This window comes from Thermoflavimicrobium dichotomicum (assembly GCF_900114055.1).
GTDB classification, from domain to species: domain Bacteria; phylum Bacillota; class Bacilli; order Thermoactinomycetales; family Thermoactinomycetaceae; genus Thermoflavimicrobium; species Thermoflavimicrobium dichotomicum.
Genome location: NZ_FORR01000006.1, coordinates 57672 through 115342, shown reverse-complemented (window position 1 = coordinate 115342; position 57671 = coordinate 57672). Strand labels below are relative to the sequence as shown.

Genomic DNA, 57671 nt, shown 5'->3' with positions numbered 1-57671 from the left:
ACAATCATCCAGCTGTTTCTTTACCTGGTTCAAGGATCGTTGCACCTGTTCCCACTTCTTCTTACTCTCCACTAGCCGAGACAGCTTCTCTTTTTTCAGTTGAAGAGCCCCAAAACTGGTTTCGGCCAAAGGCAATTGTTTCGTTTGCTCCATATGGACCTGGCAGTTTTTTATTTCGAGCTGGTTATCAGACCATCTTCTGTACAATTGGTTGAGCTGATTCCTCTGCAATGCCTTCCATTCTATCTCCAAATATTTTTGTTCAATCTTTGTTACACTCTCCAATCTCTTGACGATCTGATGCTGGCTTTCTTTTTCTTCCTGAATCTGCTGATAGGATTTCAGTAACTGACGAAGTCGAGAAAGCCGGGCTTGTTTCCGTTTGGCTTCTTGATACAATGTTTGTGCTTCTGTCAAAGATTCTTCCAACTGCGGCAGATTTTCGTAAGGGGTAAGTTCTTGTTCAAGCTGTGCTACCTGCTCCTCCAATTGTTTCATCTGCCTGCTGAGATGCTTTCGGTCTTGAGCCGTTCCCTTCAAAGCCCGATCAATGATTTGTGCTCCACTAATACTTCCAATAATTTTTGCTTTTGCAATATTGGATTCCGATAATAAAAACGGTCCATCCAACTGGCTTCCAAAATGAACAATCATTTCCCATTTTTGATCCAATTTCAACGGCTTCATTTGATGCGCATCAAGTACTTCCTGTGGAACGGAGTTTCCAAATCCTTCAAAGACCTGCTCTTTTCCTTCTGGATTGACGAGAATATAGCGATTCACCGAATTGCTGCGCACACGAACAATCTGGGTTCCGTCTGCCAGCGTTAATGTCACCTGGCAACGATCCGCACCAGTCCGTTTAAAATCAAATCCTCTTGGAATATTGAACAATACCCAGCGCAATGCACGCAAAATGGCACTTTTTCCACTATCAGAGGGACCGACAAACACATTTAAACCCGGTACAAAGTCGATTTCTGTCCGGACATGTGACTGAAAATTTTCTATCACGAGTTTTTTGAATCCCTTCACAAGTCAGCCTCTCCTTCATCCTGCTCTGCGATCGAGATCCGTCTCATCGCCTCAAATTTTACCTCCTCAGCAACTCCTTCCAACAGGGCAATGGTATCAATGATTTCTCTGACATCCATCGCTTTAAACTCATTGGCCGCTTCTACTTCCTGGACAAAAGCAGCCAATTTCTGCTGTCGATCATTCGCCTGTTCAATATAGGAACGATCAATAACCGTTTCCCCTTTAGCGGCACAGCTTAATGGGATCAGACGAATTTGAATCCCGTCTGTTAAATCAATGAGAGCAACCTGCGGCATTCGCTGAATTTCCAGATGGGAACTATTGATACGTGCCAATGCTCCCGGATTTACGATATATTTTCCTTTTCTCTCCTGAATGGGAAATCCGGCATGATAATGACCTGTCAGCAAAATATCCACTTGGTTTTCCTGCTCAAACAAATGCTGAACAAGGGTATGCGCAACATGATCCGGAAACGGACGATCCACTAACATCCCGTGTACCATGTGAATACAGTACGTGGCTCCGATTTGGTTCTTTACACAATAATCCAGTGCACAATCCCGCTTGTCCAAATCATAATGAAAAGATTGTCCAGTCAGCTGGACAAGTACACCATCTTTTTCTAAAGTAATCATTTCCCCATTACGGATCAATCGAATCGTACCAAATGCATCTAATAACCCTAACATGGTTCGATCGATGGTTTCCGGGTTATGTCCATAAATATCATGATTACCTGCAATTGCATAAATGGGCACAGAAAAATCACGAAATTGCTGTACAAATCCCCGTACTACTGCGGGGGAAAGATTGGGGCGATCAAAGACATCGCCCCCATGCAGGATCGCATCTACCTGCTCCCGATCCGCTATTTCCTTCACTTCTGCCAACTTTTGACGCATCGTTTCGGGAAAGTCATCGATGCGACTACGTGGTGAAGTTCCACGAATATGTGTATCGGTTATATACAATAAACGCATCTACGAATCGATCTCCTCTCCCTGATGCTTTGATCGAAGTTCGCGCAATACCTCATAAACAACATCCATCGAAAAACCACGGTACAACAAAAATTGCCCCAATTTACGCTCGATTTTCGGCCAAGATTCGTGTTGAATACGAAGATAGCGCCGCTCGGCCACTTCCATGGCCAGCTGGCGCTCTTCGCTCTGATCCACCTTCGACATGGCTTCATCGATCCACTTTGAAGCAATTCCCTTTTGTTTTAATTCTTTCTTTACGCGCAAAGCTCCATATCCTTTACGATTTCGCCGTTCATCCACCCATGCTCGTGCATACTGTTGATCATCCAGATAGCCCAGCCGCATCATTTCGTCGATCACTTTCTCTATATATCCCTCATGAAACTCTTTTCTCATCAGATATTGTCGCAACTCCTGGGTGGTACGTGGCTTATGGCTTAAGTATCGCAAAGCAGACAGCCGAACCTGATTATATTCTTCTGCTTCAAGCAATTCTTTGATCTGAGCGCCATCTACCTGCATTCCTTTATATAAACCATGTTTGACCAAAACATCTTCATGGATGGAAAAAAGGGGCTGATCATTGATATAAATCTGATAACGCCTGGATAAGACAGATTTCTTTTCGATCTTGGTAATAACTCCAGCTTCCATGATCCGTCACCATTATTCGACTCCCAGAACTGGCGACGACTCTACATCCGTCTTCTTGCCTTTCTTTTCTTTCTTTCCTTCTTTCACTTCAGGTGCAGATTCTGCCTGGACCAGTGGCAAGTTATAATGTTCACGGATTTTGTTTTCGATTTTTATGCAGATCTCCGGATGATCCTTGAGAAACTGTTTCGCATTTTCACGTCCCTGACCCAAACGTTCTCCTTCAAAAGAGTACCAAGCTCCACTTTTATTGACAATATCCAATTCAGAGGCAATATCTAGCACACTGGCCTCCCTGGAAATGCCTTCGCCGTACATAATATCTACATCCGCTGACTTAAATGGAGGAGCCACCTTGTTTTTCACCACTTTGATTTTGGTGCGGTTACCCACCAAATCATTTCCTTGCTTGATTTGCTCAGCCCGGCGTACTTCCAGGCGAACACTGGAATAGAATTTGAGCGCTCTTCCACCTGGGGTTGTCTCCGGGTTTCCAAACATAACCCCCACTTTTTCACGGATTTGGTTGATAAAAATGGCAATGGTTTTGGATTTGTTAATCGCCCCTGACAACTTGCGAAGCGCTTGTGACATCAAGCGTGCCTGCAAACCAACATGGGAGTCTCCCATTTCCCCCTCGATTTCCGCCTTTGGAACAAGTGCCGCAACCGAGTCGATGACAATGATATCCACCGCTCCACTCCGTACCAATGCCTCTGCGATCTCAAGCGCCTGCTCACCGGTATCTGGCTGGCTTAATAACAGCTCTGATGTATCTACACCCAATTGATGGGCATAAACAGGGTCCAAAGCATGTTCCGCATCGATAAAAGCAGCCTGTCCCCCCAATCTTTGTACTTCAGCAATCGCATGTAATGCAACGGTCGTTTTACCTGAAGACTCTGGACCGTAAATTTCGATAATCCGTCCCCGGGGATATCCGCCTACCCCCAAAGCAATATCTAATGCCAGCGCTCCGCTGGACACTGTTTCTACCTGTGTAGAAGCAGCCTCACCCAGTTTCATGATGGAGCCCTTGCCAAACTGTTTCTCGATTTGTCTCAGTGCCATTTCCAAAGCCTGACGGCGATCAGACATGTATGTCACTCTCCTCTTCCCAACAAAAAATGATAAACAACTATGAACATCATACCTTGTTTTTCATCAGATGCCAAGAGGTTTTACGAACATTCATTCGTTATATTTTGGAATAATATAAGGAAAATTTTCTCATTTCCCTGAAAAAAACCTCATTTCCATCCTCGCATACTTGACTGGTTCTAGACAATCCTATTTTTTAAATGAACAAAAATCGTTCATCAGGAAAAGGAAAACCGGATTCCTATTTTTTGGCTATCGTACAAAGAAAAGGGATGGATCTGAAAAGAAAGATATTTACATACTCATTCACTTCCAATAGGAAAAGCAATATTTGTCGCAGCATGGAAATGGTGTAGAATATCTAAAAAAACCTGTTACTTTGTTAATTCTCCTGATTATTAGGGTAGATTTATCATAGGATGAAAACGGGAGGTTTGCAGCATGGACAAAGAAAAAATGAAAGAACAGATTATGGAAGCACTGGAAGAAGTAAATGACCCCGAATTGGGCATCGATATTGTCAACCTGGGATTGGTTTATGGTGTGGAAATCGATGATGAGGGCAATGTAGAAATTACGATGACCCTTACCGCCATGGGCTGTCCATTGGCCGGCACGATTAGCCAACAGGTGAATGATGCCGTCAAAGATATCGAGGGAGTCAAAAACGTCAATGTTCAAATCGTTTGGAATCCGCCCTGGGATAAAAGCCGTATGTCCAGATATGCCAAGATTGCCCTTGGGATCCCGGATTAAACCATATATCCAATTTAATTAAACAAGGAACACTTCCATGTTCCACATACAAAGACGATACATCTCGATAAATGGGTTGTATCGTCTTTTTCTTTTTTTGAGACAAATAGACAAAGTGACTGTTTTTGACTGAAATTGATTTTTAATGATTGATATTGAACAATTTTGATTGATTTTTGAAAGGGATTACATTATGATTGAAATGAAATTCCATGAAAGAGGTGATTTCTTGCTCACTGCTGAACGACACCGAATTATCCTGGAATTGTTGGCTGAAAAAGAAATCGCTACCATTCAACAATTGGTAGAGGCAACATCTTCCTCTGAGTCTACGATTCGCCGTGATCTGAAACAGTTGGAAGAAAAAAAAAACTGAAACGTGTCCATGGTGGGGCAACCTTATTAAGGCAAAAAAGAGAAGAATTAAGTGTAATTGAGAAATCAACGAAAAACATTCAGGAAAAACAGGCTATTGCCAAATATGCAGCCAGTCTCATTCAAGAACAGGACTGTATTTACCTGGATGCAGGAACCACTACATTACAAATGATTCCCTACATCAAAGCAAAAGATATTATTGTTGTGACCAACGGAGTCATGCATCTGGAAGCTTTATTAAATTATGATATTCCTACCTATTTAACCGGTGGCTTTGTCAAAAAGAAAACAAAGGCATTAATTGGTCGAAATGCAATTAAAAGCCTTGAACATTACAGCTTTGACAAATGCTTTATCGGAGTAAATGCCATTCATCCAGATCATGGCTATACAACACCTGATCCAGAAGAAGCATTTGTCAAGCAAGTAGCCATCCAACTCTCACAACAGGCTTATATCCTGGCTGATCATACCAAATTTGACAAAAGCACATTTGCCAAGATTGCTCCATTATCTGATGCCATCATCATTACCAACCATGCAGATGCGCACAAAATCAAGCCCTATCAATCCAAAACTTCGATCAAGGTTGTGAGAACATGATTTATACGTGTACCTTAAACCCATCCGTTGATTTCATTATCGAAATGGATTCATTTGAAATCGGCAAATTAAATCGCACAAAAAACGTGATGAAATACCCCGGTGGAAAAGGTATCAATGTTTCCCGTGTATTAAAGCGATTAGGGGTGGATAACGTCGCCCTGGGGTTTATCGGAGGACTGACAGGTGACTTCATCACCCATGAGTTGGAAAAGGAACAAATCGCTTACGATTTTGTCAACATTACTGGGGAAACACGAATCAATCTGAAGTTGAAGTCCGATCAGGAGACAGAAATCAATAGTCAAGGCCCATCCATTAGCACCGAACAACAAGCCCGATTACTTGAAAAAATGCAAAACTTAAGAGAAAATGATTATCTCATTTTAGCTGGAAACATTCCTTCTTCACTTCCAGCCAACTTTTATCACTCCATCTTGAAAAGGTTAATGGAGAAAAAAGTAAAAATCATTGTGGATACCAGCGGTACAGCATTAAAAGAACTCATTTCATGCCAACCTTTTTTAATCAAACCCAATCATCACGAATTAGGTGATTTGTTTCATACAACCCTTACCTCTTTAGACGATATCATTACCTACGGCAAGCAACTTGTTTCAATGGGCATTGAAAATGTCATTGTATCAATGGCAGAAAAAGGAGCTCTCTTTTTTAACAAACAGATGACCCTCTTCGCAAACGCTCCAAAGGGTGATGTCAAAAGTTCTGTCGGCGCTGGCGATTCCATGATTGCCGGTTTTCTGGCTATTTATGCAAAAGAAAAAAACGTGGAAAAAGCTTTTCAATATAGCGTCGCTGCTGGAAGTGCAACCGCTTTTTCACCCAATTTATGTACCAGGTCCCAAGTAGAACAACTCGTTCAAAAAATACAAATTACGCATCTGTAAAGGGGGAGGAAAATGAAAATCACGGATTTGCTCAAGCGTGATACCATCATCCTTGACTTGCAATCCAGCACCAAAGAAGAAGTCATTGACGAGCTCATCAACGTCCTGGATCGATCTGGCTGTCTGCAAGACAAAGCGAAGTTCAAAGAAGCCATCCTGGCTCGAGAATCTCAAAGCACTACGGGAATTGGTGAAGGAATTGCCATTCCCCATGCCAAAACAAGTGCCGTAAAAACTCCAGCGCTTGCATTTGGCCGTTCGAAAAAAGGGATTGACTATCAGTCACTGGACAATCAACCCTGTCATTTATTTTTTATGATTGCCGCTCCTGAAGGAGCAAACGAAACACATTTGGAAACACTTGCCCGTTTATCCACTCTGCTCATGAATCCGGATTTTCGTACCCAAATCGAAAACGCTTCCGCCAAAGATGACATCCTGGCAGCCATCAACCAATATGAAACAGAAACAACCGATGAGATTGAAGAGTCACCATCCGTAGAAACCGGAAAGATTTTAGCCGTTACTGCCTGTCCAACAGGCATTGCCCATACCTTTATGGCAGCGGATGCACTAAAAGCCAAGGCCAAAGAAATGAATGTGGACATTAAAGTCGAAACCAATGGTTCAGGTGGGGTCAAAAATCGATTAACGGAACAGGAAATCGCCGATGCTGTCGCCATTATCGTAGCTGCTGACAAACAAGTGGAGATGGAACGTTTTCGTGGAAAACATGTCATTCAGGTTCCGGTAGCTGAAGCGATCCATAAACCTCAGGAATTGATTGAACGTGCCTTAAACCAGGATGCCCCCATCTACCAGGGAAGTGATCCTGACGCTGCGCAATCTGATCAAAATCAACGCCGTCAACGCACGGGATTTTATAAACACTTAATGAATGGTGTTTCTTATATGCTTCCCTTCGTGGTTGGTGGAGGGATTTTAATTGCTATCTCCTTTATTTTTGGGATCAAGGCCTCGGATCCCAATGATCCATCTTTTCACCCCATAGCCAAAACCTTAATGGACATCGGTGGAAAAAATGCCTTTGCCCTCATGATTCCGGTTCTTGCCGGTTTTATTGCAATGAGTATTGCAGATCGTCCTGGTTTTGCCCCTGGACTGGTAGGGGGATATTTGGCAGCCAATGGAGGGGCCGGATTCTTAGGCGGATTAATCGCAGGATTTTTGGCCGGCTATCTGGTTGTAGCCCTAAAGAAAGTGTTTCAAGTACTACCACAATCACTGGAAGGGATCAAACCTGTATTACTCTATCCGCTATTCGGTATCCTGTTTACTGGATGCATCATGATTTTTATTGTGAACGAACCGGTCAAAGCCATAAATGACAGCTTGAAAATATGGCTTGAAAATCTTGGTACTGGCAACCGAATTCTCTTAGGTCTCATCTTGGGCGGAATGATGGCATTTGATATGGGTGGCCCGATTAACAAAGCGGCTTTTACTTTTGGTATTGCCATGATCGATGCTGGAAATTTTGCTCCTCACGCAGCCATTATGGCCGGAGGAATGGTTCCTCCATTGGGTCTTGCACTTGCTACAACCTTCTTCAAAAACAAATTTACCAAAGCAGAACGAGATGCTGGAAAAACATGCTATATTATGGGGGCATCTTTTATCACCGAAGGAGCCATTCCATTTGCAGCAGCTGATCCTGCTCGCGTGATCCCATCAATTATCACTGGTTCTGCGATCGCTGGAGCACTTGCAATGGTATTCAATATTGGCCTGCCAGCGCCTCATGGTGGTGCCTTTGTGATTCCCATTGTCGATGGAAACCCTTGGCTTTACATCTTGTCCATTCTGATTGGTTCCGTTGTCACAGCGATTATGGTTGGATTGTTGAAAAAAGAGATCAAAGAATAGTTTGCTTAGGACAGGCTCTCTTTGGAAAAAGAGATGTCTGTCCTTTTTTTAATCGTTTTAAAGAAAAAAACCGCCCAACTGACAGGCGGTTAAGACTTGGTTCGTGGTCGGGCTGGCTCCATGTTGATTCTTGCCCCGTTGATCTTGGATTGCCTTAACGCTTCATAAACAAATGGAGCCAAATCTTTCGGAACCTCTACAAAAGAGAAACGATCATAAATATTGATTTTACCAATCTGCCGATGGGATATGCCTGCATGCTCTGCAATCGCTTTTGCCAGTTCCTGTGGACCCAGATTTGCATTACGACCTACATTGATAAAGAAACGGACCATTCCAGGCGCAGCACCTGTTTCGCCAAAATTGTATGCGGATTCCTCTGTTTTGGTGATCCGGTCAAAGAAAGCCAAATGCAAAGCAGCGGCCATGATTTTTTCCGCTGAGAATTTTGCTGTCAACTGACGAATCATATCTTCTAACAAAGAAAAATCAATATCCGATTGAATCGTCTCCTCCATTTGTGCAATCCAGCTTTCCTGCTGTTTCGACGCCACTTCTTCCAGTGTTGGAAGCTCTTTGGGTGTCAAACGCGCTCCTGTTTCCTGCTCGATGAGGCGAAGCTGCTTCATTTCTCTTGGCGTAACCAGAGTGAGAGCAATCCCTCTCCGCCCCGCCCGTCCTGTTCGCCCAATGCGATGGACATAACTTTCCACGTCTTGCGGAATATCGTAATTGACCACATGAGATACGCTCCCCACATCGATTCCACGCGCCGCTACATCTGTCGCTATCAGGAGTTCGATCTCTCCTTGACGAAATGCATTCATAACCCGATCACGCTGCTGCTGAGTCAAATCACCATGTAATCCACCTGCCAAATAGCCTCGAGCTTGTAATGCTTCGGTCAATTCATCGACTCCCTTTTTGGTTCGACAGAAAATAATAGACAGATCAATTTCTTCGCTATCCAATATGCGACATAAAGCCTCCACTTTAAAATTTTCCAGCACGCGATAATAAACCTGAGTAATGGCCGGAGCCGTTACTTCACCATGATTGACTGTAATATATCTTGGTTTTCGCATATACTTTTGGGCCAATTGACGAATGGGCGTTGGCATGGTTGCAGAGAAAAGTAAAAGCTGACGCCCTTTTGGTACAAATCGCATCACTTCTTCAATATCATCAATAAATCCCATATCCAGCATTTCATCAGCTTCATCCAGGACGACCATCTGTACATGATTGGTTTTCAATGTACCGCGACGCAGATGATCCAATAATCGTCCGGGGGTTCCGATCACAATATGAACCCCTTGTTGCAAAGCCTTGATTTGTCGGCCAATCGCTTGTCCTCCATAAATGGGTAATGTCTTAACACGCTTTGGGCGACCGATACGCCGAATTTCTTCCGAAACCTGAATGGCCAGTTCACGTGTAGGCGCTAAAACAATACTTTGGACTGCACTTAGCCCGGTATCGATTTTCTCCAATACAGGAATCCCGAATGCTGCCGTTTTCCCTGTCCCGGTCTGCGCCTGGCCAATCACATCTTCTCCGCGCAAAATAGCGGGAATGCATTTTGCCTGAATGGGCGAGGGCTCTTCAAACCCCAAATCCTGAATTCCTTTTAAAATATCTGGACTTAATAGAAATTGCTCAAAACGATTCATTTCTTTGGTTCACCTTTCTTTAAACGTTGCTGTAAGATGAATAAAGCATATTTTGCCGCCATCAGTTGAATTCGCCGGCGAGACCCATGAAGGTCCAATTGATAGACTCGTGTGGTCTTGCCTTCTTCCGCCAAGCCAATCCATACCATTCCCACCGGTTTGTTTTCCACCGATTCAGGACCAGCTACACCTGTGATGCTTAATGCAAAGTCCGAAGCAAATTGTTCACGTGTGTTCTCTGCTAACCATTTCGCTGTTTGAAAGCTGACCGCCCCATGCGTTTCCAATATCTCTTCAGGTACTTTCACCAAGGAAGATTTGATTTCATTGGTATAACAAATCAGACCACCCTTTAGGACTTTACTAGATCCAGGAACTATTGTAAGTAAATGGGTTGTCAAGCCGCCAGTACAGCTTTCAGCAAAGGCAACCGTTTTCTTCTGCTGATTTAAGGATTGGAAAACAACCTCTTCCAATGATTCATTCTTTGTACTGTAACAATAATTTCCCACTCGTCTGAAAATCTCTTTCTCCAAAGGTGTTATCAACCTTTGAGCTTCTTCTTGATCTGTCGCGAAAGCCGTAAGCCTTAAAATAACACCTGCATCTAAAGCATATGTAGCAATCTGCGGATTGGATTGGTTTTGTATCAAATCATAAAGTACCTCTTCCAGACGCGATTCACCGATGCCAAAAAAGGCAAGATCGCGCAAAACAATCACGGATTGATTGGATAATAATTGCATCAAAAAAGGGCGGACACTGGTTTCAAACATGGGTTGTAATTCTTTGGGTGGCCCTGGCAGCAAAATATATGTCACATTATTTTTGGTTACGGCTAAGCCTGGAGCTGTACCATGTTGATTCTGGAATACGACTCCATTTTTAAACACATACGTCTGTTTAAAGTTATTTGGAGGTATGGAACCTGACCGTTTAGCAAAAAACTTGGCCAAATGCGCTAAAACTTCTGAATCCTGAACCAGTTCTTCCTGTAAAAACCTGGCCAATATCTCTTTGGATAAATCATCATCTGTCGGTCCCAGCCCACCACATATAAATACCAATTGCGATCGCAGACTGGCTTGTTGAATTACATCATATAGATGCTTATCATTATCTCCAACAGAAGTATGATAATAAACAGGAATTCCCAAACTGTAACACTCTCTCGATAAATATTGAGAATGCTGGTCCAGCGTTTTTCCTGAAATCAATTCGGTTCCTACTGTAATAATCTCTGCATTCATGAATGGAATCCCTTCTCCTCCCAAAACTATTATTTAGTAAAGGTGACAATTTTTCTGTTTTTGTAGAAATAGTCTAAACCAGATATAATAGTGATGGCTACCATTAATATTGTAGCAATGTCTGCAAATGGGAAAGAAAAAACGGAAAACGGAACGTTATTTAACATTAGCGAAACAATCGCCACAATTTGTATAATCGTTTTTATCTTTCCAAGTGGACTCGCTGCAATCACATAACCTTCAGCTACAGCAATCAGACGAAGCCCTGTAACCGCAAATTCACGGCTAATAATGACAATCGCGATCCACGCTTCCAGTCTTTGCATTTCAACCAAAGAAATTAACGCAGCTGTAATCAGTAATTTATCAGCCAACGGATCCAAAAATTTCCCCAAATTGGTCACCATCTTGTTTTTCCGTGCTATATAACCGTCTAACCCATCCGTCACCGCAGCCAAAATAAAGATAAGGGTTGCCACGAGTTCACTTACTCTTAAAGTGGTATGACTGATATGAATATACCCAGCATCAATGCGTACCAATAAGAAGATCATCACAACAGGCACAAGAAAAATGCGCACAAGCGTAATCTTATTGGCCAAGTTCACAAAAACCTACCTCCCCGATCGATCGCTCTCAATGAACACGGAGGTTCCCCTCACTTCAAAGAGTAACGAGATACTTCGCCCAAATGACAAGCAAGCAGCACGATAAAAATATATGCTGAAAGTGGCTGGTCGCAATTGACTGATTGCTCTAATTACACCACACATCCTCCCGCAAAGAAAGCAAAATCCCATCACACTCATGTCATGCTCTTTAAAGTAATTCTTAGGTAAGTATAAACTAAGCGGATTATACGTGTCAAAAAGAGCAGAAAGGCGTTAACGGGTCACCCTTCTGCTCTTTATAATTAGAAATTAATTCAATTTAAATTGGAATGTATGTGCTTCTTTCATTTCAGAAGTATCAATCACAATATCGTTCACAGACAAAACCACTTGACCTGGCCGGGATATTTTCAGATAAATCCCTTTTTCATGGGACAGTTCTTTGGTTGCCTGATCTGGAATCGTCTCCTCCAAAAGTACTTTCCCTTTTTTATCCTCTGCACGTGCAACCACTTTTGTTGGATCTTTTGCTTTTATTTTGATGTGCAATTGATCGACATTCTTTACCTGATAAACATCCACGCCTGATTCACTTGTTTCTGCTGCTTGCACCAGTTCAACCTCTGCCAAATTTTTCTTCAACGGTTGTTGTCCAGACGTGCTCGGGCTAATGGATCCGGAAGCATCCGCCTGTAAAGGAGTGGACTTTTCATCACTCCATAACCAGATGCAAACAGGAATCAACAAGATCACAACAGCAATCGGGACATAAACATACCAACGGGTAAGCCATTTTTTCCAACCTCCCGCTAAGTCCTGCCTCATTTGCTGTTTTATTTTCATGGTCTCTCTTCTTGATAAAAAGACAGTCAGCCCGGATGGCGAAGAGGTTGTAGAAAGTGATCTCTGGTTTGTTCCATGCTTGGCTGCCTGGTAAGCTTTTAAAATCGGATCTGGATTTACTTCCAGAAAGGAAGCCAGGGAATGAATATATTGTTCACCAGGTACATGAGGAGGTAAAGCCAAAAAATCTCCTTTTTCAATCATGAGAATATAACGTGCAGGGATTTTGGTTTGTTCTTCCACTTGTGTTACAGTCAGTTTTTTTCGTTCCCGAGCAAGTCGCAAGGATTCTGTTACAGGGTTGGACATCACTATCAAGTACCTCCTGATGTCTTTACGTCCAATTTCTCTCAAGTATATCTTATACTCAGAAAAAAAGTCAAAAAAAAAGCCAGCCTGTTCATTTTTTATACAAAGCTGGCTTTTTCGCTATTTCTTCGTAATCTGGATGAGCCCTGCCACTTTAATCGGTTCATTATTTAAATAAACTTTTACATTCTTCGGATTCGCAACCTGAATATAGAGTTCAGGATTTTCATCAAATGAATATTGCATCTCTAACGGGGCGTCTCCCTGTTTGAGTGTTACATCTTTAACATAATCTGTTTTGCTATATTCGTACTGATTACGAATATTAATCCACGAACTACCCGTCGTTGCTTCAATACGAATTTGTAACTCCGTCCCGTTTTCCAATACATATTTATTGGTTGCTGCATCCAATAATTTGACCTGACCAACAGCTCCGCCTGAAGCCTTGGGTGGAGGAGGATTCGATGAATCAGGATGGTTTTGACTTACAGCAGATTTATTTTCCTGGGCCTGTCCTGTTTGGTTTTTATCATCCTTGAACAGCAAGTAATAGCTTAACAGGACCAATGGAATACAAACAGCTGTCGCTATAAAGACCATGGTTAAGCGTTTGCCTGGTCCTTGGCGCCTTTTTGTTTTTCCTCTTCTACCCCGTGTTGGAAAAGGCCTCTCATCACTTTCTGCTCTATTTTCCACTTCTGGCGGAATGGTTTGAGATGGCTCGGGTTTGGTTTTAACAAAGCTTTTAGACACTTGTCTTTTGCCTTGGCCCGTATCTCTACGCAAATCCCTTCCGGGATCTGTATTAGCTCCTACAGCTTGTCCAGGAGCCGTTTGTCTTTTACTAGCAGAAAACGATGCAGACATTTCCATTTGCCCTTGGTTTTGGGGACGTAGAGACATTCTTGTTTTTTCCCTTGTAAATACACTGGTTTGATTTATATTTTCATTTTTCTTCTGAATCGGCGAAGGAGGTATACTATTCTCTTTTCGTCTTTCAAACCCTGGAGCCGTCAGTTCTTTGGCTATTGCCTGTTCCTGGATGGATTGTTCAATCAGGCTCGGATTAAACTGCTGGGTTGCGAAACGATTTGCCCTCTTTGGCTTATACTGATTTTGTCCGGATGCCACTGTCAACGCCGTTTGCCTGCTGATTCGTCTGGTTTTGTTCATTCCTGCATGACTTTGTGTTCGGGTACTTCCAGTATCTGAAAAGGATCCTTGATTAACAGGAATATGCCTTGCTGTACTTTGCATTAAACGATTACTGCCGTGTATTCCTTTATTCAAGAATCTCTCTTCTTGCTCCTGTTTACGATATTGACGTAATATGTGCTGAGGTTCGATCCTTAAACAATTGGCATATGAGCGAAGATATGTACGAACATAAAATGGACTCGGTAACTTATGAAATTCTCCGTTTTCTATAGCAATCAAAAATGATTTCTGAATTTTGGTTTTTTCCTGAACCTCATCAAGAGATAGCCCGATTTGTTCTCGAGTTTGACGTAAAAACGAACCTATTTCAACAGACACCCCAGCCACCTCCTTAAAGGTTGTTGAATGTCCGCTATCCCTAAAACGGAAACATTCGATAACTCATTCCAAAAAATTTTTATTTCAAATTATTTCGCTATCAGCATATCACGGGGAAGACTCATGTGTCAAAAAAGCTCTCACAAGTTTGAGAGCTTTACTAACTATTTACTTTTAGATAAACCAAACCCAATGCGGCAATGACCCACAACACAGTACTCGCTATCAAAATTCCTGTAAAAACAGGCTGGGAAGCTTTTTTCTTTTGTTTTACTTTACTTCTCCGTCCTGTTCTGCTTAATTTCTCCGTGCGAGACAATTTCTGTTTTTGTTCAGACATATGAACCGATGGATCAATCAATTCGCTATCTGATGGAGAAACATTCCTTCTCCCTCGATATGGTCGGGTTTCTACCAATAGATCATGATCACGGCTAACAGATAAGGATCTATTTGAACGCGTTACCTCTCTTTGCTCTTCTTGCTGTGGAATCGGATTCATTTGATAACGCTTGGTTTCTTGCAAGCGATAGGAACCAGTTTCCTGATAGGGCTTTTGGTTTCCCAAATACGAATTTGTGTGATTTAACGTGCGATAAGCTCTGGTTTGGACCCGTTGAGTTGAATGAGTATGGTCACCTGTAAAAGACAAGCCTGCATTTTTTAGTAGCAGTTGTGGATTTAACCCCACATGTTTCGCATAGATCCGTATGTAAGAACGCAAATAGGTCGGATTCGGAAACAGGTCAAATCGCCCTCGCTCTATGGCCTCTACATATTTTATATCAATATGAATCTTCTCTGCAATCTCTTCTATACTCATTCCAAGTGCTTGGCGTGCCTGTTTTAATTGTTTACCAATTTCTACAGACAAATATGATCACCTCCTTTGTCTACAAACATATTATAAAGATTATTTTTTGATTTGCACACGATAACTTTTTGCAAGATCTTGAGCAGAAGTATCCAAAAGTTGATCATTGATGGTAACTTCAAAATTGGACGGAACCTCCAGCCAGAACCAAACCATGCTTTTTCCACTTGTGTCCATTTTAAAAACTTCTCCAGGTTTTAAAATGCCTTCTTTATAATTATCTTTTGATGCACCATATCGAAACTTTGTTGGCTCATTTTTTCCCAAAAACTTCACTTCCAGCCTGTCCACATTTGTAATATAAAACATTTGTCCCAATAAATCATTGGCTTCACCCGGTTCAAGCAGAGGGGTCATCTTGTTCTTGACTTGAGGGTTATTGGGCGTAGAATCCAAAGATGCTTGATATTTTGGTTTTTCATCAGATAAACTGCTATAATAGTAGTAACCTCCTCCACCAATTAACAATAAAGCACCAATCACTGCGATCAGTGTGAATGACCTCCCCTTCTTCTTGCCCTTATCCCTTGATAATGAAGTCGATTCTTTGGCCTTCATTGCCACTTTCCGCGGTAAAAACTTTCGATTAAGATGAGGACTGCTCATATAAATCGTGTTCATATCCAGTGCCTGTTTATCAGGATTGGAAGGGGAGGAAATCGGATTGAATTTGGTCGTTTTTTCTCTTTCATTACGCGCAAATTGTTGGTTATGATCCGTTCGTGATGAACGAATTTGCGGATTCGTAGCTCCTTGTGGAGTGACAGCATTTTTCGACATACTTTCATATTGATCAATAAGGGGTTGTGCGGGCAGCCCCAATTCTTTTGCATATGCTCGAATATAGGCACGAACATAGACCGGATTGGACAAAGACTCAAAATGATCACTTTCCAGAGCCCGTAAATAGCTGATATGAATTTTTGTTCTTCTCTCCATTTCCTCCAGGCTATAGCCTAACTGCTTACGAGCTTGTTTGAGTTGCTGACCAACAGATAACATGATTGCCCCTCCTGAATCATTTTTGTCTATCTTCAAAAAAATTCCGTTCCTCGTTCCACAACTTCATAGGTAATTTGCTCATCGGGATCATTTCTCAGTTCAATGATGTAATCAAAATCATTCAGCGTAAATTCCGTATTCTGTACAAAAATATCGGGATGCTCAATGACTTTGCTCGCATTCATTCTAAAAATTTCGCGAATCAGCATATCATGTTGTTCCGTTGAACGCATGGTTGATACGATCCCATCAATGATATACACATGATGTTCAGACAGTTCGTCATGTGCCAACTGACTTCGGATCGTTTGCTTCAGTAACGTTGAAGATACAAAGATCCATTTTTTATTTGCACAGACACTGGAAGCCACAATCGATTCCGATTTGCCAACTCTAGGCATTCCTCGTACGCCGATGAGTTGGTGCCCTTCCCTTTTTAATAGCTCCGCCATAAAATCAACCAGTAAACCCAATTCATCCCGCGTAAAACGAAATGTTCTCTTATCTTCCAAACAACGATCCAAATATCTGCCATGCCGTACAGCCATTCGATCCACTAATTTTGGAGGACGTAAGGCAGTAATTGTGATGTTATCCACTTGATGCAATATTTGCCTTAACACTTCAATTTTTTTATGGTCATTCGTCCTTAATAACATGCCACGGCGCTGATTTTCTACCCCATTAATGGTCACTATATTTATTGAAAGCATTCCCAATAAGGAAGCTATATCTCCCAATAATCCTGGACGATTCTTGTGAATCTCATATTCCAGATACCATTCATCATGATTCAATGAGCACACTCCTCCCCATTTTGCCCTAATTTATGTTCTTAAGTATACCATATGTTTAAAAATGTGCGAAGTCTTTCCATAAAAGTACCATTTATTTTTAAAAGACAAAACGCCCATATTCCATTTGGGCGTTTGTCTATATCCTATCTGTTTCCGTCACTAACTAATTTCACCATTAATCCCGCAATGGTTTTTTGTTCCTGCTCATCGGCGACATCCCAAAGATCCTTTAATAAACGTTCCTGTTCATTTTTTGGATCGACACCCTTAGCCAGATAATCTCCCAATTCATAAGCCAAATTACTGATGGTTTGCTGATCCATCCCCATATTCTGTGCTTGATTTACACGTGAAGACAAAAAGTTCTTCCATTCCTGGAAGTTTTCTAAAACGGACATAATCAGGAGCCTCCTTTGTTGACTTAAATCATTCTACGTGTAATATGACCAATACACCTTTTTTTTATGCGGAAGACTCCATCACCAAACCGCCTGTACGCAAGGAAATTCCTATGTATACCAGCCACCATTAATATGAATAATTTGCCCGGTAATGTAAGAGGCTTCAGGAAGACAAAGATATCGAACCAATGACCCTACTTCTTCAGGCATTCCCAATCTTCCCATCGGAATTTCTTCAGCCAGCTCTTCTTGCTCACCAGGGGTTAATTGCTTCTCCAACATGGGTGTTTGAATCGCCCCAGGAGCTACCGCATTGACAGTAATCCCTGATGGGGCCAGTTCTTTGGCTAAAGCCTTGGTCATACCATTAATGGCACCTTTGGCTGCAGAATACAACACTTCACCGGCACCGCCGGTTTCACCCCATATCGATGACAGTAGAATGATGCGTCCATTTTTTTGCTGTAACAAATAGGGCAATCCTAACTGAATCAAATGAAAAGCTCCTCGCACATGGGTATCCATGACTTTTTCATATTGTTTCTCTGTCACATCTTGAAATAATCCAACTTGTGATATACCCGCACTATGAATGAGCAAAGTGGGAGCACCCATTGCATAGCGAATTTGTTGATAAGCTTCATGCATCGAAGAGAAATCCGTCACATCGATCTTTACAGCAAAAGCATGGATTCCTCTTTTTTGACAATCCTGTACGATCTTTTCGGCTTGCTGTTTCCCTTTAAAATAACCAACTGCAATATTTGCCCCTGCTTCGGCAAGTGTAATGGCAATGCTTCCTCCGATTCCACCACTTGCTCCTGTAATCCATGCTGTGTGCCCAGCCAGTGGCTTCATTCTTTTCCCTCCAAAAAAAAGCGTATCTTCCCAAGCACTGAAGATACGCTTCTTACTTCCTTATGTCAATGGTTTAACCAAAGAAATGGCAAAACGATCCCAATTCATATGTTCTCTCATTCGTTGATTCACTTCGTCGACCGTGAGCTGTTCCAACGCCGGAATCATTTGGAATAAGTCAATTCCATTAAAGCGGTATCCAGTAAATTGGTTGGCAATCCATTCAGGGTAATTGAGAGAACGAAGAGCGGAACCTATCCGTTTTTTGCGAATACGCTCAAAATCCTCGGCCGAAATCCCTTTTTCGATGAGCTTTGGTAATTCCGTTTGAATGCGGGACAGCAGGCGGTCTGGATCGGGCGTGTCTCCGCCAATCATCGAATGACCATATCCCTGTTCCAAAGAATAGTCAAACCCAAAATGTTCATCAATCAGTCCTTCATTGTATAAGGATTGATAGAGTTCGGATCCTGAACCAATCAGTGCTTCCAGACAAATTTTCGTCGCCAATTCCTGTTTGAGCATGCTGTCTCCTGTTTTACCGAGGTATTGCCGGCTTTCTTTAAAACCAAACATACATTTGGAAATCCCCACACTCAGTTTCATTTCTTTTTGCTTTTCTACAACCTCTTCGGGTTCTTCCTCAAAAAATCGAAGAATTTCCGCCTGCGGTTCGAAAGATTTGGCTGCCTGATTTTCCTTTACCAAGGCCATAATCTTTTCCGGGTCTACTGATCCAACCACAAACAACAGCATATTGCTTGGATGATAAAAAGTATGGTAGCAAGTATACAGCATTTCTTTGGTAATTTTCGAGATGGATTCAACGGTTCCAGCTATGTCTATTTTAACTGGATGTTTTTGATACATTGCTTCGATTAAGCCGAAATAAACGCGCCAATCCGGATTATCGTCATACATCCGAATCTCCTGTCCTATAATTCCCTTTTCTTTCTCAACATTTTCATCAGTAAAATAAGGGCTCTGTACGAAATCAAGCAAAGTGGTCAAGTTTTCTTCCACATGACTGGTACAGGAGAAGAGATAAGCCGTTCTGGTGAAGCTTGTAAAAGCGTTTGCTGATGCTCCCTGTCTGGAAAACTGCTGAAATACGTCTTCTCCTGATTCCTGTTCAAACATCTTGTGCTCCAAAAAATGGGCAATCCCATCAGGTACGGTTACTTTCTCTTTTCCTTTAACCTGAAAGGTGTTGTCAATCGAGCCATATTTGGTGGTGAAAGTGGCATACGTTTTGGCAAATCCTTCTTTCGGCAGAATATAAACTTCTAATCCATTGGGTAGTTTCTCATAATACAATCTTTCTTGAACTTGTTGATGTTCAATTTTTTGCATCTGGGTTTCCCCCTTGATCTCGCAGGAAATAAATCGTATCCAATTGCACCTTTTCAGCTACTTTTAGAATATCTTCTTTTTGCACCTGTTCAATTTGTTGCAGCAAATCCGGGAGTGTGCGTTCAACTCCGCTTAAAATGGAGTGGAAATGGAAGTTAATCAAATCATAGGGACGATCCTGTTGCTCCCTGAATTGGTTAGAAATGGTCGCTTTTGTCTGGCGAATTTCATTTTCGCTGATTTGTCCTGCTCGCATCGCTTCCAGCTGTTGCTTGATAATATCCACCGCTTTTTCATAATTTTCAATTTCAATCCCCGATTGAATGGTAAGTAATCCCTTATGGCTCTCTACGCTTGAAGAAGCATAATAAGCCAGGCTCGCTTTCTCGCGCACGTTGATGAATAATTTCGAATGAGGGAAGCCTCCCAAAATTCCGTTATACATCAGTAAAGCCGGATATTCAGGATCTTTCACTGAGATTTGCGTGCGACACCCCATGTTTAATTTTCCCTGTTTGACATCCAATCGATCGACCACTACCTTGACTTCACGGACCTGATGAACAACGTCAGAAACGTGAACCGACTCTCTCTCGGCAGAAACCAGCTCAGTTGGTAACAGTTGGCTGAGCATTTGTACAATTTCATCAGCGGATACATTTCCTACAATGTATACATCCATCGGACATGTCTTGAGTACCTCTTGATAATATGTATATAGATTTTGTGGATTGATCCCTGGCAAGTCTTCCAAGCGCCCATGATTAAATAACGCATACGGTTCATTCTTGCACATTTCCTCTATACTGCGCTGGGCAGCATAGCGAATCTTGTCATCCTGCAGACTCTCAATCTTTTGTTTGAGGATGGCTTTCTCCTGCTGGACATAGGCATCAACAAAGACTCCATTTTCTGTTGCCGGTTTCGTAAGGACTTCACATAAAAACGACAAGCCAGCATAAAGTAGGGAGTCTTTTTCTTGCAAATACTGTTCATTGGCAATTTCCAAACCAAATTGCATGATATGTCTTTCGCCACGTTTATATACATCCCCAAAAAGTATCGCTCCATATAAATCAGCCAGTTTCCTTTTCAGTTCCAATGTTGAAGGATATGAAGCAGTTCCACGTTGCAGCACATTGGGCAGCAATGCTGTTTTTGTTACTGTATCTGGGGATAATTGTTGTTGCAGCATTACGGATAAGGTCGTTGTTTTAAATTTTTTGCTTGCATACACATGAATGCGTATATTACCCATTGAAATCGTTTCAAATTGGGAGTATGTCACGTTGGCACCTCTCCTTCAAGGCATAGATATATTTTCCATTATAGATCAATCCGCACCCGTTGGAAATGATTTGTAACGCCTTTTTTAGTATATCCAAAAAGTTTTTTAAAAATCTAGCTCACTCGAAGCACGGATATTTATTTTTTACAGAATTATCTATTAATTATGCTTGAATAAAAAACCTTAGCTGTTATAGCTAAGGTTTTTTATTTTAACGGCTACCTTTTTCATAAGGTTTGCCAAGAGCAGCGGGAGAGACTGCACGTCCCACAAATCCAGCCAGTGCCAGAATCGTTAATATATAAGGGGCCATACTCAACACTTCACTGGGTACATACTTGACCAAACCAATCAATTGTCCCATGAGAGACAGGGCAACCGCAAAACCAAAGAAGGTGGCAGCTCCCAATGTGCCAAATGGTTTCCATTTACCAAAGATTAAAGCAGCCAAAGCAATAAACCCTTGTCCAGCTACTGTTCCCTGGTTAAATTCACTACCGATCGAAATAGACAAACAAGCACCACCAATGGCTGCCAATGCTCCACTGATGAGAACCGCTATATAACGCAATTGAATAACGCTTACTCCAGCTGTTTCTGCTGCATGTGGATGTTCTCCAACTGCACGAAGCCGCATGCCAAACGTTGTTTTATATAAAATGATATAACTGATGATCACAATAGCTATGGCAATATAGGTAAAAGCAGTCGCTTTGAATAATGATGGCCCTAATACCGGAATTTCACTCAAACCAGGAATTGATAATGCTTCAATCTTTTTTTGAACGGTTGGTGTTTGCCCTGAGTTATATAAATATTTGACCAGGTAGACTGACAAACCTAAAGCTAAAAAGTTGATCGCTACACCACTAACCACCTGATCTGCCTTAAACGTAATGGAAGCAATCGCATGAGGCAATGCCAGAACAATTCCTGCCAATATGGCAGCGAGAACCCCGATCCAGGGACTTCCCGTATTGATGGTTGTAACGGCTGCGGTAAATGCCCCAATGGTCATTAATCCTTCCAGTCCAATATTGACTACACCAGACCGTTCTGAAAATAACCCGCCCATTGCAGCCAAAATCAATGGTGTAGCATAAAGAACCGTCGTTTGCAATATATTGGTTAAAATATCAATCACGATTCTTTTGCCCTCCTCTTTGTCTTCACAACATCTAACAATTTACCAGATATATTGGCTGCCACAAAGAAAATAATGGCAGCAACAACGACACGAATTAATTCAGGAGGAACTTGTGCCATATGTTCCATATTTTGTGATCCGTAGGTTAAAACACCAAACAATAATGCGGAGAAAATGACACCAATCGGCGTATTTGCACCTAAAAGAGCTACAGCAATTCCGTCAAATCCGATTCCCGTAAATGCGGATTGAATCGCTATATATCCATGCGTCCCAAGTACTTCACCAGCTCCAGCCAAACCAGCGAAGAAACCACTGATTAACATGGAAACGATAATGTTTCTCTTTACATTCATGCCAGCATATTCTGCAGCATATGGATTGTAACCAACTGCCCGCAATTCGTATCCCAACTTCGTTCTCCACAGCAAATAGTACATGACAAAGGCCATTAACAATGCGATAACGATCCCCAAGTGAATACGGGAATGATCAAACATTTCGGATAAAAAGTCAACCCGCAATGAAGCATTGGGTGAAATTTTCGGTGTAGAATCAGCTCCACTTTCAGTTAACCAGTTACGAATTAACACATTGGATAAGTACAGAGCAATAAAGTTCATCATAATACAAATGATCACTTCATGCACACCGCGTACTGCTTTTAAAAATCCAGGCAGAAAGGCCCACAATGCTCCAGCGATTCCTCCTACCAGTACAGCCACAATCGCATGTAAACCAGGTGGCAGGTTTAACTTGATTCCAACAATGAGTGCAGACAATTGTGCTATGATCATTTGACCTTCTACACCAATGTTAAACAGTCCTGTTCGAAAAGCAATGGCTACCGATAATCCCGCCAAAATCAACGGAGTCGTTGTTCGAATCGTTTCCCCCAAATCAAATGCTTGAAACAAAGAGCCCTGGAAGAGTGCTTGATAAGCTGTAATGGCATTATAACCAGCCAATTGCATGGCAATGGCTCCTACAACAATTCCCAAAAAAATCGAAATCAATGCAGTAACGATAGTTGATTGCTTATTTAACTGAGACAACTTATTGCCCCTCCTTCTTTGCTCGACCAGCCATCAATAGCCCTAACTCTTCTTCGGTGGTTGTTTTTGGATCAACCCATCCAATGATTTTTCCTTCGTAAATGACAGCAATCCGATCACTTAATTTCAAGATTTCGTCTAATTCAAAGGAAACCAATAAAACCGCTTTTCCTTTGTCTCTGTGCTCAACAATCCGTCGATGAATAAATTCAATGGCTCCAACGTCCAAGCCCCGTGTTGGTTGAGCCGCAATCAGCAAGTCCGGATTCCGGTCGATTTCCCGGGCAATGATCGCTTTTTGCTGGTTTCCTCCTGATAAGGACCGAGCCAATGTTTCATGACTTGGTGTTCGAACATCGAATTCTTCAATCAGACGATTGGCATATTTGTTCACTTCATCATACTGAATCGTCCAACCTTTAGAGAATGGCGATTGATAGTAGTTCTGCAAAACCATATTTTCATTAATGCCAAAATCAAGCACAAGCCCACGTTTATGCCGATCTTCAGGAATATGTCCTACCCCTGCTTCCGTAATTCTCCGTGCTCTGGTACCTTTATCCGCCTTTAGATGAGCAACATTCTTTCCATTAAGTGAAATCTTTCCTTGTTTGATCGGCATCAGACCTGTAATGGCTTCGATCAGCTCAGATTGTCCATTACCATCTACACCAGCAATCCCTACGATCTCACCTGCTCGAACCTCCAGATCCAATCCATTGACGACTGGAACACCACGCTGATCTTCGACGACCAGATTTTTCACTTCCAGTACGGTTCTGGTGGGTTTCGCTTCCTCTTTGATAACTTCAAAAGATACTTCACGCCCCACCATTAGTGCTGCCAATTGGTTTTCGTTCGTATCCGCCACATTGACAGTATCAATCACTTTTCCACGCCGAATAATGGTGACACGATCACACACACTCATAATTTCTTTTAACTTATGTGTAATAAAAATAATCGTTTTTCCTTCTTTCACTAAATTGCGCATGATCGCCATCAGTTCATCAATTTCCTGTGGTGTCAAAACAGCGGTTGGCTCATCAAAAATGATGATCTCAGCCCCACGGTACAAGGTTTTCAGGATTTCCACTCTCTGCTGCATACCAACAGAGATATCTGCGATTTTGGCACGAGGGTTGACTTTTAATCCATATTGATCGGACAGTTTTTGGATTTCCTGTTCCGCTTTCTTATAATCGATAAATCCGCTAGAAGTACGTTCATCACCCAAGATAATATTCTCGGTAACCGTAAAGGGTTGTACCAACATAAAATGCTGATGAACCATGCCGATTCCCAGCTTGTTAGCCATTGTTGGCCCTGTGATGGTGACCTTTTTTTCATGGATGCGAATCTCGCCTTCATCAGGCTGGTATAAACCAAACAGGATATTCATTAACGTGGATTTTCCAGCTCCATTCTCCCCCAGTAAAGCATGGATTTCACCTTTCTTTACGGTGAGATGGATATTATCATTGGCTACAATACCGGGAAAACGCTTGGTAATCCCAATCATTTCAACCGCATTCACTCTATTCACCTCCAAACAAGTGAGCGAAAAAAAGGCTAGCAACGAGGCTAGCCTTTATTCTTTTTTCTTTATTATTTAAAGGAAGCTAACTCTGCTTCTGTTTTTGGTACCTTAATTTCGCCGTTAATGATTTTTTGTTTATACTCTTCGATTTTTTTCATGACATCGGGTTTCAGATGTTGGCTTTTTGCCAGATCAAGCGCATTTTCTTTAAAACCAAGTTGGACTTCCTTACCTGTTTCCAACTTTTTCTCTTTCAGGTCTTTGGTAATGTTGAAAATCGCTGTGTCTACACGTTTTACCATCGAAGTCAAAGTATGGTCAGGCGCCAGACCGGATTGATCCATATCCACACCAATCGCCCAGTATTTACCTTTATCACGTGTTTTTACTTCATCAAACAAACCTTTACCTACGCCACCAGCTGCATGGTAAATGACATCGATGCCACTGTTGTACATATTTTTTGCCAAAGAACGTCCTTTAGTTACATCATTAAAGCTTTCCGCATAAGCAACGGTTACTTGTGCTTTTGGATTTGCAGCCTTTACACCTGCTCTGAAACCGGATTCAAACTTTTTAATCAAAGGCGAGCTAATTCCACCAATAAAGCCAATTTTATTGGTTTTTGTTGTCAAGGCAGCTGCAACCCCAGCCAGGAAAGAACCTTCATGCTCCTTAAATGTAACAGCTACAACGTTTTTAGGAATTTTACCACCCAAATTACTGTCTACAATGCCAAAATGAACATTCGGGAATTGTTCAGCAACTTCAGGAATTACTTTTTCAAATTTAAATCCAGTAGCCCAAATGATGTCCCGCTTTTCACGGGCAAATTTGGTCAAGTTTGGAATGTAGTCATCATCCCGTTTGGATTCGAGAGGTTGAATGTCAACGCCCAACTCTTTTTGTGCTCTTTTGGCACCTTCCCAGGAAATTTGGTTAAATGACTGATCGTTCAAACCTCCCGTATCAGTAACCAGTCCCAATTTGAAGCCAGCAGCTTTGTCACCGCCACCCTCTGCTCCTTTCTGGCCTGAACATCCAACAGCCAAAACCAGAACAGAACTGAGCAAGAGTGAAAGCCATGCTCTCTTTTTCATCTGTCCATCCTCCTTAGTCATTGTGTTTGTTTTTAGCATGCCTTTGAAAGTACACACTATGTACACATGCATGCCGCTGGAGCCTGAATAATATTATACACACAATGAGTAAAAATTTGTTTGATAAAAATTTTCTCCTTTAATTTATACCATGCTGTTTTAAATTCCGCTACTACTTATTTTCATGTAATTGTTCCTTTTTCATGAACACTTCTCGCGGTTTGCTTCCCTCATACGGCCCCACAATTCCATTACTTTCCATCATATCAATCAAACGGGCCGCCCGAGCATAGCCGATTCTCAAACGGCGCTGTAATAGAGATACAGAAGCCATCTTTGCTTCCACAACCACCTGAACGGCTTGTGGATACAATTCATCTGTCACTTCCTGAACAGGCTGGGCTTCACTACTGGGGATCATTTTCTCATCATAAACCGGATCTTGCTGATCTTTGACAAATTGGACCACACTTTCAACTTCTTCATCGGATACATAAGCACCTTGCACACGAATCGGCTTGGATGCCCCTGTTGGCAAATAAAGCATGTCTCCTCGACCAAGCAGCTTTTCCGCTCCTCCCATATCCAAAATCGTACGGGAATCTGCTTGAGAAGAAACAGCAAAAGCAATCCGTGACGGAATGTTTGCTTTGATAATACCGGTAATCACATCAACGGAAGGCCGCTGGGTAGCAATAATGAGGTGAATCCCGGCTGCCCGTGCCATCTGTGCCAGGCGACAAATGGCATCTTCAACATCAGCAGGTGCCACCATCATTAAATCAGCCAACTCATCAATAATAACCACAATATAAGGCAGTCTGTCTTTGGGATCTTCCATGAGCTGATTATAACGTTCGATCTCACGTGCTCCACTCTTTGCAAAAAGTTCGTAGCGCCGTTCCATTTCTGTTACGACCTTTTTCAAAGCAATCGCCGCTTTTCGCGAATCAGTGACCACAGGAGCCAGCAAGTGAGGAATTCCATTATATATATTGAGCTCCACCATTTTGGGATCAATCATCATTAATTTCACTTCATTCGGCTTCGCCTTATACAATAAACTCAAAATAATGCCATTGATACATACACTCTTACCGGAGCCCGTTGCACCAGCAACAAGCAAATGTGGCATTTTGGCCAAATTCCCAATGACCGGTTTTCCGGTTATATCTTTCCCGATTGAAATACTTAATTGTGGCCATTTGTCAAACTGTGCGCTTTCCAATACATCTCTTAACCCGACGACAGCAATTTCGGGATTGGGAACTTCAATCCCGATCGCCGATTTTCCAGGTATGGGTGCTTCAATCCGGATATCTTTAGCCGCCAATGCCAAAGCAAGATCGTCAGACAAATTGACAATTCTGCTCACTTTCACTCCCACTTGCGGCTGAATTTCATATCGTGTAACGGTAGGTCCACGATGAATATGTATCACTTTGGCTTCTACTCCAAAGCTGGCCAATGTATTTTCCAGCAGTTGGGCATTCGCGCTTAGATCCTGCCGATCGCCACTGTTACCTTTTTTCATTTTCTGCAAAAGTGAATAGGACGGCAATCGGTAATTTTTCATATCCATTTCGGTTTGAGCCTCTACTTCAACTTTTTCTTCTTTCTTCTCTTCCATTACGGATGGATTTTTAGCCGAAACCGGCTGAGGATCCAAAGGCAAAGAAAGTTGTTCAGGTTGAGAGACCTCTTTATTTTCAGGGAGAAACTCATCTTGAAAGTCAGAAATGGTTGGAGGATCATCTTCCAATACATTGTCTTTCAGATCAGGAAAAGGTACCGGTTTCTTCTTGTGTAACGCTTTTTTGGGCGATTTCGATGAGATTCCCAGGTATTTTTTTTGTAACAAAGTTGCCATCCAATTCTTCGCACTTTTCTTTTGCATATTTAACCATTTCTTCATTCTTTGAAATAGCCAGACATATGAAAATCCAGTAATCAGCAAAATTCCTGTTAAAACCAACACAAGAATGACAATCATGGTACCTACATCATCAAACAAAAAGTGGGCCAAATCATAAATGATTGCACCAATCATGCCTCCCCCGACATCCTGTGCGGCTTCTGTCGTTCGCTCTTTCAACAAGATCTCCCATGTTGTATCCACGACGGCAAAAACCGAATCCGTACGTGTCAGTCCGTTTGCTTCCAGCTTCTTAATGGTGAAATAGTGATTGAGGACCAGCATGGCGATCAAAATATTTAATACACCTGTTAGTCGTGGTGACCAACCTGTCGGCCACTTTCGTCTGATCATAACAAAAATGGCCACGGCCATTGCACATAAAGGAATAATAAAATCCCATGAACCAACAATAAATCGGGATAAATAGGTCAAATTACGCCCAATCGCTCCATAACTTGCCAGGGCAATGAAAGATAGGGCCAATAAAATCAAGCCATAAATCTCAAATAAAATTTCTTTTTTGATTTTTTCCTGGCGAGCTGGCTGTTTTTTCTTTCTAGGCATTCTACCACCTTCTCTTTTTACCAATCCATACCTTTCATTATAGCACGGATATGCTCGCCATTAGACAAAACCCTTCTAAATTTTTGGAATCCATTGGATTGAGTTTCCAGGCTGAAATCTGGGATCCAAATAATGTTGCGGATTACCGCTTAAGAGTCTGACAATTTTGGCTGATCCAGTCTGATCAATGTGCACTAACATCTGTACCCCATCAACGACAATTTCCTGGTGGACAGATGAAAGTGCATAAGGATCCTGAAAAATGAGTTCGGCAGGCAACGGTGAGTAATGGATCATTGCAACAGCTCCCCTTTTTTCGTATTAATCAAGCGATTTAACTCCGTTAATGCATCCGAAATTCCACCCACCCGATCAATTAAACCGATCTTCACGGCATCCCTTCCTACTACGTTGGTTCCAATATCCCTTGCCAACTCACCTGTGCGAAACATCAGCTCACGCAGTTTTTCTTCGGTTACTTTGGAATGCTTGGAAATAAAACGAATGACCCGATCCTGCATCTTCTCCAGATATTCAAAGGTCTGAGGCACACCGATCACCAGTCCGTTTAAACGAATGGGATGGATGGTCATGGTTGCCGTTTCAGCTATGAATGAAATATCAGCAGCTACGGCAATCGGTACACCAATGCTATGCCCTCCTCCCAAAACAATGGAAACGGTTGGTTTACTCATCGTTGCAATCATTTCTGCAATCGCCAGACCCGCTTCGACATCTCCACCGACTGTATTGAGAATAATCACTACCCCTTCGATGTTCGGATTTTGTTCAGCTGCTACAATCTGTGGGATCACGTGCTCATACTTGGTGGTTTTGTTTTGCGGTGGCATCACCAGATGACCTTCAACCTGTCCAATGACAGGCAAGCAAAAAATATTCGATTCCAATGTTGGGACATTGGTTTGTCCAAGTTGTTGAAGTGATTGCATCACATTTTTTTTCTTCGCTTCTTCGACTGCCGGGGTTTGTTCATTTTGTTGTTGGTTCATGAATCTCGTCTCCTTTGAATCAAGCTTGTTGATAGTATGCTCATAATCATTTTCAGTTATTGACCCAATTCCTGAACAACGGAAGAAATGTATCCATATCTTCAGGATTGGCTCATATATTATTCCTTCATTCCACATCATAAATTTTATTTTTTTGGTAAAAAATAACGGATAAGATGAGGAATGGAGGAATCAACCATGCGAACATTTACGATGATCGGTAATTGGACCCAGACACCCTTGTTGGAACGTTTCGCTTCTGGGATGAGAAACAAAATGGAGGAAAATGGATACCGATTTGAAGCTGAACCCAAATCGGATATTCAGTTGGTTTTTAACTTTGTGGATCCCCAGCAGCCACAATATTTTCGAAGAAACGGAAAAGGAACGTTTGTACTCACCATAGCAGAAAGCAATCTCACTACTGATAACATCCTGTATACGGCTTATCCCATTCTAGTTCGTTCACTAGGGAATATGATGATTTATATAGACCGCTCATCAGTGCCTCATCACACTTATTTCATTACATTGGAGCAAGGCTGTTATCCTACTTCGAGCAATGAGGCAGATCCCAATTATTTTGATGAAGTATTTTCCCGGATCGAACCTTTGGCTACAGCTCAATTGGTGATCGATAATAAGTTTATTGCTGATTTGCCTCAGGACTTGTGGAGTGGAGACCATATCACCCAAAGCTTGCATAATGCAGGCAAAATGCTGGATCAGATGAATTTGCTTCCCACTCCTTTTCCCATTGACCAACTTCTTTCTCCCAAAGAACTTCGTCATATCAAGCGGCTTTATGGTATTGGCGGACTGAGCTATGGCAACCTAAGTGCCCGAAAAGAAGGAAACCATTTTTGGATGAGTGCAAGCGGTGTAAACAAGTCTTCTTTAAAAGAAATTGGACGAGATATTTTGTATATCAGGGGATTTAACGAAAAAGACCTGGCAATGGAAATCAGTATACCACCCCATGTCAGTCCACGCAGAGCCTCTGTCGATGCCATTGAGCACTGGATGATCTACAACGAACATCCAGAGGTAGGAGCTATTGTACACATCCATGCCTGGATGGATGGTGTCCCATCGACAGAAATTAACTATCCTTGTGGAACCGTTCAATTGGCAGAAGCTGTTGCCGAGCAGATTCGCAAGGCAGAAGATCCTTCCCGTGCCGTTGTCGGTCTCAAAAATCACGGGCTGACCATTACAGGTCGTAATCTTGAAGATATATTTGAACGAATTGAAGGACGCATCCTGCCACAAGTACCCATGTCATAAAGAGGGAAAACGATGCAAAAGCAAATTGTTCTCTTAACAGGAGCCTCCAGTGGGATTGGTGAACGAATCGCTCATCACCTGGTACAAACCAACCAATATTTTCCGATCCTGATCGCCCGCAATCAATCGAAACTGAAATCGCTACAAAAAGAAATCGTTCAATGCGATTATTTCGCCTGTGATGTCACCAATTCCCAACAAATCCAATCCATGATCACTCAAATTCTCTCGAAATATGGACAAATCGATGTGCTGATCAATAATGCCGGATATGGAACCTTTGGAGGAGTCTTGGACACTTCGCCCGACGACTTCAGGGGTATGATGGAAACCAACTATCTCGGTGCCATCCGTCTGGTCCAAGCAGTCTTGCCATCCATGTTACAGCGCGGGAACGGTAAAATCATTAACATCGCCTCGATTGCCGGACTCACTGGAGTACCCAATTTAACTGGATACTCCGCTTCCAAATTTGCATTGATCGGATTTTCTGAGTCCCTTCAGCTTGAATTTTCTCCACAAATTCAAGTGGGAGTTTTGTGTCCAGGACCTGTACAAACTCCTTTTTTCAAGGGGAAAGAAGCTACCACTCTTTTCCCTCCCCTCATCGCTCGACAACTGATAGATGCTGACACCGTTGCTCGGGAAACCGTGAAACTGATCAAACGACCGCGGATCAAAATCATCCCATCCGGCATGTATTGGATGATGCTTGCCAAAAGGTTGGCTCCTGGCCTTTATTCCAAAATGACCAAGAAAATCTATGATGCCTTCTTCCATAATGAAAAGCAGTCACAAAGCCATTCCATAACGGAATCCACATAAAAAAGAGAGTGGGTTAGGATCTCTCCAAACCACTCTCTTTTTTCAATGCCTGCAACCATTGCTTTAACTTTTTCCGAACCACTTGCTCTTCTTCTGATACAGTTATTCGCCGATATGTACCCATCACAAACAGAAAAACAATAAACAGCACATCAAAACCAACAATCGCCCATCTGATCCATTCTTTTAGCTCCATTCGCTTCACTCCCAGTCGGCCCGATTCAAAATTATCTTGTGCTGTTTTTCCTATCTTCATGCACGCTCAAATCCAATAAAAAAAGTTGCTGACCTATTGATCAGCAACTTTCCATGTGATCCAACCATTTGCCTCTATGATGCGAAGAAACTGAACCAGTCGTGGCAGTACAGGTTCCGCTTCCTCGCCAAACTGGCTGGATATCTTTTCTTCTATATCTTTCACACGATGTTTTCCATCACAATGAGCAATCACAAAACTGCCCAACCGGTCTAAACGAACCCGAATATGAGTGGGTTGCTTCAAATAACGAATCGAAAAACGTTCGATCCAACTTGTGCGTGGAATGACGACCTGCAAAAGTTCAGTCTCTTCCCCGATGGGTTCCAACTGATACATCGACTTTAGCAGGGGCCTTTTCTCCATTAAGTTTTCTTGTGTTTTTTTCCGGCGAAAAGTCAATGGCATGACTTTTTATCCTTCCTGCTTTTTATTGGCAAACTTAACGGAAACCCACCACAAGAGGGCAGCCAATCCCATAAAGAGTGCAAATGGGAGCAACATGCTCTCTACTTTGGTTGGAGCATCCGGATTCACAATACCCGGTACAATCAAAAGCGCGACAATGACACTGACCAACGCTTCACCAGCGATCAAACCGGAAGCAAACAACGTGCCTGTTTCTTCACGCATCTGTCTGGTCTTGTCATCTTTCGCCATTTTCTCAACCAACCAGCGGATTGCACCACCGATCATAATTGGCACACTGGTTGCCAGTGGCAAGTAGAAACCGACAGCCACAGTTAACGAGTTCAAACCTAAAAATTCGATCGTAATAGCCAATGCTGCACCGATGAAAATAAGATCCCATGGTAAATTACCAGCCATAAGTCCTTCCACGATCATTTTCATCAAAACGGCTTTCGGTGCAGGCAAAGCATCACTGCCCAGTTTATAAGCCTGATCAAACAATACCAAGACAAAACCAATGGTTAAGCCGCTCGCCACAACTCCGATCATCATGGCTACTTGCTGTTTCCATGGCGTTGCACCTACTAAATATCCTGTTTTCAAGTCTTGGGAAATGTCCCCGGCAATAGCCAAAGCCATACATACAATCGCTGCTGTAATCAATGCTGTGGCCATTCCCTGTGTTCCAGTCATTCCCAATGCTTTATAGATAACGGTCACGATAATCAATGTAGCAATCGTCATACCAGATACAGGAAGCGAAGAACTTCCTACAATTCCCACAATACGAGAAGCTACCGCAACAAACAGGAAACCAAAAACAGCAATCGAAATAGCTCCGACAATTCCAATATGGGTCATCGGACTAAAAGCAATGACCAAAATCACAGCCAGAATTCCAAACACTAACCATTTGCCAGAAATATCCTGATCTGTACGTTCCAAAGTTTGTACGCCTGCGCCTTTTCTTTTTAAACCTGTCAAGGTATCGCGCAAAGAAGTAAATAACATGGGAAGAGTTTTAATCAAGGTGATTAATCCACCTGTTGCTACTGCTCCTGCACCGATATAACGGATATAGTTGGCGTAAATTTCTCCCGCTCCCAAGTGACCAATCACATCTTTAGCGGGGAAGATGGTTGCAGTGTTACCTGCTCCAAAGAAACTGATCAATGGTACAAATACGAGTGAAGCCAACAATCCACCCGCAATCATTTGCCCGGCAATACGGGGACCAATAATGTAACCAACGCCAAGCATCGCTGGCATAACATCCATTCCGATCATGGCATTCTTCAGGCCGGCGACTTTGGCCTCCACAGAGGTTTTGAACAGCTTGAATCCATCTCCAAGCCCTTTGAACAAACCACCTACAATAAATCCTGAAAAAATCATCCGAGCATTGTTACCACCCGTTTCCCCTGATTTTAACACCTCAGCACAAGCCGTTCCTTCAGGGTATGGCAGCGTTTCATGCTCATTTACAATCAATAAGCGGCGGAGTGGAATCATCATGAGTGTCCCCATAATTCCACCAGTGATCGCAATAAAGATAGTGAGTGCCTGGCTCGGTTTCAAATCCCACAAAAACAGGGCAGGGATTGTAAAGATCGCTCCTGCTGCTACTGCCTCACCGGCAGTCGTCATCGTTTGTACAATATTATTTTCCAAAATCGATTTACGACGGAAAAGCCCGCGTAAGATCGCCATGGAGATAACCGCAGCCGGTATGGAAGCACTTACAGTCATCCCTACTTTTAATCCGAGATAAGCATTGGCAGCTCCGAAAACGATCGCCAAAATGATTCCAAAGATAATTGCAATAGCTGTCAATTCCGGTAAGGACTGTGACGCAGAAATATAAGGGACAAATTTTCCCGGAGTTGACGCTTGCATCTCTTGAGTTTTTCGTGCAGCTTTCAACTTCTCATCCTTCCTTTCTTTTTTACAGCAAATTGCATTGAAATTTATGAAATTTTAGGGTTCAAAAGAGTTGGCCGCTGATCCCTCATTTTTTACATATACTGTTCCATCTCTTTACAAAAGTCATACCATCTTCGGCGGCCAGGTCATGGAACGATATGTAGCTGTCATTCACGAGGAAATCAGATCCAATTACTCCCTCCAATTGGTAATAACAATGCATAACATGTTTTATATATTATATAAATTACCAATAAAAATCAATAAAAATATATTGTATATATTAATTTCCAAGTAAAAATATGCAAAAAATTGTTCAAGTATCTCCGATCCATCCAGATGAAATGATATATTTATCCAGTTCCGAGCCAAATCCTCTTTCATATAATACGATAAATCTGTTTGGACAGGAGGGCCAAGTATGAGTAAATGGAGATATATTCCATCCCATCAGTTAAATCGACAACATACAGGAAAACCAACCAAACTTCTCTTGAAAAATGGGAAAGTGATTTATGGAACCATCAAAGAAATACGTAAAAACGGAATCATCTTTTTGCCCATCAACAACCAGTCTAGGAAAAAGAAAAATATGCAATCTACACTTATTTTTTTCCCCATCTTTATTCCTATCGGTTTCTTTATCCCCTTTATTATTTTTTAGGTCTTTGCGCCTTTTTTCAGATAAAATATCAAATCCAGCCATGATGAGCTGGATTTTTTAGTGTTCGGCTTCCATCAAACTTTGGAAGTTAGCTACAGCAAGCTGATGCTTTATTTTGATCTTTTTTCTTAATGAGAACAGCACCTTTATCGTCTATTTTATATTCAATTCCATTAACCCCTGCAGAGAAAGAGTTAGTGAAGAAAAATCCGGGCGTTGCTGCAAAAGTTTACATTTGTCGTGAAATTGCCTGGGATATTACTGCAAGCAGATATGGTCAGGACATAATGACTGGCGGGACGCTTTCCGTCATGCGCTGTGGAGTGCGGTGATGTCAAGAGATGTCGGGCAAAGTTGGTCTAAATTATATGGAGATGCTCATGAAACCGCACCTCACCAACCCAAAGCTGAAAAAGATATGGATCTTTACAATAATGCAAAAGGAAGAGCTTTGACTTCTTTAGGAAGTGATGTAAGTAATACTTATCTTGCAAATAAATGCAAAAGCCTGATAGATACTCATAAATTAAAACGACTGGTACCTCGTCCGGGCTGGACACCGTAAGATTTTAAAATGGGCTGATTCAAAAGGTTAAGAGTCAGCCCATTTTTTAAAAACATATAAGCCACAACCTAGATATATCAAGAGGTTTGCGGTGCCTGATCGATTAGCACTTTACTTTGAATATTCTCTCTCCTATATATCCTCTATGGATCCATGCAAGTAAACCATAACTCCACTTTCCATTACTGTGATATTTCTACAATCCTCAAACCTGCCGTGTTACGTGTTGATTGAATCTGATTGATCTGTGCTAGGCTTAGAACTGCAGGTACAAATACAAAAGAAGACATTTGATCATTAAAAGGAGAAGGTAGGCTCGAAACTGCCCGCTGGCCATAAAAAACGCGTCTGGCTCCTTGATAACCGACATGTTGCCACAGGACAAGGGTTAATTGAGAGGGATTGTTAGCATTAAACATTCTGAAGCTGGAAAGCCGATCATTGAAATCAAAAGCTCTTATGTCTGATACTGCTACTCCGCGATTTTCAAATACAATCCGTCTCCCGGAGAAATTAACATCCTGAAAGAGTTGAAGCCGAACGCCCAACTGATGAAGCCTCGCCTTATTCGAACTGGAACTTTCATAAATTTCATTCATTGAACCTGTCCTTCTTTTTGCATGAGGGCTTTCTGTCATAGCTGAAGATTCATGAAAATAACGGTAGGAACTTGATTCCATATGCATGACTCCTCTCCCACTTTTATTGTGATCCCAGGAGTCAATATATGCTCTTTGGGTACTAGTGTGTTAGGCAAAAAAAACACTTATCCCGTAAAAAGCCCGTTTTTCTTATCAACAAGTCCGATTTACCTCAAACATTCCCATGTTTCAGGTTTTGTCATTTTCCCTTATCAAATATTTTTTCAGTTTTCGAACGGCTGTTGGTTGGCTGATACCCAAATGCTTGGCTAGTTCAATCGTTGTCTTACATTTGGCATAAGCTTGTTTAATCATTTCTTTCTCAAACTCTTCCACCATTTCAGGCAATGTTTTTCCTTTAACGGACATAAGAGTATTGATCCCTGAGATAGCTTCTGGCAAATGGTGTACTTCAATGACGGGTTCCTCAACCGTCAGGATTAAACGCTCAACCATGTTTTCCAGTTCACGGACATTTCCAGGCCAGTTGTACTGTAACATTTTTTCTATTGCCAGTGGATGAAATTTTTTCTTTACTTGATACATGGCGTTAAATCGTTGGGTAAATTCTTGTATCATGAGGAAAATGTCTTGAGGCCTTTCCCGTAATGAAGGAATATGGATCGGCACAACTGCCAGCCGGAAATATAAATCATGCCGAAATTTTCCTTCTTTTACCTTTTCCTCCAAATTGACATTGGTGGCAGTAATTAAACGAAAATCCACCTGGCGCGGTTTGGTTCCACCTACCCGGTAAAACTTTTTTTCCTGGATTAAAGTGAGCAGTTTTACTTGCAAATTGATCGGCAACTCGCCAATCTCATCTAAAAATAGCGTTCCACCTTCAGCCTCTTCAATCAATCCTTTTTTTCCTTGTTGCTTGGCTCCCGAGAATGAGCCTGGTTCATAGCCAAACAATTCCGATTCCAACAACGCTTCAGGAATACTTCCACAGTTAATTTCCACCAGTGGTTTTTGACTGCGTTTACTATGCTGATGTATATAGCGAGCAATGAGACTTTTTCCAACTCCTGATTGCCCGGTTAACAAAATGTTGACATCATATTGTGCCATTTTTTTAGCTGTTTGGAGCACTTTTTTCATATTGTCATGTGCTACGATCACTCCATCCTGTATATGATGACGCTTCAGTTCATCAAGCTCCATCTTTACTTCTTTTATTTCTTCTTCCAATTTCTGAGCATACTCTTTCAAGTGAAACAGTTCTGTAACATCATAGGAAAAACTGACCACCCATTTTATATTTTGTTGGTCATCAAAAACAGGATTGGCAACCACCAACACCTTGGTTCCAAGCTTCGTTTCCTGAATCAGGGTTTGTTTTTTCTTTTCTTCAATAACTTTTCGGGTAATCGAAGGGCTAAAAATTTTCTGTTTCTCCAAATCGTAAACGGACTTTCCGATTAAATCCTGTGGGGGAATCGAATAAACCATTTCAATTGCTTTATTGGCATAAACAATCATGCCATTGTCATCGGTAATGACGATGTCGTTGGGAATGGCATCCAGTATTTCTACTAAATCGAACATGTTTTCCCTCCTTAAATTTTTGTCTATAAAATCCATTTCAAAAATACACACATTGAGAAAACCGGCCAGTTTTCCGTTCACACTCTATAGGATTCTTCTAAAATGACTTCCTTCTATGAATGATGTTATACATTGAATAATAATGGTTTTCTGTTATCCAATCTACAAATAGGATCCATCCTTTTCGTATCAAAAACTATCATATAATCAATAAAAAATCACGCAATTCATCCTTCGCCAGGGAGTAGCCCTGAGGCAAAGGACTTCTTGCGTGAAAACGGTTAAGGAAAGCTCGTCATCTTGTACCCATTCGTCTCCAAGAAAGTTGTTTTTACTAAGTGTACAGTCCCATCTACTTATCAAGTAGAAACTTTAAACCCATCATGTATAACTAACTTCCACTTTTCTCTTTTTTCTGTAAAGCAATCAATGTTAGAAATTCAAACATCACATTGGCAGCAGCAGCGGCAGTAATTTGTCCATGATCATAGGCAGGCAGAACTTCTACCAAATCAAAACCGACAAAATCCAACCCTTTCAAGCCCCTTACAAATGCCAAAGCATCATCAATACTGGCTCCAGCTACTTCTGGGGTACCTGTACCCGGGGCATAACTTGGATCAAGAAAATCAATATCAAAGGATAAGAAAACAGGACCTTGACCAACTCGTTGATGAATGATTTCCAGCATTTTGGGAACTCCCAACTGTTTATATTCATTGGTCGTAAACACTTCCAGTCCCAAATTTCTGGCCACATCCAGATCTTCTGGTTCATACAGTCCGCCACGCATCCCGATCTGAATCGATCGATTCACATCAATTAAACCTTCTTCAATCGCCCGCCGCATCACCGTTCCATGATTGTATTTTTGTCCAAAATAACGATCCCACGTGTCAGAATGAGCATCAAATTGAATCAGGGCCACAGGACCATGTTTTTTGGCAATGGCTCGCAATTCACCTAAAGTAATTGAATGATCGCCACCCATTACCACAGGAATAATACCTCTTTCGACCACAGGTAAAAGCTCTTTTTCGATGTTTTGATAAGTTTCAACAATATAACCGGGAATCACAGGGATATCTCCATAGTCCACACCAGAGATATAGTCAAAAAGATTAATTTTTTGTTCCGGGTTATAAGGACGCAGGAGAACAGAAAAATCGCGAATCGATTCAGGGCCGAAACGGGATCCGGTTCGGTACGAACTCCCTGTATCAAAAGGAATTCCAATCACAACAAAATCCATTTCGTCATCCAAATGTTCGACATACGGAAGACGCATAAATGTGCGAGGGCCACTAAACCGAGGTGATTCAAAGGAATTTTTCGGCTGATATTTACCCATTTTACTTTCCTCCCATGTATTTTATTTATGGATAGTTTCTATTCTTCTATAAATTCCTTCTTATTCGGCAATAAATAGGATAAGGTTACCATCACGATCAAACTGGCGGCAATGCCATACATAATCGGGTTGGTTGACGTAATGCCTTCAATTGCCAAGCCCGTGACCACAACCAGCGTACTAATGACAATCGAATAGAGTCCCGCTTTGACAGATGCCCTTTTCCAGAAAAAACCCAATATAACAGGCACAAAGATCGCTCCAGATAAAATCGCATAGGCAATGTCTAAAGCTACCAGTATGTCTTGAATCCACACAGCAAAGACAATAGCCAAACCTCCGAGCAAAAAGGTCATCAAACGGGAAATCACCACCATTTTCCTTTCGCCCGCATCTCTCCAAAAGAACGGTTTCAAAATATCGTTGGTTAAAAGTGTAGACGAAGCCAAAAGTGTTCCCGATGCCGTAGACATTAAGGCAGAACAGACACTGGCAAGTACAAGTCCTAACATACCTGGAGGCAAAATCTGAAGCGATAACTCAGCAAAAACATTTTGCGGGTTGCCTATCTTCGGCAAAATAATAATTGCGCTCATTCCAATCAAACTGATCGCAATCGCATAAGCTACACTGTAAATACCGGCAAAGACCGTTCCTTGACGAGCAATTTTATCCGTTCTTGCTGTGAAAATACGTTGCCAGATATCTTGTCCAACGACCAAACCCAAGCAATATAACAAGAAATATTGGAAAATTTGTGCCCATCCCAGATTCGCCAAATCCCAATATTTAGCAGGCAGCTGATCCACGAGCGTACTCCATCCGCCTGCTTTGGACACACTTAAAGGCAACATGACAAAAAATATACCTACCGTCATAATGATGAATTGAATAATATCCGTCATGGTGACACTCCACATACCACCCAAGATGGTATAAAACAGGACTATTCCGCCACCAACCAGCATCGAAACAGTCAGATCCCAACCAAGAACAGCGTTGATAATGGTTCCCAGTCCAATCACCTGGGTAACCGCTACCATCAAGGTGTAAATGGTTGAAACAGCCGCACTGATTAACCGGGTTTGGGAATTATACTTCTTTCCCAAGAATTCACTAATGGTTGTTACTTTTGATTTGGAAATGGGACCAATCATAAACAATCCCAAAATAACAACACCAAGCCCAATCATCGTTACAAACCACAAACCTGAGATTCCATATTGATAACCCAATTTGGCGGTTCCGATCGTAGAGGCCCCGCCAAGAATCACCGCTGCCATACAACCAAGATACATGAAAAGTCCCAGATTTCGACCGGCAAGTGCATATTCCTCTGAGGTTTTGGCACGTTTAGAGCCAATGATACCTACCGTAATCAATACCGCAAAATAAAGTAAAACAATCCCAGTATCCAATAAATTCATACTTTTTCCTCCAATTCGCGATTAAATCCAAGGACTCCAATCTCTTTTTCATATTCAGAAAGAGCTTCATCCAGCTTGTCCAAACCTGTATGGATCTCCTCCTCTGTAACAGAAAGCGGCGGAATCATGCGAATCACTTCTCCACTATTGCCACAGAAGTAGAATAGGACTCCTTTTTGAACGCATTTGTTTAAAATGTTCATTAAACCTTCACCGTCAGGCTCGCCTGTTTGGGGATTGACGATTTCAATTCCGATTATTAAGCCCAGCGAACGAACATCACCGACCACAGGATGTTTCCATTTCAGCCAATCCAGTTTTTCGCGAGCAATCTGCCCCATCCTTAGGCAATTTTGCAATAAATTTTCTTCTTTTATAACTTCAATCGTCGCCAAAGCGGCGGAACAGGCTATGGGATTTCCTCCAAATGTAGTACCATGGCTGCCGGCAGGCCATTGTTGCATCAATTCTTTTGAACTCACAGTGGCACTTAACGGTAAGCCGGAAGCAATTCCTTTCGCAATAGCCATGATATCCGGTGTGACTTGAAATGTTTGTGCTGCAAACCAATTGCCGGTTCTCCCAAAACCTGTTTGCACTTCATCAAAAATGAGTAAAATGCCATACCGATCACAAATTTCCCTGATTTTATGTAACCATGCTCGCGGTGGAACGACATACCCTCCTTCCCCCAGCACGGGTTCCAAAATTATACAAGCCACTTCTTCGGGTGTCACCTGATGTTTAAACAAAGTAGTGATATCCTGTTCCAATTTTTCAACACATTCCTGCTCTGAATATTGTTTTGGATTTGCATAAGGAATTTGGTAGGTGAGCCCATTGGGTTGCAAAAATTTGCGATACTTGCTTTTAGAGGTCGTTACACTGAGCGCCCCCATTGACCGACCGTGAAAACCTCCTGTAAATGAAATCACATATGGACGTTTGGTCACATGCTTGGCCAGTTTTATAGCCCCTTCAATCGCTTCCGTTCCACTGTTTCCGAAAAAAAAGCAATCCAATCCTTCGGGCAAGATCTGTCTCAGCTCATCTGCCAACCGTAAAATCGATTCATACATGATCACGCCAAATGGTCCATGTAACAACTGATCAGCAGCATCCTTGATTGCCTGTACCACCTTGGGATGGCGATGGCCAATATTGGTGACTGCAATTCCAGATGTAAAATCAAGATATTTCCTACCATCGGCACCATAATAATAACAACCTTCTTCTTTCATTACAGGAAGATTTGGATGATCTTTGGCCATGCTTGGCGCTACCAGTTCCCCTGCATTTTTGACCAAATCAAGCCAACTTTTTGTCATCAAAGGTTTTCCCTCCTTTTTCCTTCTTTTTATATGCAAAATGAATGCCATCGTATATTCATTTTTTAAACGAAAAATCAACTATTTTGATCGCTATTTTTATTTTTAAGACAGTAGTTTAATTCATTATTGAATAAAAAATCGATTTATCGATCTAAAATATAAAGATAAAGAAGGGTTGATTATTCGATAATGAATAATTGTATTCAAAATCGAATAATAAAAAATTCAACTTAATCCGATTTTGCACGAATACATTTGCGAATCCTGATCTCTCTGCTCTCACCTACAAAAAACACAAAGACCACAGTAACTTGAAAAAGTTACAAGGCCTTTGTGTTTAAATGAAAGGACTTAATGAATTGAGGTTACCCTCATACTCGATTAAATCACATTTCTTACAATTATTACTAGATAAGAGAGTTATTTTTCACAAACGCATCAATGAAAAAACCATAGCCTTGAAAGTAATCAAGGCTATGGCTTGTTAAAATTCCTTTTATACTTCCATGATAATCGGTAAAATCATCGGACGGCGACGTGTCCGTTCATACAGAAATTTACTCAGTGAGTCACGAATGCTGGTTTTGAGTGATGCCCATTCGCTTACTTGATCCTTCATGCATCTTTCCATTGTTTGATTGACTACTTGCGTTGCATCTTCCAACAATTGTTCCGACTCCCGGACATAAACAAAACCTCGTGAGATAATATCGGGTCCGGAAAGAATCGTCCCATTGGTTTTACTTAGGGTGACTACGACTACTAAAATTCCATCTTGAGATAATAATTTGCGGTCTCTTAGAACGATATTTCCAACATCACCAACACCGAGTCCGTCAATCAATACTTTTCCTGTAGGAATTTTCGGACCATATCTTGCTTTTCCACCTGAAATTTCAACAGTGTCTCCATTGTCACAGATAAAAATGTTTTCTGGTCGAACTCCGACCGATTCGGCAAGTTGGGCATGAGCTCGCAACATGCGATACTCACCATGAATCGGAATAAAATACTTGGGTTTCATGAGATTTAGCATCAATTTGAGGTCTTCTTGAGAACCATGGCCAGAGACATGAACATGAGACGTTGTACTGTATACCACATCCGCACCAATTCGGAAGAGTTGATCGACAATGCGACCGATCATCTTTTCATTTCCCGGTATCGGAGTTGCAGCAATAATCACAGTATCCCCAGGTAAAATCTCAACCTTACGATGAGAAGCATTCGCCATCCGGTTCAAGGCAGACATACTTTCTCCTTGACTCCCGGTTGAAATAACAGCTACTTTATGCGCAGGCAACCGGTTTATATCGTCTGGTTCGATGATAATATCTTTTGGAATGTGCAGATATCCTAACTCCGATGCAATATTGACAACATTGACCATACTACGGCCGACTACAGCCAATTTTCTTCCGTAAATATAACAAGCATCCACCACTTGCTGAATACGGTGAATATTGGACGCAAAAGTGGCAACGATCACCCGTTGTTTTGCCTTACGAAATACTTCCTTGATTCCTTCTCCGACCGTACGTTCCGAACCAGTAAATCCAGGACGTTCTGCGTTTGTGCTGTCCGACAGTAAACATAGAACACCCTTTTTACCTATTTCCGCCATTTTATGCATATCTGCCAGCTGTCCGTTCACAGGAGTCATATCAAACTTGAAGTCTCCTGTATGTACAACCGCTCCTTCAGGCGTATGGATACATACTCCCACCGAGTCAGGAATACTATGATTCGTATAGAAAAATGTGGCTTTTAGCGAACCTAGAGAAATCTCCGATTGGTTGTTGATGACAAATCGTCTCACGTCGTTCAGCAGATGCGCTTCCTTGAGTTTATGCTCAATCAGTCCCATGGTGAGCTTCGTGGCATAAATCGGCACCTTGATCTGCTTGAGAATGTAGGGTAGCCCACCAATATGGTCCTCATGTCCATGCGTCAAAATGATCCCACGTACCTTATCCTGGTTCTCAATCAAATATGTGATGTCAGGAATCACGATGTCAATTCCTAACATCTCTTCCTCAGGGAACATCAGGCCCGAATCAATGACTACAATATCGTTCCCATATTGGACGACGTACATGTTTTTTCCGATTTCATCCAACCCACCGAGAGCAAAAATAAGTAATTTGCCTCGCTGGTTTCTGGTCAAATACTGTTACCTCCTATTTTGTTGTCGTTCACCCTAAACCGCACAATCTCACTTGGTTTCATTATATACGATTAAAATTTGGGTATGCAATAAGTTGAACCAAATATTTTCTTAATCCGAAATCGAGTAGAAAAGAATTCGATGTCCATAATAATATCAAGGAGGGATTTCATGCATTTCTTAAGCCGACATGATCATCATTCTTATCCTTTGAGACATCTTCGAGACGAGATGAACCGAATCTTCCAACATTACTTGGATGATCCCTTCTTTCGGGATCAAACAACCCTGATACCTCCCATCAATTTGCGTGAAGAAGCAAACCGATATGTAGTGGAAGCTGAACTTCCCGGTCTCTCAGCGAAAGACGTACAAATCGAAATTCATGACAATATCTTGACGATCCGTGGGGAAAAACGGATTGAGGAGAAAAAGGAAGAGGACCGGATGCATGTAGTAGAAAGCCGATATGGCTCATTCCAACGTTCGATCACCCTGCCGCCTAATAGCAATACGGATATGATTACCGCTGAACACAAACGAGGCATTCTTTACATTCACATTCCCAAAGATCAAACTCACCCGCCGCGCAAGATTGAAGTAAAAGATAAAGATCGCGATCAATAATTTCTCTGCCATCCTGATCGTACAATCTCCATCACTAATAAAAAAAGGCTGTCTCCCAAGCGAAACAGCCTTTTTGTTCATTGAATCTATCGAATTATTATTCTCTAAAAAGGTTGGCTTATATAATCCCATCATTATTTTTGTGTAGACTTTTTCATGAAAATGAAAGCCACACTGATGGCCATCAAAACCAAAATCACTCGGAAATCATTCCGGCTTATATTCAATAAATCATGGCTGACCCATACCTCCAGGAAATGGGAAGGTATTTTTCCAATGGCAGTGGCAATTACAAAATCCAGCAAATGAATATGAGTAAATGCTCCTGTTACATTGATGACGACCGAGGGAATGAAAGGTGTGAGTCGAGCCAGCAATACCGAAAGAAACTGCTTTTTCCTGGTCCATTGATTAAACGCTTGTACCCATTTCCAATGTTGATCTTTGGTTCCTTTCCACTTGCGAATCCCATAACGATAAAGTAAAAAAGCCACTGTAGATCCCAATACTTCCGAAAACCAGGACAACACGCCTCCCGCAAGCGGCCCCCACACGACTATATTGGCTCCTGTCACGATGATGGATGGTACCACTCCGAGCACATTGATCACAGTATTGAGTAAAATGCTCAGGATGATTGCCAAACTTCCCCATTCCTGAAACCATGTGACGATCTGTTCCGTCATTTCTCCTGCTCCAATCATTGATGAAAAAAGCCCCAAAAAAGGGGCTTGAAGTTATGGAATCAGTTCGATCCAAGATTGGGCTTTGGCTACTTCCTGTTCATTTAACTCCACCAGTGGAAGGCGAACAGTCGGTTCACATAACCCTTTTTGGGATAATACGTATTTAAGCGGCACAGGGCTGGTCGTAAAGAATAACCCTTCGAATACAGGCAAATATTTGCGGAACAATTCCGCTGCCTGTTTAACATTTCCTTCGAGATAATGGTTAATAATGGCTTTGAGTTCCTTTCCCAAAATGTGACTGGCCACACTGACGACACCAGCGCCACCTACAGAGAGAACCGGTAAAGTTAGCGCATCATCACCGCTGTATACAGCCACATCCTCTGAAACCATCGAGATTAAATTGGCAATCTGTGTCAAATTTCCACTTGCTTCTTTTATCGCCACCACATTTGGCAATTCAGCCAATCGGGCCATGGTTTCAGCCGTCATATTCACACTGGTTCGGCCTGGTACATTGTATAGCATGATGGGCAAATCCACTGCTTCTGCCACTGTTTTGAAGTGTTGGTAAAGCCCCTCTTGCGAAGGCTTGTTATAATAAGGCGCAACCAGCATCGCACCATCTACACCCAACGCTTCAGCTTCTTTGGTTAACTGTAATGTCTGCTCGGTGCTGTTGCTTCCTGTCCCGGCGATGACCTTAATTCGCCCATTCACTTTTTCCAGCGTAAACTGGAACAGTTTCAGCTTTTCTTCATGGGACAGGTTGGGGGATTCTGCCGTTGTTCCTGAAACTACAATGGCATCACTCTCATGGGCGATCAAGTGCTCGATGATCCCTTCGAGTTTTTCCCAGTCTATTTCCCGATCCCGTGTAAATGGTGTAATCATTGCTGTTATCAAACGTCCAAATTGCATCCTTTTTCTTCCCTTCCTTATGCGTAATTCGATCGATGCAGATTGAATTTGCGATGCAACGCCCGAACAGCCTTAACCATATCTTCTCCGCGAACCAAGACCCAAATGGTCGTATGGGAATCGGCTGACTGCAAAATCTGGATATCCTCTTCTGTCAAAGCCTCCACGATTTTTGCCATCACGCCAGGCATACCGGCAATTCCTGCACCAACCGTTGAAACTTTGGCACAGTGACGATGAAGTTCTGGCTCTATCCCCAATTCGCGTAAAATTCCCAGTGCTTTATCTGCTTGTTCATCCTTGACAGTATAAGCAATCTCGCTTGGATTTACGCTAATAAAATCAACACTGATCTCATGGTCTGCCATCGCCTGGAACACTTTCAGGTGGAGGTCAAACTGGCCATGCTGAACGGTTATCTTGATTTGAGTCACTGAAGGCATTTGGGTGATCCCTGTAATTAAACGATCATGGATTTCTCCCGCCAGTTCATTGGACTCGTTCATATTGGTAACCAGCGTTCCAGGGTGATCAGACATCGTGGAGCGAACACGAATCGGGACATTGGTTTGCATCGCAATTTCTACTGCACGTGGATGTACAACTTTAGCCCCTTGAAACGCCAAATTGCACATTTCATAGTAAGTAACCATATCCAGCGGTGTTGCATCTTCCACGATCCGTGGATCTGCGGTCATAACACCTTCTACATCCGTGAAAATATCGACATATTCCGCTTGAAGCGCCACGCCCAGGGCGGTAGCCGTTGTATCACTGCCACCACGTCCCAGCGTCGTCACTTCCCCATCAGCGGTCTGCCCTTGGAATCCGGTCACAATAACGACTTTTCCCTGTTCCAGTTCATCCAGGATGCGTTTGGGGTTTACTTTGATGATTTGTGCATTGGTAAATTGGTTATTGGTAATAATGCCCGCTTGTCCACCGGTCAATACAACACTTTTGATTCCATGTCGGACAAGCAAGCTGGAGAGCGTGGTAGCAGAAATCAATTCTCCGCAGCTTAGGAGCAAATCGAGTTCCCTTGGAGCCAAACCGGCACCGTTTTCTTTCACCAAACTGAGCAAGGTATCGGTAGCATAAGGTGCTCCCTTTCTCCCCATTGCAGATACAACGACAACCAATCGATAATTTTCAGCTAAAGCCCGCTTGATATGATGAACGACCCTCTCACGCGTTTCTGGTGTAGCTACTGAAGTTCCCCCGAATTTTTGCACCAGTATTTTCATGATGATATCCCTTCTCTAACTCTATTCTTCAGCAATCAGCGCTTCGGCAATCTGAATCGCATTCGTTGCCGCTCCTTTTAAGAGGTTATCGGATACAACCCACAGGTTCAAGGCACGTGGATGATGCAGGTCACGGCGAATCCGTCCCACGAATACCTCAGTACGATCGACGGCATCGATTGGCATTGGATAAACCTGCTCTTGAATGTCATCTTTTACAACAATACCAGGCGCATTTTCCAATAAGGACCGTACTTCTTCCAGATCAAAGTCCTGTTTTAACTCGACATAAACCGATTCACTATGTCCACGGTAAACAGGAACACGTACACAAGTCGCTGTAACCTTAATCTCTGGATCATCAAAGATTTTTTTGGTTTCTCTGACCATTTTCATCTCTTCCAGGGTAAATCCATTTTCTTGGGCCACATCGCATTGCGGAATCACATTAAAAGCAATGGGATAATGTTTATCCAACTTGCTGACAGGCATGACATTGAGTGGAAGTTGATCTCCTGCCAAAGAGGCTTGCGTTTGTTTTTCCAATTCCACGACCGCTTGCCAACCCGATCCGGATACCGCCTGATAGGTTGAAACAATGACACGATCAACACCATAGCGATCATACAATGGCTTCAAGGCTACGACCATTTGAATGGTAGAACAGTTTGGATTTGCAATAATTCCTTTATGATTGCGAATAGCTTCTTTGTTTACTTCAGGAACCACTAGGGGCACCTCTGGATGCATCCGAAACGCATTGGTATTATCTATCACTACAGCTCCTCTTTTGACTGCTTCTGGAGCCAGCTTTTCACTCACGCTACCCCCAGCGCTGAAGAGAGCGATATCTACACCTTCAAAAGCTTCTGGAGTTGCTTCCTGTACAACGACATCTTGCCCACGAAAACGGATCGTACCACCTGCCGAACGTTTGGAAGCGAGTGGTCTCAGTTCCTTGACAGGAAACTGACGCTCTTCCAGATACTTCAACATTTGCTCACCTACAGCACCAGTAGCACCTACAACAGCAACCGTGTATGTTTTATTCGCCATCAACCATTTCTCCTTCCAGTGTTTCATCAAAAATAACAAGGAAGTCCCCAGGTTGATATGAAAGAGGGGACTATGTTTCTACTAATTTAACTTCCTTCTCTATTATGTTGTCAAGTACCGATATTTTTCAACTATGAGTGGTTGCAATTGTCTCCCATTCATTGCTGCCAAGCAGGTTTCAGGAATCAATTCCATTCTGGCTACCATTGATTTTGGCTTTCCTTCTGGATTGTCCTGGCCAAAGGGTACAAAATAAATATCTTTGGCAGCTAAGAGTTTAGCCAGATTGGCAGCATTGAGTCCGAGTGCATCATTGCTCGAAATCGCAAGTACTACAGGACGATGATTGCGCATCTGTGCTTTCGCCGCCATAAGCACTGGACCATCCGTTAAAGCATTGGCCAATCGGGCAAGTGAATTCCCCGTACAAGGAGCGATCACCAAGCAATCCAGCATTTTCTTGGGGCCAAACGGCTCTGTTTCAGGAATCGACATCAACGGTTTTCGTCCCGTAATTTCTTCAATTTGTTTAATCCAATCGCTCGCTTTCCCAAATCGGCTATCCACTGTCGCCACTGTATGCGAAATAATGGGAATCACTTGCGCATCCAACTCAACCAGACGTTTCATTTGTGGCAGCACTTCATCATGGGTACAATGAGATCCTGTCAGTGCAAAGCCGATGGTTGCATTATGAAAGTTCAACAGGATCCCCCTCCTTTTTCATCGCTTCCATCATTAATTGTGTCATCGTACGTGCCAAAATCTGTCCAGCTGTCTTCGGAGCCACAATCCCAGGTAAACTTGGAGCCAGAATCGCTTTAATGCCTCTTTTTTCAGCAAATTGGTAATCAACTCCACCCGGTTTGGAAGCGAGATCGATGATCACTGCATCATGAGGGACGTGGGCCAAAACAGCAGATGTAATAACGACAGCAGGAACTGTATTGAAAATCAGATCTGCATCGCGTACATTTTCAGCCAATTCCAGTATATCAAAGGGTTCCAATCCCATTTCAAAAGCTCTGGCAAAATCGCTTGAACTGCGAACACCCATTTTTACCTTGGCACCCATAGCCGTTAAAATCCGAGCCAATGTCATTCCGACTCTTCCCAATCCCAGCACGATACAAACAGAATGATGAATCGTAATATCGGTATGCTGGATCGCCATCATGATGGCGCCTTCTACCGTTGGAATCGAATTGTATATAGCCACATCATCTCGATCCAACAACTGAATCAACCGGATTTGATGTGAACGACACAGGTTTTGCAGATAAGATCCCGCAATTCCGGCAAAAACAATACAATGCTTCGGTAACGACCCAATATGCTCTTCGGCTAACACTAACTTTTTGGAAGTAAACACACTGTTTACTTGCCCTTTTTCATCTGTACCCACAATCGGCAATACCAGAATGTCTGCCTGTTTAAAGGTATCTGTGTGTAGTGCTTTTTGTCTTGTTCCACTAAAGTGACTTTGCAGGTTATCAAATCCGACCAAGCTTACTGTTGCATTCATCTGAATACAACTTTTAATAACTTCCAGCTGTCTGGCATCTCCACCGAGGAAGACGACATTCTTGCCTGTCAGCATCTATTTCGACTCCTTTCCCCGGAAGCCTAACCGGTATAAACATGTAAATTCACACTTTTTCATCTCTGATTGCATCATATGAATAGGTAAATGAAACGGTTACCCTTTTGCCCAATTTCTCATCATGATTTATGAAGCATTTTCAATCGCAAAAAAAAAGGAATCGCATTGCCTGCAAACAAATACGATTCCCTGTCAAACTTTGTGTTTATTTAACAGAAACACGTCCAATAGCAGAATCAATAATCACCATCTCGGGTCCTATCTTTTTAATCATCGACCAGTCGAGCTCCATTTCTGGGTTGTTTTTCTTAAAAAAAGAGGTTCCTACCGGAATCAAAATGGACTCAATCCTTCCTGTAGCGGAGTCGATCACCATATCTGCATGTGAAAAAGATCCCAATTTTTCACCGCTCCTTAGATCCACACACTCTTTTTCCACAAATTCACTCCATCGCACCGTTCACCACTCCTTAGCCCGGAAGTGGTACAAATATATGAGGAAGAACAACCGATCTAGACCTATTTTTATATAAAAAAGCCTGACATCCGTTTTGCTCTGGATGCCAGGCTTTTGGTTCCACAGCATATGATGGAAAAAATTCAAGGGATTTGAAGTTGATCTTTCAGTTTGTAATACTCCACAATATATTGGTCTAACTGTTGACTAAGCGGCAGCACATGGGGGTCTAATAATCGTGAGTATTCTCCATTTACAGATTGAACCAGTTCGGCACGGAGCCGCTCCAAATTCTCTTCCAAACGCCTCATTTGAAGTGTTCCCACCATAACCAAGAACCCCCTCATCCTATTTACCCGTGTGTCCAAAACCACCTGATCCCCGAACGGTTTGCTCCAATTTTTCAACCACTTGAAACTGAACTTTCGGTACTTGCTGAAACACAAGCTGGGCAATACGGTCGCCACGCTCCACTGTGAAGCTTTCTTCACCCAAATTAAGCAAAATAACACCGATTTCCCCACGATAATCAGCATCAATCGTTCCAGGAGTATTGAGCACAGTCAGACCATGCTTCAAGGCCAAGCCGCTACGTGGCCGTACTTGTGCCTCCAGTTCGTGGGGCATTGCAATTGCTATTCCGGTGGGAATCAACTTCCATTTACCTGGCAAAATGGTGACAGGTTCACTCACGGCTGCATGTAAATCAAAACCACTGGAACCCACTGACATTTGTTGAGGAAGTGGTAAATCCTCGTTTCCTGGTAGTTGACGAATCTGTACGTTATACAACAGCCTTCCCCCTAAATGACGCAGGAACTTCTCCCGTCGGTGAAATCAAAGCCAAAGACATTTTTGACGAGAACATTTCTCTGGCCAGCTGATTCACATCATCCAAACTGATGTTCTCGACACTCTGAATAATTTCATCCAAAGTAAAATGCCGATCCAAAAGCAATTCATTCCGTCCCAGACGGCTCATACGATTGTTCGTACTTTCCAGTCCTAACATAATGCTTGCTTTCAGCTGTTCTTTGGCTTTAGACAATTCTTTTGGTGTAATGCCTTTTTCACTGATTTGATGTAACACCTGTTTTATCAACTCGCAAACCTCATCTTCCTGTCCATGTGCCGTTCCGGCATAAATCGCAAAAAGTCCTGAGTCACGATGCGCAGAATGATAGGAATAAACAGAATATGCAAGCCCACGTTCTTCCCGAATCTCTTGAAATAACCGTGAGCTCATGTTTCCACCCAACACATTATTTAACAGTACCAATGTATAAATCCGTTCATCTCGCATCGACAGACCTGGAAGTCCGATACACAGATGGGTTTGCTCTGTTGCCTTGACCCTGGTTTTGACATGGGGTGTAAAGACCGGTGGCTTTTTCTGGATACTTGCCGGTTTCCCCTGATGCTTTGCAAATACTGCCTCAACTTGTTCCAAATAATCTTGGGGCAAGTTACCCGCGATGGCAATGACAACGTTTTGTGGATGATAGAATCTTTCTTTATACCGAAACAGATCATCTCGTGTAAAACTCATTACATTTTCCACTGTCCCTAACACTGGATAACTTAAAGTATGATTGCCCATCGAAACTTCGGACAGCAGGTCATGCACGAGATCATCAGGAGTATCTTCTACCATCCGAATTTCTTCGATCACGACTTTTTTCTCTTTTTCCATTTCCTCTTCCGAAAAAACGGATTCAAAAAACATATCACCTAAAATATCAAGCGCCACCGAAAAATGCTGGTCCAAAACCTTCGCATAATAGCAGGTCATTTCTTTGGAGGTAAATGCATTGACATGACCACCAATTTCATCAAATGCTTCCGCAATCTGTCGCGCTGTTCGTTTTTTCGTCCCCTTAAACATCATGTGCTCGATAAAATGAGAAATTCCGTTCTCTTCTTTGGTTTCATTTTCTGAGCCTGTGCCGATCCAAATACCCAGAGCAACAGATCGTACATGGGGAATCGGTTCTGCCACAATCCGCAATCCGTTCGATAAAGTATGCTTAACGATCACAAAGATCCTCCTATCTACGATCGGCTCGTCCCCATCAATCAAAAACGAGATAAGCACTCCTACTATACCAAAGTTGAACGTCTCACTCAATCTTTTCCATTCGCTTGGAGGAAAGTACTTCTCCAACCGTTCCCAGTTTTATTCCCTTTCTCTTCACCAGACGAACAATTTGAGGAAGAGCAGTCACCGTTCGATCGGTGGGATGCATCAAAATCAAACTGCCGGGACCGATTCCTTTTTCTATTCTTTCAACCATTCTGGCCGGGGTTGAATCTTTTCGCCAATCTACCGTGTCTACTGTCCATAACACCGTTTTCATTTGATTTTTAAACGCAATATCTACAACCCGTTGGTCAAAGTCTCCGGCTGGTGGTGCAAACCACTGGCTCTTTATATTTAACGTCTGGTTAATCAATTGACTGGTTTTCCCTATCTCCTGTTCAATGCGATCACTGGATACTGTACTGAGAAGTGGATGAGAATAAGCATGATTGCCTATTTCATGTCCAGAGGCAACGATTTTTTTCGCTTCTTTAGGATGCTTCTTTAACCATGAACCATCGAGAAAAAAAGTAGCCTTTACTTTTTCTTTCTCGAAAATCTCTAACATCGCTGGTAGATATTCTGTTCCCCATGCAACATTGACCATGATCGCTGCTGCCTGTTTTTTATCATTCCCTCGATAAATCGGAACAGCTCCCAATTGATCCAGTGTGATCTTGGGTGGAATCTCTTTGTAAACCCACTGAATGGTATCCTTGTTTTTTTGCTTTATCGTTTTATCCAAAGTCGCCTCTATATCGACTTCTCGACCATTTAATCCCGGAATGGCTTTCCAGATCCGATCAACTCTGGCATCAATCGGTGGCAAGTAATGGTTGGGCGCTTCTTTTTTAATTTGTTCACGCAATCGTTCACGTTCATCTTGATCAGCAAGAATAGGGAGCGCTTGATCACTTTTTACTGCATTGACATAAAGGGTGACCGGTTCAGATTGTACCAGGGATGCTGCCAAAACAGCGGATAATAACATCCATTTCACTTTCAACATAGCTCCTCCTTTTCTCTTTCTTAAATTATGCTTACGTGTAACTCCCTATTCAGGCTGACTTGCAATAAAAAAAGAGGCAGATCTCTCTGACTCTTTTGTGGAAGGCGTATTAGGTAGATTGTTTCTGCTTATTGGCTTCTTCCTGTTCTTTTAACACGGCCTTACGTGACAGATTGATTCGTCCCTGATCGTCAATCTCCGTCACTTTTACCATAATCGTATCACCAATATTAACCACATCAGTTACTTTGTTCACACGGTTCAAATCCAGCTGGGAGATGTGAACCAGCCCTTCTTTGCCCGATAAAATCTCGACAAACGCTCCATATTTTTCAATGCGTTTCACGGTGCCCAGATAAATTTCACCCACGGTGACTTCTCTAACCAGGTCCTCGATAATTTGTTTGGCTCGTTCATTTTGTTTTACATCGACAGAAGAGATGTAAATTCGACCATCCTGCTCAATATCGATTTTGACACCCGTTTCTTCTATGATTCGATTGATGACACGACCACTTGGTCCAATCACTTCACGAATTTTATCTGGATGAATTTTCATCGTCAAAATTTTGGGCGCATATGGCGACAACTCTTTGCTCGGTTCAGCAATCGCCTGAGCCATGTTATCCAAAAGTACCATGCGAGCTTTTTTCGCCTTCATCAATGCTTTTTCCAAGATAGCACGGTCAATATCCGAAATCTTGATATCCATTTGCAGAGCGGTTACACCGTTTCGTGTTCCAGCCACTTTAAAGTCCATATCCCCGAGATGGTCTTCCATTCCTTGAATATCTGTTAAAACTTCCACACGATCTTTTTCCTTAATCAGTCCCATTGCAATCCCCGCTACAGGTGCTTTAATCGGAACACCCGCATTCATCAAGGCAAGTGTCGATGCACAAATACTTGCTTGTGAAGTAGACCCGTTGGATTCCAGAACTTCAGATACCAAGCGGATCGTATATGGGAATTCCTCTTCAGATGGAATGACTGGCTCCAACGCTCTTTCACCCAGTGCACCATGTCCAATTTCACGACGGCCTGGTCCGCGAAGAGGGCGGGATTCACCTACACTAAATGGCGGGAAATTGTAATGATGCATAAAACGTTTGGTTTCTTCCAGATCCAGTCCATCCAAAATTTGCACATCACCAAGTGCACCCAGTGTACAAACACTAAGCACCTGGGTTTGTCCGCGTCGGAACAATCCGGAACCGTGTGTACGTGGAAGAATGCCTACTTCACTGGACAATGGACGGATTTCGTCAGCAGTACGGCCATCTGGTCTACGGCCTTCCTCGATGATCATGCGACGCACTTCTTCTTTGACAATGGCATCTAGGACCATCTCAATTTCTTTCTCTTTTTCTTCAAATGTCTCTTCATCCAACTCCGCAGCCATTTTTTCCAAAACCTGTTCTTTTACTTGATCGATTGCATCTTGTCGTGCCTGTTTTTCGGTCACTTGTACAGCCTGGATCAAAGAGGCTGTAGCCAATTCGCGAACTCGTACATCAATCTGTGGATCGATTTGGAACAGCTCAGGCTCCATTTTTTCTTTTCCGACTTCTGCTGCAATCTGTTCCTGAAACGCTACCAGTTTTTTAATCTCTTCATGACCAAAAAAAATGGCCTCGAGAATGATTTCCTCTGGAATTTCATCAGATCCAGCCTCAACCATATTGACTCCCGCTTTGGTGCCGGCTACAACCAGATGAAGATCCGATTTTTCCATCTGCTTGACGGTAGGATTAATGACAAATTCTCCGTCTACCCGTCCCACTACGACACCGCCGATGGGGCCATGAAAAGGAATATCCGAAATCGACAAAGCACAGGAAGCGCCAATCATGGCGGCAATTTCTGACGAGCAGTCCTGGTCGACAGACATGACAGTGGTTACGACTTGCACTTCGTTTCGAAAACCTTCAGGAAACAGCGGACGAATCGGACGGTCAATGAGGCGACTCGCCAAAATGGCCTTGTCACTAGGGCGTCCCTCTCTTTTAATAAAGCCTCCTGGAATTTTACCTACAGCGTACAAACGTTCCTCATAGTTAACCGTTAACGGGAAAAAATCCGTATCTTTGGGTTCTTTGGAAGCAACCACGGTTGCAAGAACAGCTGTATCACCATAGCGTACCATGACTGAACCATTCGCCAGACCAGCAAACTTGCCAATTTCCAGTTGTAAGCGACGACCAGCGAGTTCAGTTTCAAATATTTTGGGTTCCATAGTATGTATAATTCCTCCTCTCAAACACCGACAACTCCTTTATTCTTCATATTAACATTATTTCCTTCTCTATTGATTTTAAAAAGGATTGAAAAGAGCGGGGTAAAAAAACCCCCGCTCTGATTGACTATCGACGTAGTCCAAGCTTCTGAATTAACTCGCGATAACGAGTAATGTCCTTCTTCTTCAGGTAATTTAACAAGTTCCGACGTTGACCTACCATTTTCAAAAGACCACGACGGGAATGGTGATCTTTCTTGTGATCTCTCAAGTGAGTGTTCAGCTCATTAATGCGATAGGTCAAAATCGCAATTTGCACTTCCGGAGAACCGGTATCATTTTCATGGGTTTTAAACTCGTTAATGATTTCGCGTTTTTTCTCCAGGGTTAATGCCATCCTGGTTCACCTCCTGTTATCTCTTACACCTTTAACCCAGACCATCGCCGAGGCCATCGATCATCCGAGTCAAGGTATTTGTTGCATACTGTCGTTAAGTATAACATAAATAATCAACAAAATACAATATACCTGTCTATATTATTTGGCCAACCATTCATAAGCGGCTTGTTGATCTTTCATGATCTGCTCACTTAATGCTTCCATCGAAGCAAATTTTTTCTCCTCACGCAGAAAATGCAAAAACTCCACTTTCATCTTTTTGCCATATAAATCCACTTGGCGATCCAGGAGGTGCACTTCCAAACGCTCACGAGGAGTCGGGTCATGAAATGTAGGTCGCACTCCAATATTCATAATCCCCATGGCAGTTTCCTGATCAAACATTGCTTTCACGATATATACACCTCGCCTTGGGGTAAAAAAGGGTTGCTCCAGTTCGATATTGGCTGTGGGAAAACCAAGCAAACGACCACGCTTGTCTCCATGCACGACAATTCCTTCCAATTGGTAATTTCGCCCCAATATCTCCCGGGCAATCCCCACATCACCATCTGACAGTGCTTGCCGTAATCGAGTGCTGCTAATCACGATTCCTTCCGATTGAATCGCATGAACAATCTCCGCACGAAAATGCCCTTTGCCCAACCGTGCCAGATCTTCCGCTTTACCCGAAGCATTTCGTCCAAAAGTAAAATTAAATCCGGTAGCCACTCCTTTGACTTGGAGGGGAAGTAATACCTCCTGGACAAATGACTCCTTGGAAAGCGCTGCGAAGGTTAAATCAAATTGCATCACATAAGCCTTCTGGACTCCCAACTTCGCAAATTGCTCCAGCTTTTCAGATAGAGGAGTCAAATAGCGGGTAATATTCGCCTGTCCCAATATTTCTCGAGGGTGTGGATGGAAAGTCATCACTGCGGGGGTGGCTCCCAACTCTCGTGCCAAATCTTTTGCTCGCTTGATCACTGCCTGATGACCTCGATGCACCCCATCAAAAAATCCAATGGCAAGTGAGATTGGTTGCCCATTTTGCTGTTGTAATGGATACGATAAATGAGTTACCTTCATTTTAGCTTTCCACATCCCGAAACACTTTTTCTGGTTTCGCCTGCTTCTTCCCATCTATTCGATAAATTGCACAAAACCGCCCTGATTCTGTATATACACGAACCAGTGAATTCGCATAATCATCAGCTATTTCCAGATCCCAGCCGTCCAAAACACGTTTTTCATCTTCATCGGCTACGATGAAACTTGGATACTGGCCCAACACTTCATCCATCGAAAAAAGAACTTCTTGCCAATGACCCTTTGCTGACACTTCCTTCAATTCTTCCAATGTATAGCAATCGCTTAAATGGAAGGGGCCACTTTGCACTCGGGTCAGTTGGGTCATATGGGCAGGATAGCCAAGAGCCAGTCCCAAATCCACACATAAAGTACGAATATAGGTTCCTTTTGAACAACGAACATCAAAATGGATCAAAGGGTGTTCGCCTGCTTC

At 42.4% G+C, this 57671-nt stretch carries 55 protein-coding genes and 1 pseudogene (2 of these 56 cut by a window edge); 9 read left to right on the top strand and 47 right to left on the bottom strand.

The features are described from left to right. The 4 genes in view from BMZ78_RS08265 to recA are tightly spaced (at most 12 nt apart) and all read right to left on the bottom strand, a layout consistent with a single transcriptional unit that may run on beyond the window. Nucleotides 1-1035: the 5' portion of an AAA family ATPase gene (locus tag BMZ78_RS08265; protein WP_093229475.1), read on the bottom strand. It extends 414 nt beyond the left edge of the window; 1035 of the gene's 1449 nt are visible here — the first part of the coding sequence; the start codon lies at nt 1033-1035; its stop codon lies beyond the left edge, outside the window. Further along, nucleotides 1032-2021 (bottom strand): metallophosphoesterase family protein, encoded by a 990-nt coding sequence (locus tag BMZ78_RS08260; protein WP_093229474.1) that lies wholly within the window; start codon nt 2019-2021, stop codon nt 1032-1034. The genes BMZ78_RS08265 and BMZ78_RS08260 overlap by 4 nt, the downstream gene beginning before the upstream one ends. After that, the gene (locus BMZ78_RS08255) at nt 2022-2678 is read right to left on the bottom strand and encodes a regulatory protein RecX (protein WP_093229472.1); all 657 of its coding nucleotides are present in this window, start codon (nt 2676-2678) and stop codon (nt 2022-2024) included. It lies immediately after the preceding gene. 12 nt (nt 2679-2690) lie between these two features. Then, nucleotides 2691-3776 carry a recombinase RecA gene (gene recA, locus BMZ78_RS08250; protein WP_093229471.1) on the bottom strand — a complete coding sequence of 362 codons (1086 nt, stop codon included), beginning with the start codon at nt 3774-3776 and terminating at the stop codon, nt 2691-2693. 444 nt (nt 3777-4220) lie between these two features. Between recA and BMZ78_RS08245 the strand changes: the two genes are divergently transcribed. From BMZ78_RS08245 to BMZ78_RS08230, 4 genes and pseudogenes are all read left to right on the top strand, one after another. Beyond that, nucleotides 4221-4535: a metal-sulfur cluster assembly factor gene (locus BMZ78_RS08245; RefSeq protein ID WP_093229469.1), complete on the top strand. Its 315-nt coding sequence runs from the start codon at nt 4221-4223 to the stop codon at nt 4533-4535. Between the two features lie 229 nt (nt 4536-4764). Beyond that, a pseudogene (locus tag BMZ78_RS08240) lies at nt 4765-5516 on the top strand (DeoR/GlpR family DNA-binding transcription regulator). Then, entirely contained in the window at nt 5513-6424 is a 912-nt protein-coding gene (gene pfkB, locus BMZ78_RS08235) for a 1-phosphofructokinase (RefSeq protein ID WP_093229468.1), read from the top strand. Before BMZ78_RS08240 ends, pfkB begins: the two are co-directional and overlap by 4 nt. A gap of 12 nt (nt 6425-6436) precedes the next feature. After that, nucleotides 6437-8311 carry a PTS fructose transporter subunit IIABC gene (locus tag BMZ78_RS08230; protein WP_093229466.1) on the top strand — a complete coding sequence of 625 codons (1875 nt, stop codon included), beginning with the start codon at nt 6437-6439 and terminating at the stop codon, nt 8309-8311. A gap of 89 nt (nt 8312-8400) precedes the next feature. On the opposite strand, the gene BMZ78_RS08225 is transcribed toward BMZ78_RS08230, so the two are convergent. From BMZ78_RS08225 to BMZ78_RS08135, 19 genes are all read right to left on the bottom strand, one after another. Next, complete coding sequence (locus tag BMZ78_RS08225) at nt 8401-9984, bottom strand: DEAD/DEAH box helicase (protein WP_093229465.1); 1584 nt, start codon at nt 9982-9984, stop codon at nt 8401-8403. Then, the gene (locus tag BMZ78_RS08220) at nt 9981-11234 is read right to left on the bottom strand and encodes a competence/damage-inducible protein A (RefSeq protein ID WP_093229463.1); all 1254 of its coding nucleotides are present in this window, start codon (nt 11232-11234) and stop codon (nt 9981-9983) included. The genes BMZ78_RS08225 and BMZ78_RS08220 overlap by 4 nt, the downstream gene beginning before the upstream one ends. Nucleotides 11235-11263: 29 nt before the next feature. Continuing rightward, nucleotides 11264-11842: a CDP-diacylglycerol--glycerol-3-phosphate 3-phosphatidyltransferase gene (gene pgsA / locus BMZ78_RS08215; protein WP_093229462.1), complete on the bottom strand. Its 579-nt coding sequence runs from the start codon at nt 11840-11842 to the stop codon at nt 11264-11266. 312 nt (nt 11843-12154) lie between these two features. Next, complete coding sequence (locus BMZ78_RS08210) at nt 12155-12997, bottom strand: helix-turn-helix domain-containing protein (protein WP_093229460.1); 843 nt, start codon at nt 12995-12997, stop codon at nt 12155-12157. A gap of 120 nt (nt 12998-13117) precedes the next feature. Beyond that, nucleotides 13118-14536: a helix-turn-helix domain-containing protein gene (locus BMZ78_RS08205; protein ID WP_175482365.1), complete on the bottom strand. Its 1419-nt coding sequence runs from the start codon at nt 14534-14536 to the stop codon at nt 13118-13120. A 160-nt stretch (nt 14537-14696) separates the two neighbouring features. Next, a complete protein-coding gene (locus tag BMZ78_RS08200) occupies nt 14697-15410 on the bottom strand; it encodes a helix-turn-helix domain-containing protein (protein ID WP_093229457.1) in 714 nt (237 codons plus the stop codon). 39 nt (nt 15411-15449) lie between these two features. Beyond that, a complete protein-coding gene (locus BMZ78_RS08195) occupies nt 15450-16412 on the bottom strand; it encodes a helix-turn-helix domain-containing protein (RefSeq protein ID WP_093229456.1) in 963 nt (320 codons plus the stop codon). 32 nt (nt 16413-16444) lie between these two features. Further along, nucleotides 16445-17209, bottom strand: coding sequence for a DUF3388 domain-containing protein (locus BMZ78_RS08190; RefSeq protein ID WP_093229454.1), 765 nt, complete (start codon nt 17207-17209; stop codon nt 16445-16447). 143 nt (nt 17210-17352) lie between these two features. Then, nucleotides 17353-17607 (bottom strand): DUF3243 domain-containing protein, encoded by a 255-nt coding sequence (locus tag BMZ78_RS08185; RefSeq protein ID WP_093229453.1) that lies wholly within the window; start codon nt 17605-17607, stop codon nt 17353-17355. Nucleotides 17608-17718: 111 nt separating this feature from the next. Further along, nucleotides 17719-18468: an elongation factor P 5-aminopentanone reductase gene (gene ymfI / locus BMZ78_RS08180; RefSeq protein ID WP_093229451.1), complete on the bottom strand. Its 750-nt coding sequence runs from the start codon at nt 18466-18468 to the stop codon at nt 17719-17721. Between the two features lie 60 nt (nt 18469-18528). Further along, on the bottom strand, nt 18529-19821 hold the full coding sequence (yfmH, locus tag BMZ78_RS08175; RefSeq protein WP_093229450.1) for an EF-P 5-aminopentanol modification-associated protein YfmH: 1293 nt from the start codon (nt 19819-19821) through the stop codon (nt 18529-18531). Next, nucleotides 19808-21109 carry an EF-P 5-aminopentanol modification-associated protein YfmF gene (yfmF, locus tag BMZ78_RS08170; protein WP_245739788.1) on the bottom strand — a complete coding sequence of 434 codons (1302 nt, stop codon included), beginning with the start codon at nt 21107-21109 and terminating at the stop codon, nt 19808-19810. Before yfmF ends, yfmH begins: the two co-directional genes overlap by 14 nt. A gap of 211 nt (nt 21110-21320) precedes the next feature. Further along, nucleotides 21321-22253, bottom strand: a complete 933-nt coding sequence (locus BMZ78_RS08165) for an ABC transporter permease (protein ID WP_175482364.1) — start codon at nt 22251-22253, stop codon at nt 21321-21323. Continuing rightward, on the bottom strand, nt 22250-23311 hold the full coding sequence (locus tag BMZ78_RS08160) for an ABC transporter permease (protein WP_245739787.1): 1062 nt from the start codon (nt 23309-23311) through the stop codon (nt 22250-22252). Before BMZ78_RS08160 ends, BMZ78_RS08165 begins: the two co-directional genes overlap by 4 nt. A gap of 1 nt (nt 23312) precedes the next feature. Further along, complete coding sequence (locus BMZ78_RS08155; RefSeq protein WP_093229547.1) at nt 23313-24833, bottom strand: ABC transporter ATP-binding protein; 1521 nt, start codon at nt 24831-24833, stop codon at nt 23313-23315. A gap of 86 nt (nt 24834-24919) precedes the next feature. Next, entirely contained in the window at nt 24920-25951 is a 1032-nt protein-coding gene (locus BMZ78_RS08150) for a BMP family lipoprotein (RefSeq protein WP_093229446.1), read from the bottom strand. A gap of 172 nt (nt 25952-26123) precedes the next feature. After that, nucleotides 26124-28433, bottom strand: a complete 2310-nt coding sequence (locus BMZ78_RS08145; protein ID WP_093229445.1) for an FtsK/SpoIIIE family DNA translocase — start codon at nt 28431-28433, stop codon at nt 26124-26126. Between the two features lie 75 nt (nt 28434-28508). After that, nucleotides 28509-28730: a YlzJ-like family protein gene (locus tag BMZ78_RS08140; RefSeq protein WP_093229443.1), complete on the bottom strand. Its 222-nt coding sequence runs from the start codon at nt 28728-28730 to the stop codon at nt 28509-28511. After that, nucleotides 28727-29443: a ClpP family protease gene (locus tag BMZ78_RS08135; RefSeq protein WP_093229441.1), complete on the bottom strand. Its 717-nt coding sequence runs from the start codon at nt 29441-29443 to the stop codon at nt 28727-28729. The genes BMZ78_RS08140 and BMZ78_RS08135 overlap by 4 nt, the downstream gene beginning before the upstream one ends. Nucleotides 29444-29641: 198 nt before the next feature. Here BMZ78_RS08135 and BMZ78_RS08130 point away from each other — a divergent pair, with 198 nt between their 5' ends. After that, nucleotides 29642-30730, top strand: coding sequence for a class II aldolase/adducin family protein (locus tag BMZ78_RS08130; RefSeq protein WP_093229440.1), 1089 nt, complete (start codon nt 29642-29644; stop codon nt 30728-30730). A 12-nt stretch (nt 30731-30742) separates the two neighbouring features. Further along, the gene (locus BMZ78_RS08125; protein ID WP_093229439.1) at nt 30743-31555 is read left to right on the top strand and encodes an SDR family NAD(P)-dependent oxidoreductase; all 813 of its coding nucleotides are present in this window, start codon (nt 30743-30745) and stop codon (nt 31553-31555) included. Between the two features lie 13 nt (nt 31556-31568). On the opposite strand, the gene BMZ78_RS08120 is transcribed toward BMZ78_RS08125, so the two are convergent. Genes BMZ78_RS08120 through BMZ78_RS08110 form a run of 3 tightly spaced genes read right to left on the bottom strand, consistent with a single transcriptional unit; the run spans nt 31569 to nt 34118 of the window. After that, complete coding sequence (locus BMZ78_RS08120; RefSeq protein ID WP_093229438.1) at nt 31569-31811, bottom strand: hypothetical protein; 243 nt, start codon at nt 31809-31811, stop codon at nt 31569-31571. Between the two features lie 33 nt (nt 31812-31844). Beyond that, nucleotides 31845-32219, bottom strand: coding sequence for a PqqD family protein (locus BMZ78_RS08115; RefSeq protein ID WP_093229437.1), 375 nt, complete (start codon nt 32217-32219; stop codon nt 31845-31847). Nucleotides 32220-32225: 6 nt separating this feature from the next. Then, nucleotides 32226-34118 carry an OPT family oligopeptide transporter gene (locus BMZ78_RS08110; protein ID WP_093229546.1) on the bottom strand — a complete coding sequence of 631 codons (1893 nt, stop codon included), beginning with the start codon at nt 34116-34118 and terminating at the stop codon, nt 32226-32228. A gap of 448 nt (nt 34119-34566) precedes the next feature. On the opposite strand from BMZ78_RS08110, the gene BMZ78_RS08105 reads away from it, so the two are divergent. Further along, nucleotides 34567-34809: a hypothetical protein gene (locus BMZ78_RS08105; protein ID WP_093229436.1), complete on the top strand. Its 243-nt coding sequence runs from the start codon at nt 34567-34569 to the stop codon at nt 34807-34809. Nucleotides 34810-35059: 250 nt separating this feature from the next. Continuing rightward, nucleotides 35060-35374, top strand: a complete 315-nt coding sequence (locus tag BMZ78_RS08100; RefSeq protein WP_425263922.1) for a DUF6973 domain-containing protein — start codon at nt 35060-35062, stop codon at nt 35372-35374. 182 nt (nt 35375-35556) lie between these two features. On the opposite strand, the gene BMZ78_RS08095 is transcribed toward BMZ78_RS08100, so the two are convergent. From BMZ78_RS08095 to rnjA, 6 genes are all read right to left on the bottom strand, one after another. After that, complete coding sequence (locus BMZ78_RS08095; protein WP_093229432.1) at nt 35557-36054, bottom strand: hypothetical protein; 498 nt, start codon at nt 36052-36054, stop codon at nt 35557-35559. 150 nt (nt 36055-36204) lie between these two features. Continuing rightward, nucleotides 36205-37566, bottom strand: a complete 1362-nt coding sequence (locus BMZ78_RS08090; protein ID WP_245739786.1) for a sigma-54 interaction domain-containing protein — start codon at nt 37564-37566, stop codon at nt 36205-36207. Between the two features lie 391 nt (nt 37567-37957). Then, nucleotides 37958-38917, bottom strand: a complete 960-nt coding sequence (gene speB / locus BMZ78_RS08085) for an agmatinase (protein WP_093229430.1) — start codon at nt 38915-38917, stop codon at nt 37958-37960. A gap of 38 nt (nt 38918-38955) precedes the next feature. Further along, nucleotides 38956-40344 carry a sodium:solute symporter family protein gene (locus BMZ78_RS08080; protein WP_093229428.1) on the bottom strand — a complete coding sequence of 463 codons (1389 nt, stop codon included), beginning with the start codon at nt 40342-40344 and terminating at the stop codon, nt 38956-38958. Beyond that, nucleotides 40341-41672 (bottom strand): aspartate aminotransferase family protein, encoded by a 1332-nt coding sequence (locus BMZ78_RS08075; protein ID WP_093229426.1) that lies wholly within the window; start codon nt 41670-41672, stop codon nt 40341-40343. Before BMZ78_RS08075 ends, BMZ78_RS08080 begins: the two co-directional genes overlap by 4 nt. Nucleotides 41673-42171: 499 nt before the next feature. Next, a complete protein-coding gene (rnjA, locus tag BMZ78_RS08070; RefSeq protein ID WP_093229424.1) occupies nt 42172-43842 on the bottom strand; it encodes a ribonuclease J1 in 1671 nt (556 codons plus the stop codon). A 171-nt stretch (nt 43843-44013) separates the two neighbouring features. Here rnjA and BMZ78_RS08065 point away from each other — a divergent pair, with 171 nt between their 5' ends. Continuing rightward, nucleotides 44014-44469: an Hsp20/alpha crystallin family protein gene (locus tag BMZ78_RS08065; RefSeq protein ID WP_175482363.1), complete on the top strand. Its 456-nt coding sequence runs from the start codon at nt 44014-44016 to the stop codon at nt 44467-44469. Nucleotides 44470-44603: 134 nt separating this feature from the next. Here the strand turns inward: BMZ78_RS08065 and BMZ78_RS08060 are convergent, their stop codons facing one another. The 15 genes from BMZ78_RS08060 to truB form a co-directional block, all read right to left on the bottom strand. After that, entirely contained in the window at nt 44604-45155 is a 552-nt protein-coding gene (locus BMZ78_RS08060) for a TVP38/TMEM64 family protein (protein ID WP_175482362.1), read from the bottom strand. A 51-nt stretch (nt 45156-45206) separates the two neighbouring features. Further along, nucleotides 45207-46079, bottom strand: a complete 873-nt coding sequence (gene dapA / locus BMZ78_RS08055) for a 4-hydroxy-tetrahydrodipicolinate synthase (RefSeq protein ID WP_093229420.1) — start codon at nt 46077-46079, stop codon at nt 45207-45209. A gap of 17 nt (nt 46080-46096) precedes the next feature. Then, a complete protein-coding gene (dapG, locus tag BMZ78_RS08050; protein WP_093229418.1) occupies nt 46097-47326 on the bottom strand; it encodes an aspartate kinase in 1230 nt (409 codons plus the stop codon). A 21-nt stretch (nt 47327-47347) separates the two neighbouring features. Then, nucleotides 47348-48382, bottom strand: a complete 1035-nt coding sequence (locus BMZ78_RS08045; protein WP_093229417.1) for an aspartate-semialdehyde dehydrogenase — start codon at nt 48380-48382, stop codon at nt 47348-47350. Between the two features lie 102 nt (nt 48383-48484). After that, nucleotides 48485-49087: a dipicolinate synthase subunit B gene (locus tag BMZ78_RS08040; protein WP_093229415.1), complete on the bottom strand. Its 603-nt coding sequence runs from the start codon at nt 49085-49087 to the stop codon at nt 48485-48487. Continuing rightward, on the bottom strand, nt 49074-49982 hold the full coding sequence (gene dpsA / locus BMZ78_RS08035; protein ID WP_093229414.1) for a dipicolinate synthase subunit DpsA: 909 nt from the start codon (nt 49980-49982) through the stop codon (nt 49074-49076). The genes BMZ78_RS08040 and dpsA overlap by 14 nt, the downstream gene beginning before the upstream one ends. A 208-nt stretch (nt 49983-50190) precedes the next feature. Then, nucleotides 50191-50442, bottom strand: coding sequence for a YlmC/YmxH family sporulation protein (locus BMZ78_RS08030; protein ID WP_093229412.1), 252 nt, complete (start codon nt 50440-50442; stop codon nt 50191-50193). A gap of 143 nt (nt 50443-50585) precedes the next feature. Next, entirely contained in the window at nt 50586-50771 is a 186-nt protein-coding gene (locus tag BMZ78_RS08025) for an aspartyl-phosphate phosphatase Spo0E family protein (RefSeq protein WP_175482361.1), read from the bottom strand. 19 nt (nt 50772-50790) lie between these two features. Continuing rightward, on the bottom strand, nt 50791-51234 hold the full coding sequence (gene dut, locus BMZ78_RS08020; protein ID WP_093229410.1) for a dUTP diphosphatase: 444 nt from the start codon (nt 51232-51234) through the stop codon (nt 50791-50793). Further along, nucleotides 51227-52480, bottom strand: coding sequence for a M16 family metallopeptidase (locus BMZ78_RS08015; protein WP_093229408.1), 1254 nt, complete (start codon nt 52478-52480; stop codon nt 51227-51229). Before BMZ78_RS08015 ends, dut begins: the two co-directional genes overlap by 8 nt. Before the next feature lie 82 nt (nt 52481-52562). After that, a complete protein-coding gene (locus BMZ78_RS08010) occupies nt 52563-53531 on the bottom strand; it encodes a polysaccharide deacetylase family protein (RefSeq protein WP_093229407.1) in 969 nt (322 codons plus the stop codon). A gap of 109 nt (nt 53532-53640) precedes the next feature. After that, nucleotides 53641-55767 (bottom strand): polyribonucleotide nucleotidyltransferase, encoded by a 2127-nt coding sequence (gene pnp, locus BMZ78_RS08005; RefSeq protein WP_093229405.1) that lies wholly within the window; start codon nt 55765-55767, stop codon nt 53641-53643. Nucleotides 55768-55894: 127 nt separating this feature from the next. Beyond that, on the bottom strand, nt 55895-56164 hold the full coding sequence (gene rpsO / locus BMZ78_RS08000; RefSeq protein WP_093229403.1) for a 30S ribosomal protein S15: 270 nt from the start codon (nt 56162-56164) through the stop codon (nt 55895-55897). A 141-nt stretch (nt 56165-56305) separates the two neighbouring features. Further along, nucleotides 56306-57250 (bottom strand): bifunctional riboflavin kinase/FAD synthetase, encoded by a 945-nt coding sequence (locus tag BMZ78_RS07995; RefSeq protein WP_245739785.1) that lies wholly within the window; start codon nt 57248-57250, stop codon nt 56306-56308. Further along, nucleotides 57237-57671 carry the 3' end of a tRNA pseudouridine(55) synthase TruB gene (gene truB / locus BMZ78_RS07990; protein ID WP_093229400.1) on the bottom strand. Its footprint extends 468 nt past the window's final position, so 435 of the gene's 903 nt are visible here — the last part of the coding sequence; its start codon lies off the right edge, out of view; its stop codon occupies nt 57237-57239. The genes BMZ78_RS07995 and truB overlap by 14 nt, the downstream gene beginning before the upstream one ends.

Bases quoted from the DNA above. Each gene is read 5' to 3' on its own strand.
- BMZ78_RS08110 (WP_093229546.1), bottom strand. From the start codon at position 34,118: ATGCAAGCGTCAACTCCGGGAAAATTTGTCCCTTATATTTCTGCGTCA.
- dapA (WP_093229420.1), bottom strand. From the start codon at position 46,079: ATGCAATTTGGACGTTTGATAACAGCAATGATTACACCATTTACACGG.
- BMZ78_RS08095 (WP_093229432.1), bottom strand. From the start codon at position 36,054: ATGGAATCAAGTTCCTACCGTTATTTTCATGAATCTTCAGCTATGACA.
- BMZ78_RS08125 (WP_093229439.1), top strand. From the start codon at position 30,743: ATGCAAAAGCAAATTGTTCTCTTAACAGGAGCCTCCAGTGGGATTGGT.
- speB (WP_093229430.1), bottom strand. From the start codon at position 38,917: ATGGGTAAATATCAGCCGAAAAATTCCTTTGAATCACCTCGGTTTAGT.
- yfmH (WP_093229450.1), bottom strand. From the start codon at position 19,821: ATGCAAAAAATTGAACATCAACAAGTTCAAGAAAGATTGTATTATGAG.
- dapG (WP_093229418.1), bottom strand. From the start codon at position 47,326: ATGAAAATACTGGTGCAAAAATTCGGGGGAACTTCAGTAGCTACACCA.
- BMZ78_RS08210 (WP_093229460.1), bottom strand. From the start codon at position 12,997: ATGTCCAACCCTGTAACAGAATCCTTGCGACTTGCTCGGGAACGAAAA.
- BMZ78_RS08105 (WP_093229436.1), top strand. From the start codon at position 34,567: ATGAGTAAATGGAGATATATTCCATCCCATCAGTTAAATCGACAACAT.
- BMZ78_RS08195 (WP_093229456.1), bottom strand. From the start codon at position 16,412: ATGTTATCTGTTGGTCAGCAACTCAAACAAGCTCGTAAGCAGTTAGGC.
- BMZ78_RS08220 (WP_093229463.1), bottom strand. From the start codon at position 11,234: ATGAATGCAGAGATTATTACAGTAGGAACCGAATTGATTTCAGGAAAA.
- BMZ78_RS08225 (WP_093229465.1), bottom strand. From the start codon at position 9,984: ATGAATCGTTTTGAGCAATTTCTATTAAGTCCAGATATTTTAAAAGGA.
- BMZ78_RS08230 (WP_093229466.1), top strand. From the start codon at position 6,437: ATGAAAATCACGGATTTGCTCAAGCGTGATACCATCATCCTTGACTTG.
- BMZ78_RS08090 (WP_245739786.1), bottom strand. From the start codon at position 37,566: ATGTTCGATTTAGTAGAAATACTGGATGCCATTCCCAACGACATCGTC.
- BMZ78_RS08135 (WP_093229441.1), bottom strand. From the start codon at position 29,443: ATGAACCAACAACAAAATGAACAAACCCCGGCAGTCGAAGAAGCGAAG.
- dpsA (WP_093229414.1), bottom strand. From the start codon at position 49,982: ATGCTGACAGGCAAGAATGTCGTCTTCCTCGGTGGAGATGCCAGACAG.
- BMZ78_RS08010 (WP_093229407.1), bottom strand. From the start codon at position 53,531: ATGTTGAAAGTGAAATGGATGTTATTATCCGCTGTTTTGGCAGCATCC.
- BMZ78_RS08245 (WP_093229469.1), top strand. From the start codon at position 4,221: ATGGACAAAGAAAAAATGAAAGAACAGATTATGGAAGCACTGGAAGAA.
- BMZ78_RS08080 (WP_093229428.1), bottom strand. From the start codon at position 40,344: ATGAATTTATTGGATACTGGGATTGTTTTACTTTATTTTGCGGTATTG.
- BMZ78_RS08115 (WP_093229437.1), bottom strand. From the start codon at position 32,219: ATGCCATTGACTTTTCGCCGGAAAAAAACACAAGAAAACTTAATGGAG.
- BMZ78_RS08025 (WP_175482361.1), bottom strand. From the start codon at position 50,771: ATGGTGGGAACACTTCAAATGAGGCGTTTGGAAGAGAATTTGGAGCGG.
- BMZ78_RS08150 (WP_093229446.1), bottom strand. From the start codon at position 25,951: ATGAAAAAGAGAGCATGGCTTTCACTCTTGCTCAGTTCTGTTCTGGTT.
- recA (WP_093229471.1), bottom strand. From the start codon at position 3,776: ATGTCTGATCGCCGTCAGGCTTTGGAAATGGCACTGAGACAAATCGAG.
- BMZ78_RS08155 (WP_093229547.1), bottom strand. From the start codon at position 24,833: ATGATTGGGATTACCAAGCGTTTTCCCGGTATTGTAGCCAATGATAAT.
- BMZ78_RS08120 (WP_093229438.1), bottom strand. From the start codon at position 31,811: ATGAAGATAGGAAAAACAGCACAAGATAATTTTGAATCGGGCCGACTG.
- BMZ78_RS08185 (WP_093229453.1), bottom strand. From the start codon at position 17,607: ATGTCCGTTTTAGAAAACTTCCAGGAATGGAAGAACTTTTTGTCTTCA.
- BMZ78_RS08140 (WP_093229443.1), bottom strand. From the start codon at position 28,730: ATGATCCATTACTCACCGTTGCCTGCCGAACTCATTTTTCAGGATCCT.
- ymfI (WP_093229451.1), bottom strand. From the start codon at position 18,468: ATGAAGCCACTGGCTGGGCACACAGCATGGATTACAGGAGCAAGTGGT.
- BMZ78_RS08045 (WP_093229417.1), bottom strand. From the start codon at position 48,382: ATGGCGAATAAAACATACACGGTTGCTGTTGTAGGTGCTACTGGTGCT.
- pnp (WP_093229405.1), bottom strand. From the start codon at position 55,767: ATGGAACCCAAAATATTTGAAACTGAACTCGCTGGTCGTCGCTTACAA.
- BMZ78_RS08075 (WP_093229426.1), bottom strand. From the start codon at position 41,672: ATGACAAAAAGTTGGCTTGATTTGGTCAAAAATGCAGGGGAACTGGTA.
- BMZ78_RS08065 (WP_175482363.1), top strand. From the start codon at position 44,014: ATGCATTTCTTAAGCCGACATGATCATCATTCTTATCCTTTGAGACAT.
- BMZ78_RS07995 (WP_245739785.1), bottom strand. From the start codon at position 57,250: ATGTGGAAAGCTAAAATGAAGGTAACTCATTTATCGTATCCATTACAA.
- BMZ78_RS08260 (WP_093229474.1), bottom strand. From the start codon at position 2,021: ATGCGTTTATTGTATATAACCGATACACATATTCGTGGAACTTCACCA.
- BMZ78_RS08255 (WP_093229472.1), bottom strand. From the start codon at position 2,678: ATGGAAGCTGGAGTTATTACCAAGATCGAAAAGAAATCTGTCTTATCC.
- pfkB (WP_093229468.1), top strand. From the start codon at position 5,513: ATGATTTATACGTGTACCTTAAACCCATCCGTTGATTTCATTATCGAA.
- BMZ78_RS08060 (WP_175482362.1), bottom strand. From the start codon at position 45,155: ATGACGGAACAGATCGTCACATGGTTTCAGGAATGGGGAAGTTTGGCA.
- BMZ78_RS08130 (WP_093229440.1), top strand. From the start codon at position 29,642: ATGCGAACATTTACGATGATCGGTAATTGGACCCAGACACCCTTGTTG.
- BMZ78_RS08145 (WP_093229445.1), bottom strand. From the start codon at position 28,433: ATGCCTAGAAAGAAAAAACAGCCAGCTCGCCAGGAAAAAATCAAAAAA.
- rpsO (WP_093229403.1), bottom strand. From the start codon at position 56,164: ATGGCATTAACCCTGGAGAAAAAACGCGAAATCATTAACGAGTTTAAA.